Raw genomic sequence first — 49,569 nt, 5'->3', positions numbered from 1 at the left:
CTCCACTTCGATGGCCTTGAGGTAGTAGTTCTCCCCGCCACGAGCCACCTGACCGCCCCGCCCCACCGGCACCACGGGGCCCGCCCGGCACGCAACGCCCGACCGGATGTGTCCGATAACCGGTCGGTGCGCGACGGGCGCGATTGACCGCGTCCACCGGCCGCCCAGATGCTGGTCGAGCACGATGCAACCGGGAATTCCCTTGTCAGTGCGTTCCCGATTCACCATTCGATTCGATTTCTCCGAGGAGAACCCGTGATCTCGAAGACGAAGAAGATCGTGAGTTCCGTGACCGCCGCGTTCGCCGCGGCGGCCGTCCTGACCGTGGCCGTCCCGTCCGGCAACGCCTTCGCCATCGACCACGTCGAGTGCCGGGGCGGCGAGAACTTCCTGAAGATCTGGTCTCACAGCGACGGCCGCCAGAGCGTGGACTGCTACGCGAATGCCGGCCGGACCTCCTTCGGCAACTGGTGGGTCGACCGGATCTCCACCGGGAACAACGACCTGATCTACTACGACGCCAACGGGGACTCGGTCAGGATCCCGCGCTGGACCGACATCACGTACCCGAACCGCCCGCCGTTGGTCAAGGACATCGAAATCCTCTGACACGCCGCCGGAAACGTCCGTGACGTGAATTCGGCGGGACGGGCCCCGGCGGAGCTCCACCCGCCCGGGGCCCGTCCCGGCCGGCCGCGAGCGCGGGTGCGGGGCGGCCGGGACCGCCGTAGCGTGGGGCTTGGCGGCCGATCCCTGAAAGGGGGTGCGCCATGGCCAAGGCCCAGATGCGCATCCAGCCGAACTACGCCGGCCATGTGATCTACCCCGGCCAAACCCTCTTCTACGTCCCGGAGTTCCACAACGACGGACCGGGAACGGCGGACAGCGTCACCTTGGAGAACAAGGTATCGGCCGGACTGACCATCACGGAGGTCTACGGCGGGCCGTGCGGCAGGAACGATTCCGGAGAGGTCGCGTGCGGCTGGGGAAAAACGGGGAAGGGGGAATTCGGCTGGACGAAGATCTCGGTCAGACTGAATCCCGGCCATCCGGTCGACACGACGGTCTCCAGCACCCTGAAGCTCGTCTCCCGGGTGGGCGGAAAAGTGTCCAGCACGGCGACGCACACCTACACCTGGGCCGTACGGGCGGCGCCCGTCTATCACCAGACCGAGAAGTCCGCCTATCCGCAGCCGCGGTCACTGGACATATCCGCCCTGCCCTCGGCCGAGTCCGAACGCGGGCGGCTGGCACAGCGGTCCCTGTGGGCGGATTTCCAGCCGACCGGCTTCTACCTGAATCCGCACGAGGACCTCACGGTCACCGTTTCCGGGCTTTCCGGAACAACCGTCGAACCGGAAATCGTCATCGGGACGCCGGACTTGATCAACCCCGACAAGGACTACGACGACGACGTCACGCCCGGCCCCTTCCGGCAGAAACTGGCCGAGGGAGCCAACCGGGTCTCGAACCTCTACGGGGGAATCCTGTACGTCCGCTACGCGGCGGATCCGGGCCAGGAGGCTCCCGCGATCACGGTGACGCTGGGCGAAGGGGCCGAGCCGTTCCCCTTCTACCGGCAGGGGATCACCACGGCCGCGCAGTGGCGGCACATGCTCGACGTGTCGAAGGTGCCGGTGGCCGAGCACTCCGGTGACCGCGTCATCCTCACCGGGCTCGTCTCCCACGCCGCGCGGTACGCCGACCGGGACCAGGAGGCGCTGCTGACGGGGTACCAGGACATCGTCGACGCCCAGGACGCGATCAGCGGCCTGGGCGCGGGAGCCCTTCCGGACCGGCCCAGCCCGCTGCGGCCGATGGTCGTGATCACCCGCACGGAGACCGATCCGAACTCCAAGGACTACCGGGCGGCCATTCCGGCCGGGGACGCGGCGAACGTCTACGCGCCGGAGAGGCAGTGCCAGGCGTGGGGCGAGTGGCACGAGCTCGGACACCAGCGGCAGCAGACCGACCACTGGAGCTGGGGGGCCATGACGGAGACCACCGTCAACGTCTACACCCTCGCGGCACGTCGGCTCTTCCCCTCCGGGCTGCCGCAGAAGCACGGCACCCCCGCCGAGTGGGACGACGCCAAGAAGTACCTCGCGGGCACGGGGAAGACGTTCGAGGACGCCGACGAGTTCGTGCGGCTCGCCATGTTCGAGCAGCTGCGGGTCGTCTTCGGCGACGGCTTCTACCACCGCCTCCACCGGATGGCGAGGAGGCGGGAGCGGATCAAGGGCGACGCGGAGAAGAAGAGGTACTTCATGATCTCCGCCTGCGTCGCCTCCGGCACGGATCTCGGCGACTACTTCACGCGGTGGGGCCTGCGGCCGGACACTGCGACGAAAGACGGCATCGCCGCACTCGAACTGCCCGGGCCCGCCACGGATCCGACGGCGACACCGGTCTTCGGCGGATCCTGATCCGGCGGCCGGTCCCCAACCGGGGTGAACTCCGGCGCGCCACAGCCGGTCCGGCGGGCGGGTGCCCTACAGTCTCGGTGGCGGGGCGGACGTCCTCCCCCGCTCAGGGGCGTACGCCCGCCGGCCCGAGGTCGGCCTTGAGGGTGGGGCGGGTGGGACTCGAACCCACGACCAAGGGATTATGAGACCCATTAGCAGTTTGGTCGGTCTTCACTGACCTTCACTGCCTTTACCTGTTTTCCCAGGTCAGAGGCCGTTTGGGGCCTGGGGTCGTCTTCGGCCTTCACCGGTTTTCACTGGCCTTCGCCGCCGCGCATTCCCCACAGGTTCCTCAATCGTCCCGTTCGGAGCGCACCAGCGTCGGCGGGTGGACGGCTGACCTGCAGCAACTCCATCGCGGGAAACCGCCCCCAAGGGAGAGCCTTACCGCGACAGAGCACTTCCGCTCCGCCTATCCGACGACACGCGAAAATCTCGTCAGATGTTCGGTTCCGCGAGAGTATCCCACCAGATATCCACTCGGAAAGCATCGCGGGCAACACGAAGTCCGCCACCCAGCGTGACTGCCGTTCAGGGTCATCTTCATGAAGGTCGGTACAGCAGCAGGCTCGTTCGAATCCGCGAGCCCTGGGCAATTGGTGCCGTCTTGAGGTCACAGTCGCGCTGCTCGAGTTGCGTGCCACCGAGTCGGCCGAAGTACTCGGCAAGGGGTGCCCGGATTCCCTTCTTCACCCAAGGGATCCCATTGTTGGACACATCACACGATCGGCCAGGAAACCGGTTTGACATAGGCGAAGTCTCAAGCCTGACAATCACTTGAGGACAGCCAGCGTCGCCGGTTCCGAGGCCGATCCGATGGTGCGCGGTGCGCTCACAGGCATGAGGCACCTCACAGTTGGGCAATCACCCTTCGTGCCAGGTGTTGATGCCACCCTCGCCGTTGACGACAAAGTGACCATCCGGGCAGTAGGCGTAGGAACCTCTCCGGTCTCCAGCCCAGCGAGCAGGCCCATAGTAGTAGCCGTCGTCGCAGTGCACCCAGGCCTGATACCACCAGTCCGGGCCGTTGCCGTCGCACCATCCGCCAGCGAAGTTCTGGCCGATCACGTAGCTGCAGTCACCCAGCCACCCCAACGGTGCCGGGCCGCCGATGCCCGCTTGGGGCTGTACGGCAACAGCGGGACTGCCCGACAGGACAAGGGCTGAGAACGAGGCGACAGCAGCAGCCGCGACGACCCGGGTGAGCCTGAGGCGCATGGCGCTCCTTCAGTAGATGTGAAATGAACGAGAGGAAATCCCGTTCCATTGGCAAGCCTCTGACGCCTGAACCTCGGACGCACGCGAAGAGAGCCGTTCGAGCGCATAGAACACTTTGTGACCACCCGTGCATCTATCGTCGGCAAGGATTTGCCCCAGCACTTCTCCTTCCAGGCACAGCGCCGGGGAAGGTGATCCTCGCAGTGCAGTGGTTGATCGTTGCGCTGCCGAGGCGGTAGAGGCTGGCGGCCAGGTCGTTGGCGGTGGCGAGGACAGCGGGCCAGTGACGGTATCCACTCCGACTGCGGCAAACTCGGGGCCCCGCTGCCGGTCACCGTGGCCCATTCAAAGCAGGGTGTGCTGTTCGTAGCGGGTATCGGGCTTCTCAGGCTGGTGGACCTTGACGAGGTAGCCGCCGCCGGGGGCTCTGCCGGCTTCGTGTCGGTCGTTGGCGGTGGTGGTGAAAACCTTGTAGGGGCCGCCATTGTCGAGCCAGCCGGGCGGGTAGATGGCTTCGCGGTGGGCGCGGAGCTGGGGTCCGCTCTTCCTGGTGGCGCCTTGGGGTAGGGCGGGCAGGTCTCGCCAGCCGGGGTGGGCGTGGTCGAGGGCGTCTTCGATCGCGTCGTTGTGGCGAGGGCGGATGGGCCCTTCCCAGGTGCAGGAGAGGCAGGCGCCGCGGCGTTGGAGTTCGTGGTGGACCCAGCGGTCGAGGCGGGTGGCTGTGTGGTGGTTGGTCGGGGTGGCGGGTCGGTTGCCGCGGAATCCGGGGGCTGCGTAGCCGAGCTGCCAAGTGCTCCGGCGGGTGTTGCGGGGGATGGTGGCGGGGAGTGCGAGGTGGGCGTTGTGGCGGTTGATGGCGCCGACGGCGGTGTGTGCGGCGGTCCAGGCGGTGATGGCCTGGACGCAGGCGGCGCTGTCTGTGGCGAGGCTGCGGTCGCGGGTGCCTTCGTAGATGGCTTGGGAGGCGGCGTCGTCGTCGGGGTCGACGTGGGTGGCGCTCCAGCCCCAGTGGTCGGCGGGTGCGTGGGTGATCGTGAAGGTGATGTTCTCGGTGACCTGGATGCTGGAGCGGTCGGGTAGGTCAACGGCGATCGTGCGTCCACCGCTCAGGTCGGGGACGGTGGGTGCGTGGCCGGCGGTGGTGAGGGCGTGCCAGAGGAGTTGCCCGGCGGTGGCGGGGTGGTCGGTGTTGGGGTTGAACGGTGCTGCGAGTCGTCGACGGAGGTCGTCAAGGTTGCGCATGGCGGTGGGTCGCCTCTTCGGGTGGTCTCAGGAGGTCGGGAGCTGCTGATCGGGATGTGTGGGCTGGGGCGATGTTGGTGGGGTTGGCGGGGTGAAGAGGCGGTGTTGGTCGGCGATGGGGGTGCAGCCGGCTGGGCAGGGGAGGTACTTCCAGGGGCGGCCGTTGGGGTAGCGGTGCTGTTCGTGGTGGCGGTCGGGGTCGCCGGGGGTGCAGCGGACGGGTAGTTGGCCGCGTGAGCCGCAGTGCGGGCAGAGGTGGAGGGGGTCGGTGTTGTCGGTGGTGGTGGGGTGGGGGTAGGGGCGGGCGGAGTGGTCGACGGGGTGGCCGGTGGAGGGGTTGAAGAGGAAGTAGGACGATCGGGGGTGAACGGGGATGGACCACCAGCGGTGGGTGGGGTCGCTGGTGAGGATGTGGCGGCTGTTGTGGATGGTGCGGCCGTTGTCGTGGGTGTGGGTCCAGCGGACGTAGGCCCAGCCGTTGCCGTAGTGGCGGTGGTGTATGCGGGTGGCGTTGCGGGCGTGCGCTTCGGGTATGGCGGGCGCTGCTTGTTCGAGCTCGCGGCGGGTCGGGGCGATGATGACGGGGACGAGGTCGAGGGGCAGGTCGGTGAGGTCGATCTCCACGGTGGTGTTCTCCGGGTGGGGCCGGGCAGGTGGTATGCCTGCCCGGCTGGGCGGTCAGGTGCTGGGGTTCGGCGTGTCGTGGTGGATGAGGTGGCCTTGGCTGTCGCCGATGAGGGCGGCGAGGTGGGTGTCGTCGGGGCCCCCGGTCCAGGCGATGTTCCGCTGGATGTTGTCGGTGGTCGTGATGGTGAAGTCGGTGTCGGGGAACAGCTCGGTGAGCTTCTTGGCGAGGTCGGTGTCGGGGATTTGGGCGCGGTAGGTACCGGGGGCTCCGGTACAGCCGACGTGCCGTCGGTCGTGTCCTCGACTGGCGCGCAGGTGGCTGTAGAAGAGGTGGCCGGTCCAGGTGCAGCCGGTTCGGCCGCAGCGCATGGGCCAGTGGACGTCGCTGCCGGGGTAGGCGCCGAGCGGGACCAGTTCGAGTTCTTCGAGGCGGGCGAGGGCCTTTCGTGCGGAGGCGGCGTTGCGTCGGGTGGTGAGGTTGAGCATCGGCGGGTCCTTGGGTCAGGCGGCGGGCTGGTGGGTGGGGATGCCTTGGCGGAGGCGGGCGTCTTCGGTGAACAGGCGCAGGATCGTTTCGTCGCCGACGGGTGCGGTGTTGCGGGTGTGGGTGCGGTCGGTCCAGGTGCCGTTGGCGCGTTCCCAGATGACCTTGTCGTGGACGACGTGGTCGCCGTCGGTGAAGGCGGCAGGCACCTTGGGGTAGGGGATTCTGGGGAGGGTGTCGGGGTCGATGTGGCGGTGGGCGATGACGGGGACGATGGTGCTGCCGCTGTGGGAGAGGGTGTTGGGGAACTTCCACCAGGTGTCGGGCAGGCTGGTCATGGGGCCGCGGGTGGGTGGGGTGACGGTGCGGGCGGTGCGCCGGTATTCGCCTCGGCCGAGGTGGCGGATGTTGGTGATGACGGACTCGTGGCCGGTGGCGGTGTGCACGATGACGTCGCCTCGGCGCAGTAGGCGGGTGGGGAGGTTCATGACGCCGTAGTCGCCGATTCGGCGTTCGGGGTGTCGGGCGGCCGGGCTGTGGGGCCAGTTGGTGACGTAGGCGGCGAGGGTTTCGACCAGTTCGGTGATGGCCTTGGTGTGGTTGCTGCGGCGGTCGAGTCTGCGGTCGACGAGGCTGATCTGCTCCTGGGGGAGGGCGTTGTTCGGGTCGCCGAGGTAGTGGATGGCGTGCAGGCCGCCGATCTTGGCGGCGTCGCGGTCGACGGTGGCGTGGTTGTCGGTGCTCCAGATGAAGGTGCCGTCGGGGAGGTCGACGGCGACCCAGGACACGCCGGCTGAGGCGTGGCTGCCGCAGGTGGTGGTGATGCCGTGCTGGTTGAGGCCGATGGTGATCAGGTCGCGCAGGGTGTTCATGGGTGTTCCTTGCTGACCGTGGGAGGCGGGCTACCTCCCACGGGCGGGCTGGGTGCGGGTCAGGCGGTGGTCTTGGTGGTGCGGCGACGGGTGGTGGGCTTGGGTGGGGCGTCCGTCGGGGTGGCGGTCTTGGCCGTCGCCTTGCGGGTGCGGGTGGGTGTGGTGCTGGTGGGCTTCGTGGTGTTCTTGCGGGCCCGGGTCGGCTTGTCGGCCGGGGTTGCCGGGGTTCGGGGGGTGCTGGCTGCGCGCTTGCGCGGGGTTTTGGTCTTCGGCTTGGGGGTGTCGGTCGGGTTCGGGGTGGCGGGCTGCTTGGGCTCGTCGGCGGGGACGGGGTCGGGGCTCGGGGTGGTGGCCGGGTCTGCGGCGTCGGCCGGAGGCGGGGTCGCCGGCTGGTCGCTGGTCTCGGTGTCCCAGGGGCGGTGGCCGACGTAGAGCGGCTTGTTGTCGAAGGCGGGCAGCAGGTTGTGCAGGAGCGTGGCGTGGATGAGTTCGGCCGGGTCGCCGTCGAGACCGTGGAGGTGCATCACGGTGTGGTAGCTGCTGCCGGGCGGGAGGGTGCCGCTGTGGCTGGGGTGGGACTTCTTGGGGCGGACGTCGGGGGTGGTGATCCAGAGCTGGAGGGTCACGCCGTCGAGTCGGGCGCGGGCGCTGATGGTGCGGCCGTCGGGGTTGGTGAGGTGCTGGACGGGGGGGTCGTCGTGGGGTCGGGGGCTCGGGGTGTAGCCGTCGAGGCGCGTTGCGAGGTTCTGGAAGACGGTGGCGAGGGTGGTGGAGGTGAGCAGCATTGCGTGGTCCCTTCGCGGGTGGGGTGAACCCAACCCGCAGTGTTTAAATTTTATACTCACTTAAGGTGGAGTTGACGGCTTTTCGATCGGCCCATCTGGGTTGGAGTCGAGGGAATCAACCTCGATAGAGGCCTCGACCCCTTTCCTTCATGTTTAAATTTTATACTCATTCATAGCGGGTGTCCACTCCTCTCCCCCGCGGTCAGGCCGCCTTGTCCGCCGTGACCCCGGCGAGCATCGCCTCGGCCCTGCCGACGGCGGCGATCATCGTCGCGCCGCCCAGCAGGGCGTCACGGTGCCTGAAGATCGCGGTCTTCTCCTCCAGGGCGAGACCCTCGGTGTCGGCCTCGGCGAGCACGTCCCCGCACCAGACGGTGGCGTTCGGGCCGAGCCCCCAGAGGATCACGTTGACGGCCGCGCCGGCTGCGGCGATCGGGTCGATGTCGTTCAGGTGCCAGCGGCAGGCGGCCGGGTCGATCCGGTGCTCGCGCAGGATCTGGGCGGCGGCGCGGGTCATCCCGCCGGTCCCCCCGGCGGGATCGCAGAAGCCGTAGCCGGGCTTGACGTCGGAGCAGTCGCCGAGCTGCATGCGGGCCATGAGCTCGCAGATCTCCGGAGGGGTGTGGTACTCCCCCAGTCCTTCCCTGGCCCCCTTGCTGCGCAGCGTGGTGACCATCCAGGACATCAAGTCGCACTCGGCGAGGTCGTAGGGGTCGCTGGAGCCGGTGACGGTGAGCAGGCCGTGGGTGATCGCGGCGTGGGCGACGGCCTTCACGCAGGCGAGCTCGTGCTTGCTCAGGGCCTCTTCCGTCCAGGTGGCGATCGGTGCGGCCCGGTGCACGAGGTCCGGGCGGCGCATCCACCAGTAGGCCAAGCACTCGCGGATCAGCCGGACGAGGTCATCGGCGTCGAGGCCGAGCATCCAGTCGGCCTGCTTCAGGGCGTCCGGCCCCTTGAGCGGCCACAGGGCGAGGGCTGCGACCACGCCGACGGGTATCTCCATCCGGCTGCCGCCGTGGTGGCTGTGCCAGGCGTCGGCGGCGGCCTCGGCGATGCGCTGCGCCGCCTGGTGCGCCCGGATTCCGGACGGCACCGGGAAGGTGCGGAGCTTGGGCTTGGACGGTGGTGCTGGCGGGGCGACTGCCAGGCCGGGGATGGCGGCGGCTTCCGCGTGCAGGGCGGCCAGCTTGGCGAGGTCGGTTCGCCGGTCGGTGTCGGGTACGGCGGCGAGGTGCCGCCGGGGCGTGACGGCGCGTGCGGCGGGACCGGGCTCGTCCTCGGCCGCGGCGAACAGGTCGAGCTGCTGAGACCGCTTCATGTTGGTTTGTCCTCTATATCTGGGCATGGAAAGGCCCGGCCGGTGGACTGCGACCGGCCGGGCCGCGTGATCGTGCTGTGGAGGGGTTCAGTCGGCGGGCTTGTGCCGTGCCGGCGCCGAGGGGTGCCGATCCGGGTGCCTCAGTCGGTGGATCGGCCGGGCATCGGTGACCTCTGCGCCGGATCGCGGGCCGGCGGGTTCCCCGCGGTGGCGCGCTGCCGGGGCTGGGCGCTGGCGCTCACCACGTCGTTCCGCCCGTGGCGGTGCCCTCGGACTCCAGTGCCTGGAGCCGCAGGGCATGTTGTTCGGCGGTGATGAGACCGGCGTGGAGCTGGACGTCGGCCAGGCGCCGGATGGCCGGCTCGGCGGCTGCGCGGGCGGCGGCGATTCGCTCCTCGTCTCCGCTGAGCAGGGCGAGCCTCCACATGGAGTGGCGGGCGACGGCCATCGCGGCCACGTCCTTCAGGGACAGGCGGACGGCCGGCTCCAGGGCGGGGGGCGTGCGGTCGTTGTCGTTGTCGGTGTGGGCGGGGGACGCGGGGCGGGGCTGATGGCGGCCGTGGTCGCGGCCGGAGGCCTGAGAGGGGTGGTCGGTCATTCGGTTTCGTCCTCGGTGGGCTGGAGGGTCGGGCCGTCCGCCAGGGGGGCAGGGGAGTTCCGCGGCGTGCCCGTCGGCGGTGTCGAACGGGCACGCCGGCACGGCCCGGCCGGTGGGCTTCGACCGGCCGGGCCGCATGCTGGGCGGGGCGTCAGCCGGTGGGCTTGCGCTGTCCGCCGTCGGCGAGGTGCTGTGCCTGGGCCCGCGGGCAGGCGGCGGGCTGGCTCGGAGCGGGCCCGGACAGGGCGTTGTTCAGGGCGTGGAGGAGGTGGGCTGCGGCGCACCCGTACTGGCTGGACAGGTTCAGCGCCGTGTAGGTGAAGACGGTCGCGACGGCTTCGGGGACGAGCCGGTCCCAGTACTGTTCCTCGGTCAGGTCCGACTCGCCCTGCGGCCGGTGCTCGTAGCCGCTGGTGAGGATGATGGCCAGAGTGTCACGGGCGGCGCGTTCGATCTGTGGGTCAAGGCACAGCCGGATGGTCTCCGCGCGCAGGGCCTTCTCGATGGTGGTCATCGCGGGTTGTACTTCCCTTCGGTGGCTTCGGCGTCGACCAGGACGTGGCCGGCGATGTCCTGTCCGTGGTCCAGGAGGTCGTCGAGGACGGCCAGGGCCCGGGCGTGGGCCGCCAGCAGGGAGCGGGCGGGCAGGACGAAGTAGGTGTGTCCGGCGAGGCCTAGGTTGTTGGCTTCGCGTCGGCTGGGTACTCCCTTGCGGATCTGCTCGATCTCCGTGTCGCTGTTGAGGACGACGGTCCACTTCGGCGCGTCCGGCAGGTGGGCGAAGGTCCCGCACTCTTCGCAGCCCTGGCGGGGGCGGTGGTAGTCGTGGACGAGCTTGGCGAGGTGGTCCGCGACGGCGTCCGGGGCCCCGCCGGTGTCCTGAACGGTCTGTGCCCAGGCGTGGTTTCGAGGCTCGCTGGGTGAGCCGGAGTCGGCGACGTGCAGGTGCAGGCGCGGTTCGGCGGGGTTGAATCGGACCTCGGTGCGGACGACGGCGTGCCCGTTGAGGTAGCCGTGAATCTTGGTTCGGCCGGTCAGGGCATCGCGGTTGACGACGACGTCGAGGCGGGAGGGCTCGTCTCGCAGTTCTCCCTGTGCGGCTCCCAGGCCGGCAAGGGAGGCCGCGGTGTCGGCCAGGGCGCTGGCGACGGTGGATTCGGACTTGGTCATGGTGTGCTCCGTCGGCGCGGCGGTGGTCAGCGGTGGAGGTGGCTGGTGCCTGCGAGCGCGGCTCCGACGAGGTCGGCCATGTGGTCGACCTCGCGGAGGTCTCCGTCGTGGTGCAGGGCCGCGTGGAAGAGGTCGCAGTAGTGGAAGTGGCCGACGGTGTCGTGGAACTCGGTGAGCTTGAGGCTGAGCAGGCCGTCGGGGCGGCGGGCCCAGGCGACGGTGGTGGCCTGCTGGACCAGCGTTTCTGCGGCTATGGCGAGTTCGGGGCTGGCCTCGTGGCCGACGATCATTGACACCACCCTGGGCAGGTGCTGCTCGGGAACGAGGTCCAACGTGTCGGCGAGGATGCTGGTGACGATGGTGTGCATGGTCGTTGTGCCCTTTCGTGGCTGGTGAGAGTCGGCGGTTGGGCCCGGCCGCCGCGGGGCGGCCGGGCATGCGGGTCAGGAGTTGAGCTGCGGGTCGTCGACCAGGGCGACGGCGATTCCCGAGGCGACTTCGGCGATGCGGTCGGCGTCGGCGTCCAGCGCGAGGCAGTGCCGGTACAGGTCGGCGTAGTAGCGGTTCCAGACGAGCTCGTGGAACTGGGTGAAGGTCAGGTCCCGGAAGGCGTCGGGCCGGACGGCCCAGCCGATGGTGATCGAGTGCTCGACCATGGTGAAGGCGTTGTTGGCGCTCCGGAGGCTGAAGGAGTCGGCCGAGGTGATGGCGTCGAGGATGGCGGCTTCGTGGTGCTCGGGGCCCCGCACCGTGACGGTGCCGAGGTAGCCCACGGAGTCGATGCTTCCGAGGAGGGTCATGGTGTTCTCCGATCGATGGTTGGCCCGGGGCCGCTGCCCCGGGCCGGGTGGGTCGGTCAGGCGGTGAGGTAGTCGAGGACGGTGAGGGAGAAGTCCCGCGGGAGGGCGCCTGGGCCGGCGTCGCGGCTGGTGGCGTAGTTCTCGGCGAGGGCGAGGGTGTCGAGGACGGCGTCCTCGCGGTCGGGGCGGGTCAGGAGTCGGGCGACCGCGTCGAGGGCGAGGGCGGCGGCGGAGAGGGTGAGGCGGTGGATGTCCTGCTCGGCGCGGGCGGCGCGGGAGCGGGCGAGGCTGGCGTAGTGGCGGGCTTCTTCGGCGGCGGCGGTGAGCGCGTTCATGGTGGTTCCCTCCCTGGCGGGTGGGGGCCTCCCCCCTCCCTTTATGTTTAAATTCTATACTCATTCAGGGTGGGGGTCCACTCCACCGGGAAGCTCTCAAAGGGTGGACGATTTCACATTTACGCAGGTCAGAGCTTCGGGAAGGCCGCCACGAGCGTCGTGGCGTTGTCGGCCCGATCCCCATCGCTACTCATACGCGCTGCGGCAACGGCCTGCTCCACCGCGTCCGCGACCAGGTCCCCGGCGGTCGACTTGGCGAGGAAGTGGTCGAGGGTCACGTAGGAGTACCGGTCGATGGCCGCCCCCGTGGCGCCGCTCTTCTCCAGCGGGTGGTAGGCGCCGTCCGTGCACAGCACCAGCGCGTCGACGAGGTCCCGGTGCACGGTCCGCTCCTCGATGTCCCCGTAGCCGACCTCCGCCAGCAGCCGGTTGTGATCCCACCGGCCCACCGGCATGCCGAGGCTCCGCTTCACGGCAGCCATGTTGTGGTCCTCGGTCACCAACTCGCTGCGCCCCGACGGGCTGAGCACCCAGACCCGGGAGTCGCCCGCCCACGCGATGCGCACCTCGTCCCAGTCGGGATGCCACGTCGCCAGCGCCGCCGTGGAGGTGGTCCCGTCCGCGACCCCGGATCGCCGGTACCAGTCCGGCAGTTCGGCCCGCACCCGCCGGATCGCGTCGCCCGGGGAGCCCAGCTCCGAGGCGACGTACGCCAGCCGCGGGGCGGCGTACCGGGCGAACGCGGCCGTCTCATCGGTGTCCCCGACGCCGTCGCAGACCACGAACGCCCACACCCCGCTGCTCCGGTCACGGTGCACGGCGAGAGCGTCGCACTGCTTGTCCCGCTGACCCCGCAGCTGCGCCCCGCCGATCGAGGGGCCTACGGGGCGCACCCACAGCGTGGAGCTCGCGGCCTCGGACAGGCGGTCGACGTCGGTCCGGGCCAGGTCCGCGTAGGTGCCGTCGGGGCGCCGGCGGCCGGTGACGAGCACCGGACCGCGGAAGAACGGGGCTCGTCCTCCGCCGGCGATCCCGGACCACATCTGCTGGCCGTACCGGTTGGCCTCCTCCTCGGCCTCCCGGTGTCGGCAGTGCACGGTGTAGCGGCCGATCGGCAGCGAGGAGTAGTCCGCGCCGAGGTTCCGGACGAGGGTCTCCCACTGGCCGGTGGGCTCCGGCGGGTTGGGGATCTCGTCCTGCTCGCCGTCGGGGTCGACGGCGAACGCGAAGGTGCTGGGCATGGTTGAAGTCTCCTTGGTCGGGTGGGCTCAGAGCCCGTTGGTGGCCCACTCGTGGGCGTATACGCAGTCCTCGCAGCACAGGTCGTCGAAGATCAGGCCGACGAGGCCTCCGGGTTCGACGATGAATGTGCAGTGGGCGCAGGTGATGTACTCCTGGGTGGCCTGCACAGGGTCGGGCCCTTTCCAAGGGCGCTACCAGCGGGTGCGGCGCTCGCGTTCCGGCCGCTGCTCCGGGTGTGTGCGCCAGTGGCTGTCGTAGACCTGACGCCACGGGCGGGTGAGGGTCACGACCGCTTGGGAGTCGGCGAGCAGCGCCATTCCGGCGAGGCCTTCGACGACGGTGCGGGCCAGGTCCTCCCGGGCCCTCCCTGGCGTGATCGTGTAGGCGGTGCCGTACGGGCCGGGATTCTCCCGCCAGGCGATCCAGTCGTGTGCCGGGCACTCCAGCAGCCACATCGCGCGGATCTCGACCGCACCGAGGAGGTCCTGCTCTTCGGTCCAGCCGGGCAGCGTCCGCAGGTCGGCCGGGCAGCCGTCCTCCCCGAGGTGCGGGATACAGTCCCGGGCGTCGGATACGTACCAGCAGGCATCCCGTGCGGCGTCCCAGGGATCCGAGCCCGCTTCGGCGGCCCAGCGTTCGGCGTCGAGGGAGATGTGCAGGTCGATGCGGATCTTCACGGCCCTACCGGGGTTCGGAGGCCGCTCCGCACCCCGGCCAGCAGCTGTTCGATGCCGTGGACCTGCCTGTCCGTGAGGTTGGTGAACTGCCCGTCGGTACCGAGAGGGCCCAGGAAGAGGACCGGGCCGTACAGGAAGTGCCGCAAGGGTTCGTCGCCGAGCAGATCCAGGACGAGGCTCGCGGGCAGGTTCGCCGGCAGGGTGTCGTCCTTCGTGACGGCGACGGAGAGGATGGGCGTTCCGTGCGGGCAGGTCCCGGTGTAGCCGGTGTAGTCGGCTTCGCCTCCGAGGTGCTGCGAGGCCGCGGCGTGCCGGCCTCCGGGGTCGGTCGGCAGATGCAGCGGGGTGGCTTCACCGGCCGGGGTGACGAGTATGGCGTTGGCCGGGGCTTCGGGGAGCTCGCGCGGCTTGTGGGTGAGCGGTCCGTTGCTTGTGGGCATGTTGGTGTTCCTTCGGGGTTTCGGGTTCGGGCCGGGCCTTGGGCTCTGGTCCTGCTTCAGCAGGTGGCCGCGGGCGGGTACTCGCCCGGTGCGGGCTCGGTGTGGGTGTCGTAGAGCCGGCGGACCCGGTTGGCCGCGTCCGTGCCGCTCTGGGCGAGTACGCCGTAGGACTCGTAGCCGGCTTCGAGCAGGGCCTCGGTCAGGTGGTTGCTGGTGCTGGCGCACAGGGGTTCGGGCATGATCCGGGTGATGCTCATCGTGGGGCCGTGGACGTGGATGGCGACGCGCCATCCGGTGGGCTGCTGCACGGCGGCCGGTGCCGGGGCGATGAGGGCGGCGGCGATCAGGGTACGCAGGAGCACGGTGGGGCTTCTTCGGGGTTCGGTGACGGGGTGTCGGGGCCGGGGGCCGCCGGCGAGGCGGCCCCCCCCCGGAGGACGGGGGTCAGGCCGCCGGCTTGTACCAGACGTCGATGACCTCGAAGAGGGCCTTCTTCGCATACCAGGTGATGTCGGCGGCATCGTGGACGGTGCCGGTCAGGGTGTCGAGCGCGGCCTTGCGGACGTCGAGCAGGGTGAAGTCCACTCGAGTCTCCCCCGGCCGCTGCCCCGGTCCGAAGCTGATCTTGACGGTGCGGTCGTCGTCCGGGTCGACGTCCACGTAGACCGCGCTGAGGACGGCGCGGGCCTGGATGCCCGGGTTGTGGATCAGTGTGGCGCTGGCCTCGGCGAGCTGGGTGTAGTTCATGCGCGTTTCCTCTCGGGTTCGGAGGGGGACCCCCTCGCTCATGTTTAAATTCTATACTCATTCAGAGTGGGTGTCCACATTTGGATTTATCAACTCTCCTGCTATGCCTGGTACTTCCATTCGAAGCGGTGGAGGTCGACCACCAGGACAGTGCCCTCCGCGCCCGGGGAGGTCGTGGCGCGGGCGAGCCGCCCGGCGGCGTCCTTCGGGTCTTCCCCGTACTCCAGGGACTCGTACAGGTGGCTCCGGTTGATCGTCGTGTGCAGGTTGACTCCGGGCGTGGCCAGCGCCAGCCAGCCGACGGCGCGCATCGAGACCTCCCGGTAGTCCAGCGGTCCCACGGAGCCCGTTCCGCGGTCCTCGCGGACGGGCGCCCCGAACATGTCGCCGGAAGTGCGCAGGCAGTAGGACGCGATGCCGCCGGACCAGGCCAGTTGGAGGAAGTCGTCCTGCGCGCGCCAGGTCGCGACGATGATGCCGGACAGCGAGCCGCCCCAGGAGTACGGCTCCGCGCGGACGGCGTCGAGTTGCCGCCGTAGGGCCTTGAGCGGGTCGCCCGCCCTCGCGGTTCGCGCCGCGAGGGCGGTGGCGTGCCGTCGGGCGTACCCCCCGGCGAGGCCTCCGGTGCCGGCGTCGCACAGGGCGACCGCGCGGCGGCCCGAGCCGGCGTCGTAGGCGATGCCGTGGCCGCTGAAGCCGTCGGGCCGGCCGCCGGGTACGGTGGCCACGCTCAGGTCCCATCGGCGGCGGCGCCTGGCCTTCGGCGCCGATCGGAGGATGTCCTTGATTACGTAGTCGAGGTCCCACGGGCGGTATGTCAGCTGCGTGCTGGTGTGCGGGTGGGGGGTGAACCATACGGGGCCGCGGAGCATGGGGGCGGTTCCGCCTCGGGCGATCTCGTTCCAGATGCACCTTGCGGCGTGGTTGACGGCCTGCTCGTGCGGTTGCGGGGCGGTGTGGGCGATGAGGGGGCCGAGGCGGACGGCGCGGGCTTGCGGCGGGATCGCCCAGCGGCGGTAGGTGCCGACGGCAGCCACGGTTCCGTCGGTTGCGACGCGGACGGCGAATCGGTCGTGCATGTGGTCTCCGGGTCAGTGGTCGAGGTGGTCGGCGAGGGAGTTGAGGAGGGCGGCGCCGGCTTCGGTGCCGTGCCGCGCGGTGTCGTCGTGGCAGGCGGCGGCGGCCAGGTGCAGGGCCGCGACGAGGATCGGGGCCGGCAGGCTTGCCACCCACTCGGGGTAGGGGACTTCGCCGCCGACGGATTCCCAGGCGCCGTGGGCGGCGCTCTCGGTGACGGCGGCGGCGTAGGTGGCGCCCAGTGGGGTGAGGCCGTGGTCCTGGACCAGCAGCGCGGCCAGGCGGCGGCGGTCGTCGACGGCGAGGAGGGCGGGGAGTGTGGGCTGCAGGGTGGTGGTCATGGTCTTCCTCGGCTCGGGCTGCCCCTGGTCGGGGCGGCCCTGGGGTGGTCAGTTGTGGTGGAGGCGGCGGTCGGTGGCGAGGTCGGCGAGGGTCAGACGTGCGATGCGCAGCTGGTGGGAGCCGGTCCACGGGTCCCGCAGGGCTTGGGCGGTGGTGTCGGCGAGGAGTTGCAGGAGGGCGGGGCTGGTGGTGCTCAGCCACTCGGGGAAGGTCTCGCCGGGTTCGCCGACCTGTCGCCAGGTGCCGGCCAGGGTGTCGGTGACGATGGCGGCGGCTTCGGCGGCCTCGGCGGGCGCGAGGTCGTGGTGGCGGCTGATCCAGTGGTGCAGTTGGCCGTGTGCCGTGAGGTCGTGAAGGTCCGGGGGTTCGACGGCGGTGGTCATGGGATCTTCCTGGAGTGGTGGACGGGGTGGCCGTGGGTGGGGTGCCGGCCGGGGCGGGGCCCCGGCCGGCAGGGGCCTGCCTACTTCCACTGGGCGGTGATCGCCGCGAACTCGGCCTTTCGCGTGCGGTGCTCGGCCGCGATGGCGTCGAGGCGCGCGATCTCCTCGCGATTGTCGGGGTGTTCCCAGTACAAGATCGTCGTGCTGCCCGGGTTGGGGTGGATCCTGGTGTACGCGTCCTCGGCGGCGTCACTGGTGGGGTGGCCGGTCGACAGGTACCAGAAGGAGTTGAGGTCGTACTCGACGTCCCACTCGTAGTCGTAGTCGTCGGGGTCGCCGCCGTACTCCCACGGGGCGGTGAACGTGTAGAAGCCGATGCTCCAGGAGCCGTCTTCTCGTTGCCAGGTGACGTTTTCGCGGTGCAGGCTCATCGGGGGTCCTCTCTCAAACCTTATGTTTATATTTTATACTCATTCGTTCATGGGGGTCCACTCCGCCAGCAAGAGTTTTGCCGTCAATTCCCCTCTACAGCACGGCAGTTGAATCGTTCGCTGTCGGCCGTTGCATCTGTGGCCACGCGACACCTGCGAGAGCGCGACGGTGCTGTTCGGGCAGGACGGCCACGGGGTGGCCGAGCCAGTCGCGGCCCATGTGCGCGAGGACGGCGGCGTCCGCCTTGTCGTACCGTCCTGGGCCTTCGCACTCCAGGCCGTACCGTTCGGCCACGCGGTCGCGGACCATGCCCTTCGCCACCCGCGCGCGCACCTGCTTGGGGTGGTCCTTGGCCGGGTTGGCGACCCCGCACGCGTAGATCTTCAACGACGCCGGCGGGACCTGGGCGTAGGGGATCCCGCCCTCCCACAGCATCTGGGTCACCATCCACCACAGCCCGCCGAGCTCATGGTGCCCGGCCTGCGCACCGTGCCCGTAGGCCGCCCCTTCGAGGACGACGAGGTCCGCGCGCCGGACCCGATCAGCGATCTCCCGCTTGTGCCAGTCCAGTCGGGGGTGGCCGCGCAGGTTCCTGGGCCGCAGGGCGTCGGCCCAGTCGACGCCGGCGATGCCGGTGGAGGTGAGGGACAGGTCGAGGCCGATGACCAAAGGGATGGGCCCCGTGGGTGTGCTCGCGACGCTGGTGGTGTTCATTCGGGTTCGTGCTTCCTTGCTGGTGGCTGGTGGGCCGCGACCGGTCCCATCCCGGGCGGCGGTGGTACTGCTGGAGGCGGTGCGGGCCGGGTCCGGCCGCGGCGTGGGCGGGCTCCGGCCGCACGCCCTCAGCGGTCGCCGGTCGCCGTCAGCCCCTCCCGTTCGGGCTGGTGCGGCTGTTCGACCATCGCCAGGGGATCGGGGATGGGAGGATCGCGGCACAGGTCAGGCCGCGATCGCGAGGATCATCTGGTCCTGCCCCGGTTCGGTCTCCGGCTCGGCCTGCGGCGGAGAGTCGACGGCTGCCTGGCAGGGCTCGCACGGCTGCTCCCCGACGACGTAGTGCCGCTCGTGGCCGTCCCTGGTGCCGCAGATGTCGCGGGGCTTACCGGGCAGGGGCAGGTCGAGGTCGTCGACGCCGTCGACGGTGCCGATGACTTCACCGCCGAGCCAAAGGCGGCCGCCGGCGACGCCGTCGAACTTGCTGGGGTGCGGGCGGGTCTGGCGGATGCACATGGCCCGGTAGGGGCAGGGCACGCAGTCGGCCATCGCCGGTGCGCACTTCTCGATCAGGTCGCCCTTGTTCGCCCAGCCGCCTTCGGCGGGGCTGAAGCGGAGGTCGCGGTAGCACGCGGGGGTGAACCGGTCGGTGTCGGGCAAGGCGATGAACACGGGTTTGGTGGTCCTTGTCGGTGGGTGCCCTGTCCGGCTGCCCCGGAAGGGGGCGGGGCGGCCGGACAGGAGTTCAGGGGCGGTCGGCGGGGCGCCGGTGGAGGCGCAGCAGGGTGAGACGGCGGCTCGGGTCGTGGCACACGCAGGTGATGTAGTCGTCCAGGAGCGGGTTGCCGTCCCAGCCGCCGGCGCCTTCGCAGTGGCGGCATTCCGGGTCGGGGGCCTGTGCGAGGACGACGGCTCGGCGCGGCGACGGGTCCAGGCGAAGGCGCCACCGCGGCCGGGGGCCGGTCACAGGACTTCCAGCAGCTGGCGGCCGATCCAGTGGGCGACGTTGCAGGACACCGCGTTGCCCGCTTGCATGGTCTGTTCGGCGCCGGTGCCCAGGACGATGTAGTCGTCGGGGAACCGCTGCCCGGCCAGTTGCTCCTTGGGCTTCAACATCCTGAACCAGCAGTCCTCGATGCTCTCCGCGGTGACGACGACCGCCGCCGAGTCCCGGGTGGACAGGGTGTGGAGCGGGTAGCCGGCGTGCTTGGCGGTGGCCTTGCGGTACGGGACGACCAGGGTGTTGCGGTCGCGGGGGTCGACGCGGCCTCCCGGCATGACGAGGCCATGGTGGTTGCCCTGCGCGCTGACCGTGGAGATCGGGGCGTGCACCGAGGAGGTGGAGGCGTTGTTGCGGAACTCCACGATGTACGGGGCGGTGAGGAGGGCTTCGGACTCGCGGGTGGTGCGGGTCCGTAGCGGCTGCTCCGCCGGATACGGTTCGGTGTTCCAGCTGCCGCCGACCGGCACGATCAGCGCCTCGCCCTGCTTGGTGCTGCGGGTCGGCATCGGCCGCTCCGTGACCGCATAGGCCCGGTCTCCACCGTCCTTGCCGTGGGTGAGGGTGATCGAGTACGGCTCGTACGGGTACTTCGCGCGTCCGGCTTCGATGCGCTGCATCGTGGTGTCGGCGAGCTTCCTGCTCCGGGAGCCGATGCGCTGGCCGAGGTCGGTCCAGTCGATGGCCGCGCTGGCCGGACGCACCCACGGTTCGACGAGGGAGTGGCGGCAGCGCGTGTTGGGGCAGCGGTAGTCGTACTGCTTGCCGTACTTGCCGATCGTGATCTTCGGGTCTCGCCAGGTCTGGACGGCGTTGACCTGCTCGGCGCACTCGAAGCACCACGCCGCCGGGGACGGGGTGAGGTTGGGCTTGCGCATGCCGCGGCGGGTGAACGTGATGAAAATACGATCGCGCCACTGGGGGGCCCGCAGGTTGTGGGCGTCTCCGATGTGCGCCGAACTCACGGACGTGATCTGGTAGTTGTAGCCGAGCGCCTTCATCGCGGCTATCCATGCCGTGAACAGGACCCAGTCGGTCGCGAATTCGAGGACGTTCTCCACGACGATGGCCCGGTATCGGTGGACCTCGGCGGCCCGCACGACGCACCACGCCGTGACCCGGGTCTTCTCGAACGCGGCGTCGGGCAGGACTTTGAACTCGTCGTCGCCGTCGAGGAGGTCGAGCTGCGGGGTCTCTCGGCGGCGGCCTCCGGCGGGGCTGATCTCGGTGCAGATCACCGACGCCCACAGCACGTCGGTTCGGGGCAGGTAGCGCATCGGCATGCCGGAGACGTCGACGCACAGGTGGTCGGCCCGGCTGTGGTTGGCGGCGTGCGTCTCCAGCGCAAGGGCCCAGTGGTTCACGCCGAGCCGGAGTTCGAGTCCCGACTCGACAAGGCCTGTCGAGGAGCCGCCGGCGCCGCACAAGAAGTCGGTGAAGGTGATGGACACGGGGGCTCCTTTCAGTTCTCGGAGTCGTCGGCCGCGGGTCGGGTGGGCGGGCAGGTCGGTTCGGGGCTGTGGTCGCCGGGGTGCCCGGGGTAGGTCTTGATCGCGAGATGCCAGTGGTTGGCGGCGTGGCGCACGTCGGGCGGAGACGGGGTGTTCTCTGGGGTGGGCATGTGGAGGTCCAAGAGGTGATGTCGGGCTTATAGCTGATGGCCCATACAAGTTGAGGGGAGGTGCTCAGGTCCGGCGGGCAATGCCGTCGTGGCCGGCGGCGAGGCGCAGGAAGGCGATCCAGCGCACCCAGGCGGGGTATCCGTCGTCGGGGTCTTCGACGGCAAGCCGGACCTCGGCGGGCGCGGCGTCGTAGGTGGCGAGGGCCGCGGTGATCTCGGCGGCGCTGATGCGCCACCGGCCGGGGCGGGTCAGCTTGCTGTCGGGGATGCCGGCGGGGTTCGGGTCGGTGCTGCCCGGGTCTTCCTGGAAGAGGCGGAGGGATTCCGGTCCGTCGAGGTCGGGCCACAGCAGCGGCTGGTAGTCGGTGAGCATCGCGAACCTGCGCATGGTCTCGCGCAGGACGTTCAGCCCGAGGGCGCTGGTGTCGAAGCGGCAGTCCTGGCCGTCGGTGGCACCGGTGGACCGGGTGAGGCGGAAGCGCACTGTCATGGCGGGGGCCTTCGGGTTCAGTTGGAGCGCAGGCCGGCGTGGTCGCCGGCCGTGTGGAGGAAGTCGATCCAGGGGTCCCATTCATCGATGAGGGCGCTGACGGCGGCTCGCTCGTCGTGGGGGGCTCGCTGGTGGGCGGCTAGGGCTGCGGTGATCTCGGCGGGGGCGATCAGCCAGTTCTCGCCGGTGGCGAGCTTGTGTCGGGGGATGCCGGCCGGGTTGGGGATGCTGGCCGTCAAGACTCCGTGGAGCGTCGCTGCGGCGGCGTCCTGTGGGTGTGCGGGCAGGAACTCGCCGGTGAGGGCGAGGGCGTTGTCGTGGGCGCTGGCGGCGAGGTTGAACATCTGGCCGTGCAGGTCCTGGATCATGCCGAGACGATCCATGGCGCGCACGACGCGGGCGTGGGTGAAGTGGTCCAGGAAGTAGGTGACGGTGGGGTCGGACAGTTCGAGCTGGTAGGCCCTGCCCATGGTGGTCTCCGTAGAGGTGAGGTCGGGTGATGGGTCCCCGAGCCCGGTGTCGGGCCGAGCCCGGGGCGGTGTGGTGTTCAGGGGCGCTTGCGGGCGCGGAAGGCGGTGTGGGCTGCCCAGAGGGACAAGGTGAAGGCGGCGGCGCTCAGGGCGAGGGAGAGGGCCTTGATGGTGGTCACGGGCTGCCGTGCTCCCGGCTTGTCGGTGGTGTAGGCGGTCGTCGTGGTGGTGAGGTCGGCGTGTCCGAGGTGAGCGGCGCACCCTCTCCTCGGGCCCGCGGGGGACAAGATGGGCGGGACGGGCGGGCTCGCCCAGAACAGCTCGGTGAAGTCCAGGGGCAGCGCGGGGCCGTCGTCGTGCGGCTGGTCGTCGCTGGGGTCAGCCATGGGCATTGGCCGTCCGCGCGGGGCACTGCGGCGCGGTGAAGAGCCGGCGGCTGGCCAGGTAGACGCCGTGCGCGTCGCCGATCTTGATGCCGTCCGCGATCTGCTGGCCGAGCTGGTCCTCTTCCTCCCGGGTCTGCGGGTGAGTGAAGCGGCAGACGCACGGGCCATGGGTGGCCTTGCTGCTGTAGGCGAGTTCGGCAAGGGCCACCTGGACGACCCGGGTGCGGTCGCGGTCGGCCAGCACGTAGCGCGGCCAGTTGGGGCTCAGGTGCTGCTGGGTGAAGCTGGCGGGCAGGCTTTGTGCGACCGCCCAGGCGTATCGGGCGGCTTCCCGGCTTGCCATCGAGAAGACCTTCCGGATCTCGTAGGTGGCGCGGCCGTGGTCGTGGATCGTGGTGACGGTGACGACGACGGGGTGGACGTCGAGGACGGTCAGCAGGGCTAGTCCTCGCGCACCGAGGTAGGTGTCGATGGCGACCAGGAGCGGGGAAAGGAGTGCGCCGTTGAGGAAGTCGGGCCCGTCCGGGGTGGAGTCGTACACGGTGTCGCGGACGGTCGGGTTGTCGCCGCTGCCCCTGATCACCCGCCAGGCGATGGCGGCGTCGATGTCGTCGGGGAGGTCTCCGACCTCGTCGCCGGTGTCGATTCGCAGGTAGCCGCCGTCGGGCAGTTCGGCGGTGATCGCCTCGGTGTCGCCGTCGAAGGTGATGTCGGTGACGAAGTCGCGGCGACGCAACGCGGAGATCAGGGGCCCGAAGGCCTTGTAGCGGGCCTGCCAGTCGGGGTCCGTGACGCGGGGGTGGGTGGGCAGTGGTGCGAAGGTCATCAGGGGCTCCAAGAGGTCGTTGTCGGGTGGCCTGTCGGCCGTAGGTCAGGTGAGGCGCAGCAGGCGGGTCAGGAGGCCGCGTCGTCGGGTGCGGGTGGGCTTCGGGGAGGGTGGGGGCGGCAGGTAGCGGGCGATGGCGCCGAGGACGGGGCTGGGGTTGACGCCGAGGCGGTGGTGGTCGCCGAGGAGGGTGGAGTCGTAGATGACGGCTCGCTGGCCGGTGGGGAGGGTTCGGGTGATCTGCCAGCCGGTGGCGCCGCTGGGCTTGCGGGCGGCGGCTCCTCCGACTCCGTCGTCGGTGACGGCCAGGAGGGCGCCGTCGGGCAGGTGAAGGTGCAGGCTGGCGTGCCGGCTGTTGGCAGCGAGGTGGAAGGGGATGCCGTACTGGCGGGCGAGGTCGGTGATCGGCTGGTAGGTGTCGGCGAGGGTGGGGGTGTCGAGCGGTGACACGGCTCCTCCATTCATGATGCGGAACTCTTGCATGATTTCCCATACAAGTTTGGGGCGGCCGGGGGCGCAAACCCCCGGCCGCTGGGGGAGATTAGGCGGCGCGCTCGGCGGAGTGCCGGTCGGACCAGGCGGTGAGCGTGGCGGCCATCGCGCGGAGTTGGGCGGCGAGGCGCCGGGCGTTTCGGGTGTCGAACTGGTTGGGTTCGGCGGGCAGTTCGTGGCGGCGGTGGCCGAGGAAGTCGAGGAAGTCGTCGACGCGGCTGGACAGTTCGGCGGCGGGGGCGTCGGCGGCGTCCCGGTCGGGGGCGGCGTTGACGCTCTGGGCGAGGGTGGCGATCTGGTCGAGGTCGTGGTCGACCTCTTCGCTCTCGGCGCGCTCGGTGGCGATGGCGCGGACGAGCGGGTCGAGGATGTTGGAGTAGTCGAAGGCGCAGGTGGGACGCCCCTGGTTGTCCTTGACGGCGATGAGCGCGGGCAGCATTTCGATTCCCTTCGTCGGGGGACCTCCCCCCTCTTCATGTTTAAATTCTATACTCATTCAATGGGGGGGCACAACTCCCGCCAGCCAGTTACCTATTCGTGATATTTGGTGCGTTCGCGCGCGGCCCGGACCGCCTCGAACGCCTCCCGCTTCGCCGACTGCGCCGCCTCCGAGCCGACCTCCGCCTGTTCTCGCCGTACCTGCGCGTCCCTCCGGAAACCCTCCAACCACTCCTGCTCCCGCCGCCTCTGCGCCGCCGTGCGGTCCCGCTCCTCGGCCTGCCGCTGCGCCCGGGCGCTGGTCCCGCAGGCCCGGCAGTTCTCCGCAACCTTCCGGTGCCGCGAGCACGGCCGCGCCTTCGACCCCTCCGCGTCCGCCGGCTCCCCCGCGGCGCCAGCCGTGGGGGGTAGGGGGGTAGGTAGGACGTAGGTAGGAGAAGGAAAGGAAGGGGTTCCCCCCGGGGAACCTGGTGGGTTCCCTTCGGGCGACGCGCTGGGTTGCCCCGGGGAGACCTTCACCCCCGGCGAAGGTGGGTTCCCCTCGGGCAACCCACGGCGCTCGGCCGCCCGAAGCTCTCGCTCCTCCACGTCGCGGGACGTACGCGCCGGGGCGGCCGGGGCCGCACGCTGGGTCCGGGGCCGCGCCAGGCGAGGGTTCCGCGGCGCGGCGACCGCCGCACGCTGACGCTCGCGCAGCTCCTCCCGATCCGGGGTCCGCGGCACCCCGGCCGGGAACACCCGGTAGACCGCGGCACGACCGGGTTTGCCGACCTCCACGCGCTCCACCAGCCCCTTCGCCACCAACGCCGTGACCAGGGTGATCGTGCGCTTCTGCGACACGCCGGTCCACGCCGCCATGCGGTGCATGCCCGGACTCGACAGGCGGCTCTCGTCGTCCGCGCTGTCGCAGATCTTCATCAACGCGAGCTTCTCGGTCGGGTTTCCGATCACCTCCGGCGGCAGGTATGCGGCGGCGACCATGAGTTGTATCGACATGCGGGACTCCCCCTCGGCTGCACGGTGTGAACTGGTGCTGCACCGCGTTCACTTGGGGGCCGCCTTGACCTCGATCCGGCGGGCGCCCTTCTTGACGACCCTGCGCGTGGGCACCGCGATGCCGGCGGTCACGAGGGCCTTCACCATGCGGTCCGCGTCGGGGACCATCGGTATCGGCGCCTGGAGGTCGTCGAACAGCTCGATCATGGCGCGCACGTCCGGCTCGTCCACCTCCTTGTCCTCGCCCCGCCACGCCAGGACGTTGCGCCCGTACGTCCCCGCTTCGGTGCCGTCGACGGCCTTGCGCACGAACTTCTTGACCCGGTCGGCCTCCGCCCAGTCCTTGTGCGCGTGGGCGTAGTCCGCCAGGTGCACCGCCACGTCCTCGCGGTTGTGCACGATGTTGGCCTGTACCGGCCGCCCGGGCGCCGGCACGCCCCAACAGGCCGTCGCGAACGGGCAGTAGTCGCACACGGTGTCGATGCCGGGCCCGTAGAACGAGCGGGGGGCCTGCTCCGGGTGCTCGGTCTCGGTGATCCGCTCCAGCCACCACGCCGCCTCTTCGGCGATCTCCGGGTCGTAGGGGAACTCCTGGATGAACTCCTCGCCGGAGTCGCGGGAGATGAACCGCATCCGGATCCGCTGGATGTCGATCGGGCCGAGCCTGGCCAGGACCCGCTGGCCGTCCACGTCGGCGAAACCGCCGGTGCGCAGCAGCCGCACATACGTCATGACCTGCCGAAGCTCTCCGGCGGTCGCGCCGTAGCGCCGCACCTCGTCCCAGCGGTAGATCGTGCGGGTCTTGATGTCCTCCACGGTGCTCACGTCCGCGGCGACCTTGGGACGAAGGCGGCGCGGAAGCCGGCGGGCGGTGGCCCGGTCGAGCTGGACGATGTCGATACTGCCGCGGATCGTCGCGTCGGCGACCCGCTTCTCGGTGATCCAGCCGAACTCGCGGCGGGCGGCGGTGGTCAGGCCTTCGTGGATGTAGGTGCCGAGCATCGCGGCCGGGCTGACGACGTGGTCGGTCGGCTCCCAGCCGTGGTGGATGTACGCTGCGCGACGCTCGCATACGAGGTCGGACGCGCCGAGCTGGCGCTGCCGGGAACGCGGTCGGGCCTGGTCGACGGCGTCGGCCGCGACCCAGATGGACGGCGACTCCGGTAGCTCGAGGACGGGGGTGGACATGGGTGTACTGCTCCAAGAGGTCGTGACGGCACGGAGGCCCGCGAGGGCCAGGGCCGCCCGCATGCGGGCAGGCCGAGGGGCCAGCGCGGCTGCGGTGTACGGCATGCCGGCCGGGGTACGGTGCGCGTGGTGAGGGCGGGGCCGGGCTCCTGGCGAGGAAGCCCGGCCCCGTCGGTCAGGCCGCGGCTGGGGTCTCGCCAGCGATTTCGGCGTCGGCCTCGGCCTGCTGCGCCTCGGCGGCGGCACGCAGGCGGGCGGCGTCGCTCTCCGGGACGTCGTCGATGCCACCCTTCGGGGCGGCGAGCTCGGCGGCACGTGCCTTGACCGCCCCTCGGACGGTGTGCCACTCCATCTCGGACAGACCGGTCTTCGACCCGGCATCCAGCTCGTCCCACAGCTTCAGGCAGGCTTCGCGGTCGGCGGCGGCGGAGATGCGCTCCATCCACGGCCCGGTGCGGTCGCCAACGAGTACGGGCATCTGTCGGGGCTGGCTGGCGGTTGAGCAGCCGAGCAGGTCGAACACCAGCCGCTCGATGGTGAAGTCGGGCAGCTGCATGGGCTTGCCGCTCTCGACGCGGAACTTGAGGGTGCGAGCCTTGACGAGCTCAGGGGTCTGGTCGCGCCGCATCCGCACCCACGTAGTGACGTCGAAGCCGAGGTCCTTCTGCGCACCGACCTTCCACTCGCGCACGGGGCGGCGCCGGTCGTCCAGCAAGGGCTGGCCGTCCTCGTTCGTCGCCGAGATCTCCTTGCCTCTGGCGAGCATGATCGCTATTCCGGGGAACGTCTGCATGGCGCGGACGACCCTCTCCCAGCGGTTGACGGAGTCGTTCCACAGGTTGCGGGTGACGTCGATGTTCGCGTCGGGGTCGTCACGCAGCTTGTCCCGGTTGCGCTTGGAGCGGCGAGCCCGGGCGTGGGCCCAGTCGGACAGCATCCGCCACAGGGCGGTGCCGGAGTCGACGATGAGGACGACCGGGGGCTCGCCGGCTGCGGCGGCCCGACGGGCTTCCTCCTTGACGGCCTCGACCTGCTCGGCGATGTCCACATAGGTGCCGTCATGGTCGATCACCTCGAACCTGGCGCCCGGGATCGCCCCGTATTCGTCGGCGGATCCCTCGGACAGGTCGAGGACGTAGCACCTGCCGACACGTTCGGACTTCGTGAACTCGACGGCCGTGTAGGACTTTCCGGCGCCTTCCTCGCCTTCCAGCAAGATGAAGGGGAAGGGGATTACGCAGGTGGGCTTTCGGGACTTGATCTTCGGTGGCACGGGTGGTTCTCCAAGAGGTCATGACAGTGCGGTGCTTCAGTCCGTACGCAGGGCACGGACTTCGATGCGCGGTGCCCACTCGGGGTGAAGCTCGATGAGAAGGCGGGCGTAGCGCGACCTGAAGTCGTTGTTCAGTCGGAAGTCGCCGGAGCCGAGGGTGGCGCGGCCGTAGGAGTAGCGGACGAGTTCGAAGAGCATGCCGAGACTGATCGTGGCGAAGCGCGCGTCGATGCACTCCGCGGTGATCCGCTCCAGCTCGACGAGGACCCACGGGTTGGCCCCGTGGAACTGCTCGAATCGTTCCTGGATCGTCCCCGCGCGGGGCGTCCCGGCTGTGGGTACGACAATGCGGCGGACGGTTTCCAGGCCAGGAAGGTGGTCCTGAGTGACAGCGGACACGGCGCTCTCTCCCCTCAACTTGATGGGGATATTAAGCAAGAGCACCCATACAAGTCGAATCCCCGGCCACCCCTCTCCACAGAGGGGGCGACCGGGCGCCTTCTACTGCGGCGCCACACGACGGCGAGCACATACCCACGAGTGAGCCCCATTCACAGGGGGTGAGCCCTTCACTCACCCTCTTGTTTAAATTTTATACTCACTCGTGAGGGGGGTCAACTGGGTTCACCCCTACTTCGCGGCCCCCCTCCTCAGGATCTCCGATCCGGGGCCGTCATACCGTCCGCTCTGGAGCGCCTCCACGACCTCCCGATTGATCACGGGCGTCCGGCTCTTGAGCTTGGAGAAACGGGTCGTGGTCTCCAGCGTGTCGAGGGCACTGCTCAGCAGCCACAGTGGCGAACCCGACAGGCGCCAGTCCGGCGCCGGGAAACGGTCGTCCCTGATCGCGGCTTCCAGCCGAGGCAGGAAGCTGCTGGGATCCTCATCGATCATGGCGACGATCTCGTGCTGGCCGACAATCGGCGGCAGGTCGCCGCGGTGCACCGTCAGCGCGGACACGAGACCACGTCCAGGGGACTGCTCCTCCACCAGCTGCTCAACGACCGCCATGTTCGGCTCCTTCGGGCGCTTGAACCGCTCGCCCTGGGCAACCGCGAAGCCCAACGTCCAGTAGGCCCGGCCGCTGATGATCACTGCCTCGCTGTAGTCCAGCTGGTTGCGCTGAATCCACTGCGCAACGTTGCGGGCTGTCCCGCCGTAGATCGCGCTGAACTCCTGCTGGCCGACGAGCACCGGCTTCTTGTCACTCACTTCGCCACTCCCTGCCGACATGAAAAGTGAGTATTCAGCCTATGCCCAGGCTGTGAAAGATCCGCTATCGAGGCCCGGTGCTAGAGTGGAGAATCCAAGAGGTCGGGCCCCCATTCCATTCGGAACGGGGGCCCAACTCGTTCTTCGGCGGCGCCTTCCGGAAGCTCCAGCTGGCCGGTCCGGCGACACCGCCGGCGCGCGCCGGGTGCGCGGCAGCAGGCGCCGCACCGTCACCCCTACTGCGGCACCGCGGTCTTCCCCTCCGGATAGGCCGGGGGCTTGGCGTAGCCGAGCAGCCAGCCCCACCGGGGCGACAGGTAGTGCTCCGCCGCCCGGAACACCGCGTAGTAGACGAAGGACACCAGCGGCACGAGGACGCCGGCGAGCGCGGTGGCATCGAGGTCGAGACCGTATCGGGCGGCGGCGGCCACCAGCCAGCCCACCAGGGCGGGCACGCCGGTGCGCAGCAGGGACAGGTACAGGTTCACCGGGCTCCTCTCGGGTGCGGGGGTGTCGGTCAGGACCACAGTCGACTCCAGGTGGACGGGCCGGGCAGGCCGTCCGCGTCGCCGCCGGACCAGCCCTGCGCACGCTGGAACGCGGCCACGTTCGCCCGGTCGGCCTCCCCCCAGGAACGCGACGGGCCGACCTTGTAGGCGCCGCCGAAGCCCCTGCGCACGAGCTGCTGCCCGAGGGCGAGGATCGAGTCGTTCACCTTGCCGGGCCCGAAGGCGTCCCGGCCCGGGAACGGCGGCGGGCCGGACGGCTGCGGGGCGGGCCCGTTGCCGAGACGGGCGGCAACGCGGGCGCGGAAGTCGCCCATGTCGATGCCGCGCGGGTCCGGCTTGCCCGGCTGCCACTCCTTGTGGCCGATGACGGACCGCTCGGACCAGCCGTGCGCCCGGCACACCGCGGCGGCGGCCCGCACCATCGCCTCGACCTGCCCGCCCGGCCAGCCCTCGGCCCCCGTCCCGCTGTTGACGCACTCGAAGCCATAGAAGCGCGAGTTGCCGTCGGTGTTGGCCTGGTCGGCCGGAGGCAGGGCCCGCTCGGCGATGACGGCCTGCAGAACGTCCCCGTCGCCCGCGCCGGCGTGGTTGGTCCGGCCGTAGCCGACCAGGTGCACGCCGCCGTCGCGGTCGATGACGCCGTGGCACAGCGGGCCCGGCAGGCCGTCGTAGCCGTCGCGGCAGATCTGCACGGAGCTGTCGGTGCCGGAGGTGGCGGTGTGGTGGATCACGATGCCGTGCACCGGACCCCACGCGCCCTTGTGGTTGCGGTTGTGTGCGCGCCAGTCACCGACTTCGGTGACGGAAAGCCCCTCGCCGCGAAGGGCGTTGAGGAAGGCGTCGGCGCTCAGAGGCGTTGCCAAGATGGTTCGCGTTTCTCCCCCGCGCACCAGGTGGTGGTGTAGCTCGGCGCCAGCTGCCTACGCGCGTGCGCCCTTGGAGAGCAGCCACAGCTGCACGGCCGCGACGACAAGCGGTGCGAAGAACGCGCCGATCAGCCACCGCCGGTTGGCGACCGCCGCCGCCTCGGCCGCTTCCCGGGCGCGTGCTTCCGCCGCGAGATCTCGTTCGATGACGACGAGCCGTTGGTCGACCAGCCGCTGATCGGCGACGTACACGTCCTTCGTCACGGCCTGCTCTATCCGGCCCGCGAGAACCTGAAGGTCGGTCCTCAGATTCTCACGGAGCCCGGCGATGCCGTCCCGCTGGTCCGCGCGGAGCTGGAGCAGAGCGCGCTGAAGTTCCCCCAGCGTGGGTTCTGCGGTCGGCGGAACGCTCAACAACAACTCCGAACAGGCGTTCCCCGCACCGGAAACCATCGTACGGCCTGCCGGGCAAGAGCCGGAATCCCGACAGTAACCTGACCGCCACCACCTCTTTGCGTGAAAACCCGAGCTCGGTGCCGCACCGGCGGCGTCATCGTCATTCCGCAGCGGCCGGCGGCGCTGGTGGCAGCGTAGGGGCGCCTGGCATATATATGGTCGCCAAGGTTCCACTGACACCGTCCAGTTCAGGGTTGACAGTTGCCAGGGTTACCTCCCCGCCGGACATGCGGACCGCCTGCGCGACGATTGCCAGGCCGAGGCCGGATCCGGGCATTTGCCGGGCCGAGGGTGAACGCCAGAAGCGATCAAAGACGTGCGGCAACTCCTCTGCGGCGATTCCGGGACCTTGATCACGCACACTGAGGACGCCGGAGTCGAGTTTGATATCGATTCGCCCATTTGGCGGGCTGAATTTAACTGCATTATCGAGAATATTGATTATGGCGCGCTCCACCCCGCGCGGGTCCGCCCTGGAATACCAATTATTCAGATCGATGCTAAATTCGAGCCCGGGACCACGCAGCCTAGCTCGGTCCACGGCGCGCTCGGCGATTTCGTGCAGCGCAACGATGGGAAGCGATCTTGAGTCCCGCACCTCATCCGGGCGCGAGAGTTCCAACAAGTCCCCGATAAGGGCAGAAAGCTCGGCCATCTGCGCTTTCATGCTGCCAAGCACCTTCTTCCGGGTCACCTCCGGCAAGGGGCGGCCGACTTCCTCACTCCGGATCAGTAGATCAACATTGGTGCGTACAGACGTCAACGGAGTACGTAGTTCATGGCCTGCATCGGCAATAAGTCGAGACTGGCTTTCGCGGGAGCTCGCCAGAGCGGTACTCATAGCGTTGAACGCCTCACTGAACCTTGAGATTTCGTCGTTTCCGGATACCTCGATGGTCATGCCCGGCTCTTGAGTCCGGGCGATGTGTTGAGCCGCCCGGGTGAGGTGATCGACTGGACGAATAGCCGTACGGGCGATCCAGAGAGCACCTGCAGTTGAAGCCGCTATGACGACCGCGGCTACGCCGACCATGATTAACGCCAGTTCGGCCAGTGCATCCCGCACGGGTTCCAGCGGCTGGGAGAACGCCACGGCCGCCGTGGTGCTCTCTCCGTCGAACAATACTGGCCCGAAGCTGACGACATATACGCGCACCGGCGTACCATCGATAGTCCGGCCGTCCCTGAACAGGATTGCGGCGTGGGGCCCACTCGCCGCACTTCTCGCGATCGGAAGGTCGTCCGGAACCACCGCTACGGCCCGGGGATCATTTGAGGGGCAGGACGAACCGTCGGCGACGACGACCGTGGGGACAGTGCCCCTGGGCATCCAGGATTGCCCAGCAACACCGCGGCACCAGTCATTCATAGCCTTGATCTGCGTAGCGGCGGGTGGTCGCTTGGTGGACGGCCACGACTGCGCCAACGTCTGATCGACCTGGTTGACCATCTCATTGCGCGCGATGAACCACCCGGCCACCGCACAAGCCAGTACTGCTAGCGAGACTGCTGTTGCCGTGAATAAAGCCAGCCGACTGCGTAACGTCATTCGACTTCGCGATCGGCCGACTCCTCGCCCTACCGAACGCGACATACCGTCTTCGCCCGCAGTGATCACGGCTCTTGCCCCCCAGTTCCATAGGTCTCGCTGCCACCTCACGGCGAGGCTCGGCCGACCCCTCCATCGGGTACCAACGTTCCCCACGACGAAGTGCTGCGGGGCCGAAGACCCCGGCGACACGACGGCCAAGAGCCACGATCCGCTGGAATCATGAGACTCCGATGAGAGCGGGCTGAAGCAGTGGACAATGCGGCCTACACTCCTCGCCGCAGAGTAACGCTCCCACCGCTGGCGGAGCGGCCGCCTACCGCTGCTGGGGGCATCTGCGAGCCACCACTCCATGGTCAGTTCGATCGCTAGCGGCCAGCACAGAGGGGAGTCTGTCCCCGCCGGCAGGCTCCTGCCGCCGCTCCTGGGCATCTCAATGCCGCGGTACGCCCCGATGATGGGGCCCCGGCAAGTACGCCACCCTGCCGCAACCCGGCATGGGGCTCGACACCGTGACCTCCAGGCGAGTCCTGCCCGTTCTGCGCACTTCCTCGACGGCTACAACCCACCAGCGCACCAGCAGCGCGGCCAGCCCTGCGATGTTCGAACGCGCGGTGGAAGATCCTGCGCGGCTGCCGACTCAGAGGCGACGGCGTCCACCACGCCATGCTCGGCATCGCCGGACTCCACGACCTCCACCAGGTCGCATAGCCGAGCCCGACAAGAGGTCATCCGATCCATCCCGAGCCATTCAAAATTCAATTACGGGACAGCCCTTAGCGTTGAGCTTTAGACACGATAGCAAGAATTGGCCAACCAGGAGGTGCCGAAGGTCACGTTTGAATTAATTGTCGCGCCAGTCGTCCCGATATGGGATCACGACTCACTGCACATACGGGGCAATATCGACAAAATAGACAATAGGCAGTCCCCCCGAAATGCTGAGATGGTGGTCCGCATACGCCCTTGACCAGAGGGCGAAACCACACAAAGTTTGGGAGCCCAAATGAACAAGGTTCGCTCGTTAGTGGCAGCTGCTGCCGTTGCTGCACCACTCGTCCTGGGGACCGTCATGGCAACGCCCGCTTCTGCGGCAATTACGCCCGCGAACTGTAAGGGTTGGCATGACGACGTCACCATCGGCGTCGCTTGCGTGAACATCCCGAACTACACGGAGTTCCGAGAGGTTGCCGTCTGCAAGAACAACGTATCGGTCGTCGGCGAGTGGGTCCGAATGGGACAGGGTTGGTCCTACGCTTACTGCAGTAGCGTGGGCTCTAGCCTCTCAAGCTTCGTCTGGGTCGACTTTCGGTAAGTTCACCCTCAAGGTCTAGGCCTGATGGCATGGAGGAGGAGGGCTTACCCCCTCCGCTTGTGGCTTGCCATCCAATCCGGGCGTGGGCTTTTCCTGCTCCAGATTGGGTGAATTGCCCTCCCGAAAAGGGGGCGCTTCTGGGCCTATTGCCGGCAGCTGGCTGGGGAACCGATTGAGGCTTCAAGTAGCCGGTTCAGAGAGGTTCTTCCCGTTAACTCGGTCAGCGTCCAGGAAGTCGGCACCTAGACTGCCTCGGGCGCGGGTACGGTGCCATGATCCGATGGCACCGTACCCGCGTTTTCTTTTGAAGGGCCGTTATGTTTCGCAGACATCTCGTATGAACCGTCCCGTCGAACCCGCCTGGTAACGATCCCCTGAGTTCCGTCGACCCAAGCATTAGTCGATGCTGGACCACTCGACGCCGCTGAAGGAGATCCAGCCGCCGAAGCTGCCGGTCTGATTCCAGACCTCCAGGTTACCGTTCGGCTGGAGGAATAGCGTCGCGGTCGAGGGGTTCGAGGCGGCCAGCGTGAAGACTTCGCCGATCTTGGGGCGCAGTGCGGGGTCGTCGATGACGGCGACGACCCCTCCGCCGAAACCTGCCGGTACGGCCGCGATTCCGCGCAGCATCACTGTACCGTCGGGCCTCTTCTTGAGCCCGACCGGGCGCCAGCCGGCGAGCGAGGTGCAGCCGTTCTGGAACGTCGGTGTCGTCCACACCGCCGACTCCACCCTGACCACGCCGCTGGTGACGACGACGTCCCCGCCCTGGACGCGGACTCCGGTGCTGCTCTGCAGCAGCATCCCGCCCGCCAGCGCCCTGACGGTCAGGCCGGTCTTGTCGAGGTAGGTGGCGGCGACCTGGTCGACGAGCTGCACGATGTGCTGGGAGCAGCTGAGCAGCTGGATCGCCGACTTGGCGTTGTCCTGGCGCCGGGCGGTGGCGATGACCGTCGCCTCGACGGAACCCGACGTCGTTCCGGCAGTGGTGGTGACGGAAGCGCCGCCGGACTGCCAGCCGCCGACGGCTTCCAGCGTGGCACGGCCCTGGGGCGCGTATCCGGCGTCCGGGCCGCCCGCGGACAGCACGAGGCGGCTGGTGTGGGCCCCGTCTGGTGTCACCTGCGGGCTGGACAGGGTGCTGCTCGGCGCGCTTCCGTCGGGGGTGTCCTGGACGTTGGCGGTCAGCCGGGCCGGCGCCCGCTCGGCGGAGGCACCCGAGTAGAGAAGGGTGGACGGGGCGGAGGTGCCGTTCACCGGGTCGGTCGGGATCAGTACGACCCGTCGGCCGGTCGTGCCGGTCTGCAGGGTGCCGCCGGTGACGGTGCCGCCGGTGATGGTGACGCCCTTGATGGTCCGGCCGTCGATGGCGTCGGCGGACAGCGCGGCGGCGGTGATCGCCCCTGCGGCGAGCTTGTCGGCCGTGATCGAGTTGGCGGCGAGCTTGTCGGCCGTGACCGACATGGCCTTGAGCTCCCTGCCGGTCACCGAGTCCGCGGCGAGCTTCCCCGCCACCACGGAGTCGGCGGCGAGCTTCGCCGCGGTTACTGAGTTGGAGGCGATCTTCGAGGCGGTGACCGCGCTGGCGGCGAGCTGCCCGGCCGTGACGGCGCCGGCGGCGAGGTTTGCGGTCGTCACGGCCCCTGCGGCGAGTTCACCGGTGCTGATCGCTGCGGCGGCGATCTCCCGTGCGGTGATGGCGTCTGCGGCGATCGTGCCCGGGGTGACCGCGTCGGCGGCGAGCTTCCCCGCGACGACGGCCGCTTCGCCGAGCTTCGCCGCGGTCACGGCGGCGTCGGTGAGGGCCTTCTCGTCGATCGCCCCGGCGGCGACCTTCGCGGCGGTCACGGCGTCGTCGGCGAGCTGGAGTTCACCCACGATGCCGGCCAGGACTTCCTGGGCGACGACCGGGGCGGGCCCGGCGGTCGCGGTGCCGGACGGCGTCGATGCCTTGCCGGAGGTGGTGCGCGCCACCAGGGCGACCCACACCGGCACGGTGGTGGGCACGGTGACGGTGCCGCCCTGCGGGGTGGCGATGGTGGTGACGAGGGTGGCGGGCGACGGCACGAACAGCGCGGTGGTTGAGGCGTGGACCTCGACGTGGGCCAGGTCCAGGGGGCTGACCGCCCCGTCGGCGAAGCCTCCGTTCCAGGTGACGCGGACGCCGCCGAGGGCCGCGGCCGCGGTCGGCGCGCGCGGCACGGGAGGGACGGGCCCGTTGACCGCGGTGATGCCCGCGGTGCCGTCGGGTTGCTGGCCGATGATGGCGCGGAGCCGGCCGCCGGACGTGACGGTGAGGGCGCCGTCGTCGATGCTGCTGTGGGCGAGCCGGGAGGAGCGGGACAGTTCGAGCAGGGCCGTCTCCAGCGTCGCGATGCGCGTCGCGAGGGCGTCCAGGGCGGTGGGCACGGTTCAGGCTCCGGTCGTGTAGGCGCGGTCGAGGCGCAGCGTGGCGGTTTCGGGCTGGTCGCCTTCGGCAGGGCGCAGTGTCCAGCCGGTGATGCGGCACCAGGCGGTGAAGTCGGCCCACTGGTCGTGGAGGGTGACCTGCACGTCGTCGCCGATCCGCCAGGAGCCGATCGGCGCGGCGGGGTGGTCGACGACGGTGATCTCCTCGACGGTGGCGAGCTGCTGGCGGCGGGCTCGTTCGGCGCGGGCGATCTGCGCGAGAGCGGCGGGGTCGGTGACCGAGGGCCGGTCGAGGACGTGTTCGAGACGCAGTCGACCGTCGCGGACCGCGTCCACCGCCCGGACCTTCGCCGAGCCGTCGCCGGCGCCCAGGGCGATGACGACCTGCGCGTAGTCGTCGGCGCTGCTGGTGATCGGCTCGGGCTCGATGACGTTGACGCCGGAAGCGAAGTGCAGGTCGGTGCGGCGCGTGCCCAGGCGGGGCCAGGCGACAAGGATGCGCCGTCCGGGCCGTTCCCCTTCCCAGGCGACGGTCTCCGTCCACTCCGGGCCGCCGTCGAGGGCAGTGGCGTCCCGGATCACCCCGGACAGGGCCGGGGCTTCCCACTCCTTGGTGGTGTAGGGGTGTTCGGCGTCGCCCAGGCGGGCGGGGCAGCCGCCGGGCGGGAGGTCGACGCGCACGCCCAGGTCGCCGTCGGGCTGCTCCTGGAGGTAGGCCCAGGTGTCGGCGATGACCTGGCACGGGTCGGCGCCGGTGTAGGGGCCGCGGCCACCGAGGTTGCCGTGCAGGTCGTGCCGCCGGGTCGGGTAGGCACCGAACCCGGCGGCCTCCAGCTGGAGGGCAGGGCCCTCGGGCTTCGCCGACCAGATCTGGCCGCCCCATACGAGTTGCTGGTCGCGCACCGCCCACGCCAGCACGGTGCCGGCCTCCGCCTGCGCGGGTGCCAGGTGCGCGAACCGGGGGTCGAGGGTGGCGCGCAACTGGCCGGGCCCGTTGCGTTCGTAGCCGAACGCGACGCCGGACAGCGGCAGGTCCCACGCGAGGACCTCGCCCGTGAGGGCGTGGGTCGTGAAGTACCGGTACACGGCTCCGGGCATCAGTAGGTGCTCTCCACGAAGTCGACGGCGGCGTGCATCACTGTCGTCCCTGTGAGGGCCACGTTGCCGCTCGTGTCGAGCCGGATGGCCTGGACGGCGAGGGACTGCGTGGTGCCGCGCTGGTCTTCCCGGAACCGGTAGCGGTCCACGATGGTGATGGACTCCCGCGACACCACCGTCAGGGCGTCGGTGTCGAGATAGGAATCCGAACCCGGGCCGCCGCCGAGCACGTTCCGGAAGCCGACATTCACCGATCCTGCTACGCGCAGGCCGTGGAGGCTGGTGGTGACAGATGCTTCCGTGGCCCAGGACGGGATGTCGATGTCGACCTTCGCACCGGCGGACGCCGGCCAGTCCTGCCAGGTCGCCATCCCGGGGACCGAGGAGTCGTCGAACCCGAGGACGGTGCGGACCTGGTGCTGCTGGCGGGGGTTGGCGATCCGGCGCAGGTCGGTGATCATCGCGTCGGTGATCGTCTGGCAGTTCGGCGGCTGGGTGATCCTGGCCAGCGGAATCGCGGTCATGCCGGGCGGCGGCGCGTCGGTGTTCTTCGAGACGCCGGGGATGACGTGGAAGTAGCCGACCTCGTCCTTCGCGGGGTCCCGCGAGCCCTCGTACTCGGGGTCTTCGACTCGCAGGCACAGAAGGTCGGTTCGGCCGGTGGCGCCGGTCGGGGCGATCGGCACGAGGTGGTCGCCGGTGTTGGCCTGCGTGTAGGAGCCCTGGCCCCAGGTCGCGCCCGCGATGATCGCGGAGCCGTTGCCGACGCGCACGCCGGGCCCGGGGGTGGTGGTGGAGCGGACCTTGAGGTCGCCGCCCAGGGTGATGCCCTGGGAGCCGTTGGACAGGTCCTTCACCATCATGCGAAGTGCGCGTGCCGGGTGGGTGCCGCCCGTGATCATCAGGGGCGGCTGGATGAGCGTCATTGCGTGGTCTGCTTCCGTGCGAGGGGTTACAGGGAGGAGGAGGCGTCGCGCCAGGTGAGGGCGAGGCGGGATGTGCCGGTGGCGTCCTGAGCGGTCCAGCGGACCTCGGAGCGGCCCGGGCCGATAGCGAAGGCGTCGAGGCGGCTCGCTCGGGTGAGGGCACCGGCGGCGGACCCGAGACCGTTGCGGATCACGGTGCGGGTGCCGGGCCGAGTTTCGATGTCGATCGTCTCGCCGTCACCAAGGACGACGGCCAACTCCAAGGTGGCGTCCGTCCCTTCGATCCACACCTTCGGGTTGACGACGGGGCCGGTGATGCGGACCGAAGGCCATGTGGGCCGGTTGCCGGTGTTGACGGCCCAGCCGGGCCGGGCCTTCGGGTCGGCGGTGCCGGTGGTCATCGGCGCGCGCAGGGGCGCGGTGAAGCCCTGGCCGCGCCGGGCGGAGACGTCCAGGCCCAGGTTGAGGCCGGTCGTGCTGTCCGCGTACCAGGCCGGGTCGAGCGCCACGAAGGTGATGTGCACGGGGATCCAGCCGAACGGCGCGCCCGCGAGACTGACGGCTTCGACGCCGGCCAGGCGCCCGTACTGGCGGCGTACCGGCTGGCCGGGCCTGCGGATGCGCAGCACGTCGAAGGCGCCCGGGGTGAGGCGCACCTTCGTGTCGGCGGCCCGCTCCAGTTCGGCGAGCCGGTCGAGCGCCGCGCCGGGGTTGCCCGGGGTGCGGATGCCCGCGGTGATGCGCAGGGTGCGCGGAGCGTAGGTGTCCCGGCCCGGGTAGTTGCCGTCTTCGCCGGCGATGGGCCGGTCCCCGGTGCGCCGTTCCGGGGTGCCGATGCCGTCGATGTCCTCGATGAGCACGGCGGTGCCGTGGCCGATGAGGACGCCTCCGACGTCGATCTGCCAGTCGGCCAGCTGGGTGGTGTCGGTGGCCATCAGGCGCGACCTCCCCGCTGGAGGTGGCGTACTCGGCGCATCACCGCGTCGGCGACCTGTTCGCCGCTGACGTTGGCGCCGGTGACGCTGATCGTCATCGAGCCGACCAGCGGCGCCGGGGCGTTGTCCCGCACGAGGACGGCCGTCGCGGCGGCCGGGCGGGCGGGGACGAGCTTCGTCGCGGCGGGCCGGGACGTACGCGCGGTGTGGGCGGTGGCGATGCCGCCGTCGGCGAAGTGCCGTTGCTGCTCGCCGTACAGGACGGTGCCGCCGAATCGGCGGGCGGTCTCCTCCAGGATCGCCTTGGAGCGGGCACGCTTCGCCGGCGCGAGGGGGATGTAGCTCTCCCCCAAAGTCTCCGGCTCCGCCATCACCCGCCAGGTGCCGGCGGGGACGATCTCCGCGACGTGGTTCTCCGGGCCGCGCGGAGCCCGAAGCCGTCCGTCGCGGATGCCGCCGTTGGCGTAGAACTCGACGATGCCGCCGTCCGCCTGGACCGCGGCGAACGGCGAGTCCCACGCGCCGCCGTTGAAGTTCGCCGCGCCCTTGGGCGAGAGGATCACCGGGATGTCGATCCTCGACGGGGCGTTGACGTTGACGCTGATGGTCTTCGAGCCGGGGATGGACTTCACCGAAGCGCCGATGGAGTTCAGCTGCGCCTCGACGGCCGCCATGTCGCCGGACAGCAGCGCGGAGGTGAGGGCCTGCGCGGCCGCGGCGCCCTTCTGCTGGGACACCTGTGCGATCAGTGTCAGCATCGACGACCATTCGGCGTTCGCCGCACCGCCCGCGGTTTTGAACGCCCCGATCACGGCGGACAGGTCGGGGGCGTCGATCGGCTGCTTCGCGCCCCAGATCGTTTTGATCATGTCCATCGCCGCGTTGATGTCGCCGGCGAGCAGCGCCTGAGCGAACGCCTTCGCGCTGTCGAGGCCCTTGAGGCCGGCGATCTGGGTGACCAGGTCGAGGCCGGTGGACAGCTCGGTGCGGGAGGCTTCCGCGCCGGCCCGCGCGGCGTTCGTCATGTCGGTGACGGCCATCTGCTGCATCAGCCGCCCGAACGCGGCCACGTCGTCGGTCTCCGCCGCTGACGCCCACGCACGCGCGGTGTCCTTGCCGTACTTCTCTGCGATCAGCGGGACCTGTTCCAGGCCCGCCCGGTAGGCGTTGGTGGAGCGGGCGGTGCCCTCGGTGACGATCGACTCCAGCTCGTCGGCGACCTGCGTCTGGCCGGACTTGAGCTTTCCGACGAGCTCGGCGAGCATCCCGGCGCTGGACACGCCGAGCTTGCTGAAGTGGTCGGCCAGGTCAAGGCGGCCCTGGACGGCGAGCTCCGACAGGTTGGCCTGGAAGTCGCGCTGCGCTTGGAGCTGGCGGCGCATCTCCCCCATGTAGTCGTCGAGGCCCGCCCGGGTGGCCTGGGTCAGTTCGGTGAGCTGCTGGGCGGCGCCGCTCTTCCCTGCCTTGAGGTTGGCGACGAGTTCGTGCGCCATGCCGGCGCTGGCGTCGCCCAGCTTCGCGAAGTGGTCGGCGAGCGGTCCGTAGCCGCGCGCGGTCAGCTCCTCAAGGTCTTGCTGGAAACCCTTCTGGGCATGGGACTGCTCGGTGAGGGCCTTGATGTAGCCGGACACCGATGTCTTGGCGAGGTCGAGCTGCACCGCGCCGGCGCGGCTGGACGATGCGACGCGGTCCTGTGCGGCCTTGAAGGCGTCCGCCGGTTCGACGATCGAGGCCATGGCCTTGGCCATGTTCTTCATCTCGTCGGTCCATTTGGGCGTGCCGTTCTTGTCGGTCGGCAGCGCCATGGACGGCGACCACACGTCGAGGTTGGCCTGCACCGAGGCCTTGACCTTGGCGTTGACGAGGTCCATGGCGGTGGCCTGCTCGGCGTCGGCCTTGATCGCGTCGGACCAGGACTGGCGCCGGTCCGCGAGGATCTTCTTCGCCTTGTCGAAGCTGGCGTCGTACCCGCCCAGGTCGGGGTTCCACGACTTCGCCTTGCCCAGGTCCAGCTTGTCGTTGAGCTGGGCGAGCCGCTCGCCGCCGTTCATGAGGCCGTCGATGACCTCGGTCATCTCCAGCCCCGCGGCCTTCAGCTTCTTCATGTCGTCGCTGTTGGCGAGGGATTGGGCGAGGGCGCGCATGCCCGCGCCGACGTCGTGCTGCTCCCGCTCGGCGCGCAGCGCCTGGGTGAGGTCGTCGGTGACCGCCTTCGCCTTCTGCTTCGACGACGAGTAGGCGGCGTAGCCGAGGACTCCCAGGGCGAGGACACCGGTGAGGCCGGTGACGGCCAGGCTGGTGCCGCGCAGGATCGCGGGCAGCATGGAGCCACCGGCCTGCGCCTCGGTGACGGCGGTGCGGAACGCGGTCAGCTGGGTGGAGAGTTGGGCGACACCGGCGCGGGTGACCAGGGCGACGGCGCCGAGCGCGACGAGGACGCCGATCGTCTCCTTCACACCGGGCGGCAAGGAGTTGAAGGCGTTGGCGACGATCGACGCGTCCTCGGCGAGTTCCTGGAGGACGGGCAGCAGGACGCGGGCGATGTCCATGCCCAGCGCGGCAGCCCTGTTCTTGAACATGTCCCACTGACCGGCGGTGGTGTCCATCTGGAGCGCGTACGCGCGCTGGGTGGCGTCCGCCCTGTTCACCGCGATGGCGATGCCCTCGTAGGTGTCCGCGTAGTTCTTGCCGTCGGCGGCCGCCAGCGCCAGCACGGCCCGGACAGCCCTGATGTCCTTGAACAGGTTGACCGACGCTTCGGCCTGGCCGCCCGTCGCCGCGTTGACCTTGTTCATGACGACGTACAGGCCGTCCTGCTGGATGGCGCTGGCCGCGGACTCGTAGCCGAGGCTCTTGAAGAGCGCGCCGAGCTCCTTCGTCGGCTTCATGAGCCGGGTCATGAGCATGTTGAGGCTGGTCGCGGACTCGGCCGCGGGGATGCCCGCCAGGGTGATCGCCGCGAGGGCTGCGGACACGTCCTCGAAGGAGACGCCGGCGGCGGCGGCCATCGGGACGACATCGCCGAGCTGCATGCTCAGCTCTTCGAACGAAATGACACCCTTATTGACGGTTTGGAACATAATGTCCATGACGTCGGCGGCCTTCGACGCGGGCATGCCGTAGGCCTTGAGGACTCCCAGCAGTCCGGTAGCGGCGGTCTCCGTGCTGGTCAGACCGGCGGAGGCCCCCATCGCCGACACCCGCAGGATGCCCATGGCCTCCGCGCCGTCGAAGCCCGTCGACACGATCTGATACAGTCCCTGCGCCAACTGGCTTGCCGTCTGCGGGAGTTCAGTCGACATGCGGACGATCTCGTCCGTGAACGCGCGGACGTTCCTACTGTCGATCTGCTCACTGATCGTGAGGACGTTGGCCATCTCCCGCTCAAGGCGGATCGCCCCGATCGCACCGGCCGCCAGCACCGCGCCGAGGGCGAGGGAGCCGGTGACCCACCCCGATATTCGGGACGCCGTGGCGGCCTGGGAGGCTGCGGCGGCCTCGGTCTGCGCGCGGCTGACCTCGGTGGCGGCGGTGGCGGCGCGCCGGGTGGCCTGCTCCTCGGCGGAGGCGAGCGTGGTGCGGGCCTGCGCGGCGGCAACTCCGGCCTGCGCCGCGGTGGCACTGCTCCGCTCAGCCAGCCCGGCCGCGCGGGCGGCGGCTTCCTGCGCGGCGGCGGCCCGCGCGGCCTGCACCGCCTGCGCTTCGGCCGCTCGGGTCGCGGACGCGGAGGCCGCTTCGGAAGTGCGCTGCGCCGCGACGGCGCCGGCGCCGGTGGTGGCCTGGGCCCGGGCGGCCATCGTCTGCGCTATCTCCTGGGCACGGGTCGCCCTGGTCGTCGCCTCGATCGCCGCCGCGTGTTCGGCCTCGGCGCGGGCGGCCGCCTGGGAGGCCACCACCTGGGCGCGGCCGGCGCGCTCGGCAGAGGCGGTTGCCGCCTGCTGCGCGGCGGCCGAGCGTTCCGTGGCCTCGCGGACGGCCGTCTGGGAGACGGCGGCCTGCTGGGCGGCGGCGACCTGGGCGCGGCCGAGCCGGGCGGCCGCCGCCTCCGCACGTTCCAGCTCGGCGCGGGTGGCGGCGAGTTGCCCGTCGAACTGCCGGAGCTGCTGCGCGCCGCCGCGCAGCCCGGCGGTCAACTGGCCGAGACCAGCCTGAAGTTGGACGTACAGGGTGTAGGCGCCGGACACCCGGCTGCTCCTAACTGGACTGCTTGATCAGCCCGATGCGCACCCCGCGCCCCTCAGCCCCTTCCGGAACCTGCTCCGACTCCATCTCGATCAGCTCACAGCCCGGGCAGCGACTGGTCTGCGCCACGTAGGCATGCCGGTCACCGCCCTGCTGCTCGTCCCACTCGGCGCTCCGCGTGCCGCACCCACCGCACACGTCCCGCTGCCACGCGGCCCACGCCAGCGCCTTCGCCCGGTCCAGCGCGCTCCACCGGCCGTCACCCGCTCCCATCAGCTGCGAGTGCGGGATCCGGTAGGCCTCGCACAGCTCCATCTCCGCACGAAGGCCCGGGTCGGCCTCTAGCCTTTTCCCAGGTCAACCCGGATCTGCTGGTTCACGGCGAGCGCCCCGGTGAAGAGGACCTTGGCGTCGGTGTCCGACCACTCGTCCAGCAGCACCTGGGCGTCCTCGACGGTCATCCCGTCGACTTCGGCACCGGTCTCGTCCCGCTCGACATGGGACGAGGCGATCAACGCGGCGGGGAACGTCTCGATGTTGTACTCCATGCCGCGGTCGGCCTGTTCCTCCGTCGGCGCGTGGGCCTTGAGCAGCGCCTCCCACGCCGGCCTCGGCAGCGCCCGAAAGGTCAAGTCGACGGTGGCGTCGGCCAGGGCCTGCTCGGCGGTCGCCAGGACCGAGCGAGCGATGACGACCTGCGGGTGCGCCTCCACGAAGGCGTCCACCTCGGCGTCGTCAACGCCCTGACCGGCCGCGGCGGTTCGGGCCGCCGCGCGGGCCTGCGCCAGCCGCATCTGCGCGTCCGTCACGGCGAGCTTCACCGCGTCGTCGTCGCAGACGGACACCGTGCGCTCCGGCAGTGCGCGGGACCTGAGCCGGGCCATCTTGGCCCGCCAGTGCGCGTCCCGGGCGACCGCCTGGACCGGCGGCTCCACCATGGTGGTCGTCATCGCCCGCCCCCTCAGCCCGCGGCGGCGGCCGGAACCGGCGCGTCGAGGGTCGGCAGGTCGCTGATGCTGAACGACACCTTGAACTTCGCCGGCTCCGCACCGGTGCTGTAGCTCGGCGCGCGGCTGCCCACCCGCACCGGGAAGATGTCGAGGCTCTTGGAGGCCGGGACGTCGCCCTTGCGGAGGATGCACACGTACCCGGTGACGTCCTTGGACAGCAGGGTCTCGACGACGTCTGCGGTCAGGTCCTCATAGAAGGTGAGGGACGAGTTGGCGGCCTTGTCCTCGCCCGGAATGCTGGTGGCGAACTTGGCGCCCAGGTCCGGGGTTTCGATCGGGGAGTTCTCCAGGCTCCAGCCTTCGATGTCGGAGATCTGCCGCGACAGGTCGGTGCCGGCGGTCAGCTCCTGCCGGGTCGGGATGTTCGTCGCCGCCTGGATCGTCTTGACGAAGTAGATCTTGGTGACGCCGCGGCGCATGTACCGCTGCTGCGTGGATGCCACGCTGGACTCGCATTTCCGGGGACGCGATCACCCGGGCGGTGCGCCGCCGGAGACCCATCCCCTCGTCGCACCACCCGACTTCGGGGCGGCGGAAGGGAGTCGGCCCGTACCGGTGGTCGGGCGTCCGTGCGGGGGTCTCCACGGTGAGATGCCGCCGAGGTCGGCGGCGGCGGGATCAGCTGTCAGGTGTCGTCACGTGCAGCAGGTACCGCGAGATGTAACTGTATACGCCGTTGGCGACGGACTGGCCGTCCTCCTTGTCGATCTCCCGTCCGACGACGGTGTGCCCGGCCGGAGAGATCGACGTCGCGAAGCCGCCCTTCGGCGACGTGCCGAGGACCGCGGCCCGGACCTTGTCGGCCATCCACTCGGCCTGCTCACCGGTACTCGCCACCGAGGTGACCTGGTACAGGAGCCGTCCGTCACCGGCCTGGTCTCCGAACGGCGGACCACTGGCGGTGCCGCCGAGCGGGTACAGCACCGTGTACGGGATCGCGTTCCCGCTGGGCTTGTCGGCCGTCGTCGGCGGCGCACCGTACCCGCAGCTGCGACCGGTCGCCGCGGCGATCGCGTCCCGCAGCGCCGTCGACACCACGCGTCCCTGAACCGGCATCTACTCGTCCTCCTCTTCGTCTTCTCCCGCGTCGTCACCCAGCCGGCACGCCGTGATCTGCCCGGCCAGGTCGAGGTCCGCGTAGCGCAGCATCCCGGCCCGGTCCCACACCGGCATGTCCACCGGCGAGGTCTCCAGGTACAGGCCCAGCTCCCCCGTCTCCTCCTCCACCACCTCCAGCACGAACACCGCCCTCGACAGCAGCCCGGCGCCGTGCGCCCGCAGCACCCCGGCCACCGCCTGGTGGATGTCGTCGGTCAGCTGCTGGTTCACCCGGCCACCGCCTCCGCGACCCGGGCCATCCCCGCCAGGAACAGCGGCTCGACCCGCTGCACGGCCGGGCCGACGTGCGGGAACGGCGGCTGGTGGTACACCCGGCCAAGGCTGTCAGCCCCGGAGAAGCCGTACTCCAGGCGCGCGGCCTGCGGGCGCGCCGTTCCGACGATCGCCTCCACCCCGGCAGGGGTGGCGTGGACCTCCGTCGTCCAGGAACGCCGATAGTCGCCGGTCTGAACTCCGGGGCCCGGGCGCCCGGATGCGCCGGCGCGGATCGCGGCTTCGAGGATCATCGCGTGGTGGCGTACCACCGCCGTCGCCGCGGGCACCGCGACGGCAGCCCTCGCCTCCAGCTGCGCGGCCAGCACGCCGGCGTTGCTGCTCACCTGGGCCATCAGCCGTCCACCGCCTCATGCTCGCCGGGCTGCCGCTCACCGAGCGCCCACTCGGTGAGCTGGGCGAGCAGCGCCCGGGTGAACTCGTGCGGGCCGCCGTCGAGGAGGTCGTGGCGGGCCAGTACGGCGCGCTCGGTCTCGGCCGGGTCCAGGGCGCGCAGGAACGCGGCGGCCGCGGGACCCGGGTCCGGGGCCTCACCGACGACGACGCGCGCGGTGCCCTCCCACTCGGGGGCGGAGGTCGGGCGCAGCAGCAGCTGGAGCTCCGGCAGCTGCCCGGCGGTGTGCCGCAGCTCGTAGGAGCGGACCTGGTCGGCGATGTCGCGGTCGTCGATCTCCAGGCGGGCGGTCGGGCCGGTCGCCTGGATGCGGACATGCCGCTGCTCAGGGGGGCGGTTGGTGGGGTTCATGGTCACGAGCCTAGGAGCTTCGACGGACACGGCAGTCGTTCCCGAGCGTGGCCCGGCGCGCACGCCCGGCCAACGCATGGCTCGCCATTGGCTGTTGAGCAACGCGTCGCCGGCGGAGCCCGGAGTCTCGCGGCATGCACAGTGCCTTTGAGGACCCTCCCGTGCTGGCCCGCGAGATGGTGGCAGAAGTCCCGGACAGGGCTCTGAGCGGCCGGTCTGCAGGTGACGACGCGGCTGAGGCCCCGGCCGGGGTCGCCCTGCACGATGACGATCGCGTTGTCGTCGAGTACTGGTGCGTACAGGTCGGCACACTGGCCGCACCGGGCACTCCCCTACCGGTGCTCGCCGTCGCGTACCTGGGCCGCGCCGCCCGCCGCCTCGGCGACGAGGTCCCTGGCCTGGCGAAGTCCCTGTCAGCGCGTGCTGCCGCCGACCCGGCGGACGTTGATGGGCGGGCCCTGGACGGCTACGACGCCATCCGAACGTACCTTCACCTCTGGCGAAGGCGCGAAGCAGCACTAGGGACCCTCCAGATGCACCATCTGAGCAATGATGCATATAAGTTGCTGACCTCGCGTCGCGTCTATACGCATCATCTTGACCCTGCTTTGCGATGGACGGTCAGTCACATATATTGTCTGCGCCAGAGTTGAGTTCCGCGCCCCTGCCTTGCCCCATAACGTCCGCGCATTCGAGCGCGGCGGAAACACCCGGCGACACGAAGGTCGTCTCGCCATAGGCAGGAAGGGGTGGCACGATGCCCGACTCGGAGTTCCCGCAGGTCACCGATGATTCGGAGGCTCGCCGGGACATCGAGCGGGAGGATCGCCGTGCGGAGCGTCGCCACGAGAAGTACGTCGAAACGTTGAGGTTCGGGGCTGCGCTCGCGGCCCCTGCGCTCGGCCTGATTGCCGCGATCTACGCGGCCAGGCGGTAACGACGGGCGGCGTCCCCGTCAGGCTGGCACCTGGCGGGGGCGCCGCCAATCTCTGGCGGCACTGCGCCTGTACGGGCTCAGTTCCTCCCGGGCGTCGTCCGCTCCGCAGGTTGAGCGTTGTTGCGGACGGCGCCACATCTATTGTCGAACTTCTTTATCTCGCCTAGCTGAGAGCAAGTTCGAAACTTGAGTCAAACTTCCCAGTTCGAATAACATCTTCAACGAAGTCCGATAATCTCTCGCCCGGAACTTTTCTCGAATCGAAACAAATTTATTCGCTTCGGTAAATATCCTCGGGCTTGAGATTATTTGTTCCGTCTTAACTCAGACGCGCGACAACAACCAGGTTGACATACAACGCTATCACCCCGGTACCGGGGAGGTGGGACTTCATAGACCTGCCCACCGCCCCGCTCTTCGCCAAAACCGCAGGTAGACACCCCCTCCGGGCCTGCGTGCGAAGACACCTGCTGACACGTCAGCCCCAGGCCGGCTCATCCGGACGGAGCACCGGCTACGGCGCCACGACCTCGTCTAGGCGGGTGATCCGGGCGACCTCCACGGTGCTGGCCTCGCCCGGATCGAGGGCTTGCCAGGTCCGGCCGACGGTGCCGGCGGTCGGCGCCTTCGTGGTGGTAACGGTCACGAGGTCGCCACGCTGTGGGAGCGGTGCGGACAGCGGGGTGACGAGCCCGTACCAGGAGGCGTTGTCCTCCAGCCACCGGCCGCCGACGAGGTGCTCGACCGCGGCGAGGCCGTGCGCGGACAGCACCGCGCCGGCGCCTTCCCAGATTGTGGTCGTCGGGGTGGGCCCCACCAGCCCGGTGCGGACGTCCAGGACGGGGGTACCGGTCGGCCTGCTGATCCGGACGGTGTCGACCATCACGGTGGCCTCCATCGCCTGGCGGACGGCATCGAGGTCCACGGGGGTGCTCACGCCGCGCCTCCGGCCTTCTCGATGCGCATCCACGTCCGGCGGACCACGGTCAGGCCGCCGGACTCCCCCGGGTCCAAGACCTTGAACGTGCGGCCGACGGCGCCCGGGTCGGTGCTCTCCACGATGGTGACGGTGTTGCCCTCGGCGGCGACCGGCGCGGACAGCGGGCTGAACAGCAGGTACCGGCCGTCGCCGTCGTCCTTGTACGGCTGGCCTTCCAGGCGCAGCACGATCCCCGGCCCGCCGCTCGCCCGGTGCAAGCCGGGGCCCTCGTACTTCACGACGTCGGGGCCGGGCACGTACTGGCCGGTGTTCGGGTCGAAGATCTGCGGGCCGGACTCGCCGATCCGGATCTTCTCGGTCAGGAGCAGCCGCTCGACGAGGGCGGTGACGCCGCCGGATTCGGGCATGGCGGCGCCGGGGTCTGTGGTGGGGGTCATGATCCGAGCGTAGGGACCGCGGCGGACACTCCCCCTCCGGGCAGTTCGCGCTGGGACCGCCGTTAGCATCGGCGCCATGAGCAGCAGCGACCATCGCACGGCGCCCGGTATGTGGCCGGCGTGCGGCCACGAAGACCCGGCCAGCCCCCGCACCGGCCCGGGCGCCGGCCGCTGCGTACGGCTGCGCGGGCACCGCGAACGCGCCGACGGCACCGGCCCGCTCGTCCACCACGACGGCATCCGAACGTGGGAGCAGCATCCCGACCAGCCGTGGTGGGCTGAGCTCGGACTCGGCAACGACAGCTGACCCCGCCCTGGGTGATGGGTCAGGTGAGCGTGTAGGGCCTGGTGTACCCCATCCGCTCGCACGTCGCCGCCACCTTGTCGAGGTGAGCCACCGCGCCGGCGTGCCCGAAGGCGCCCAACAGCATGACCACGCTGCATATCGCGAGCGCGTGGATCCGATCCACCAGCCCCAGGTCGGTCATCGCCTCGGCGAAACCCACTTCGTTCGCGGCGATCCGGTGTACGGCCGTCATCGTCGCGAGTTCGGTCTCCAGTGGCGCCACAGCGGCCACCTTGTCGAGGTCGGACACCTTCATGAACGGCCCCAGGTCGCCGAGAAGGTCGTCGTAGGAGAAGGCCAACAGGGCGAGCACGCACTCCAACCGCTCGGTGTCCAGGCCTTCGAGGCACGCCGCGACCCGGACACGGTTCCCCGTCAGGTAGGCCCGCGCCAGATCGACCCCACGCCACTTCGCGTCCACCGTCCAGTCCTCTGTCACCCCTCCACTCTTACCGGACTCGCGGAGGTGGCGGGGCGTTTCAGGGCTGGTTCACCAGTTCGGGGGTGGCGGGTGCATCGCGCGTCCCCGAGCCGGCACGATGCCCGCCCGGTCGGCCTCGCTGACCCGTCACGCGACGCCGCGCGAGGCCCGTTTCGGACAGTTACCTATGGGGACAGTAAGCGGGCTGACGCGACGGATCCCACGGGAGCGCCCTCTGTCGACGCGGTAGGGCTCTTCGGCGCGCGCAACGGTGCCGGTGCTACGCGTCGAGCGGGATGGTGGCGATGGTGTCCCAGCCGATCTGCCGGCCGACCAGGCCGTTGTGGCCGGGCAGCGGTGCGCGACGCCAGTACACCTCGTTGAGGATGATCCGGCTCACGGTGAACGGTGCGTGGCCGGGCCGGATCCGGTGGATGGCCTGGGCGAGTTCGTCGGTGTCGGTGTCGGCGGCCGCGTAGGCGGCGGTCATGTGGAGCACGCCGAGCGGGTAGCCGGTGGAGTCGGGACCGAAGACCTCGTGGACGGCGCCGCGGACGCGGTGCTGGAGGGCGGCGAGTTCGCTGTCGGGGTGAAGGTCGAGTCGTACCCCGGTGCGGTAAGCGATCGGCGACCCGGCCTGAAGGCGGATCGGCCCGGTGCCGGCCAGCGCGGTGCGCAGCCGGTCGACGACGTTGCGGCGCTCGGCGTCGCTGATGGCCTCAGCCGGGGCGGAGGT

At 70.0% G+C, this 49,569-nt stretch carries 65 protein-coding genes and 1 pseudogene (1 of these 66 running past the window's edge); 6 read left to right on the top strand and 60 right to left on the bottom strand.

What is annotated here, in order from left to right; translation table 11 throughout:
• Nucleotides 1-183: hypothetical protein (locus AB0E96_RS00610; RefSeq protein WP_359816878.1), on the bottom strand; the 183-nt coding region annotated here is incomplete at its 3' end.
• A 72-nt stretch (nt 184-255) separates the two neighbouring features.
• On the opposite strand from AB0E96_RS00610, the gene AB0E96_RS00605 reads away from it, so the two are divergent.
• Together AB0E96_RS00605 and AB0E96_RS00600 are read left to right on the top strand one after the other, a co-directional pair.
• Nucleotides 256-609: a beta/gamma crystallin domain-containing protein gene (locus AB0E96_RS00605; RefSeq protein ID WP_359816876.1), complete on the top strand. Its 354-nt coding sequence runs from the start codon at nt 256-258 to the stop codon at nt 607-609.
• 161 nt (nt 610-770) lie between these two features.
• Nucleotides 771-2,426, top strand: a complete 1,656-nt coding sequence (locus tag AB0E96_RS00600; RefSeq protein WP_359816874.1) for a M60 family metallopeptidase — start codon at nt 771-773, stop codon at nt 2,424-2,426.
• A gap of 903 nt (nt 2,427-3,329) precedes the next feature.
• Here AB0E96_RS00600 and AB0E96_RS00595 read toward each other — a convergent pair.
• The 43 genes from AB0E96_RS00595 to AB0E96_RS00385 form a co-directional block, all read right to left on the bottom strand.
• On the bottom strand, nt 3,330-3,683 hold the full coding sequence (locus tag AB0E96_RS00595; RefSeq protein ID WP_359816872.1) for a hypothetical protein: 354 nt from the start codon (nt 3,681-3,683) through the stop codon (nt 3,330-3,332).
• Nucleotides 3,684-4,028: 345 nt separating this feature from the next.
• Nucleotides 4,029-4,925: a DUF6349 family protein gene (locus AB0E96_RS00590; RefSeq protein WP_359816870.1), complete on the bottom strand. Its 897-nt coding sequence runs from the start codon at nt 4,923-4,925 to the stop codon at nt 4,029-4,031.
• A 27-nt stretch (nt 4,926-4,952) separates the two neighbouring features.
• Nucleotides 4,953-5,549 carry a hypothetical protein gene (locus AB0E96_RS00585; RefSeq protein WP_359816868.1) on the bottom strand — a complete coding sequence of 199 codons (597 nt, stop codon included), beginning with the start codon at nt 5,547-5,549 and terminating at the stop codon, nt 4,953-4,955.
• A gap of 54 nt (nt 5,550-5,603) precedes the next feature.
• Nucleotides 5,604-6,038 (bottom strand): hypothetical protein, encoded by a 435-nt coding sequence (locus AB0E96_RS00580; protein WP_359816866.1) that lies wholly within the window; start codon nt 6,036-6,038, stop codon nt 5,604-5,606.
• A gap of 15 nt (nt 6,039-6,053) precedes the next feature.
• On the bottom strand, nt 6,054-6,908 hold the full coding sequence (locus tag AB0E96_RS00575; RefSeq protein WP_359816864.1) for a hypothetical protein: 855 nt from the start codon (nt 6,906-6,908) through the stop codon (nt 6,054-6,056).
• A 59-nt stretch (nt 6,909-6,967) separates the two neighbouring features.
• The gene (locus AB0E96_RS00570; protein ID WP_359816862.1) at nt 6,968-7,693 is read right to left on the bottom strand and encodes a hypothetical protein; all 726 of its coding nucleotides are present in this window, start codon (nt 7,691-7,693) and stop codon (nt 6,968-6,970) included.
• 202 nt (nt 7,694-7,895) lie between these two features.
• The gene (locus AB0E96_RS00565; RefSeq protein WP_359816860.1) at nt 7,896-9,011 is read right to left on the bottom strand and encodes an N-6 DNA methylase; all 1,116 of its coding nucleotides are present in this window, start codon (nt 9,009-9,011) and stop codon (nt 7,896-7,898) included.
• A gap of 238 nt (nt 9,012-9,249) precedes the next feature.
• On the bottom strand, nt 9,250-9,609 hold the full coding sequence (locus AB0E96_RS00560) for a hypothetical protein (RefSeq protein ID WP_359816859.1): 360 nt from the start codon (nt 9,607-9,609) through the stop codon (nt 9,250-9,252).
• A gap of 151 nt (nt 9,610-9,760) precedes the next feature.
• The gene (locus AB0E96_RS00555; RefSeq protein ID WP_359816858.1) at nt 9,761-10,123 is read right to left on the bottom strand and encodes a hypothetical protein; all 363 of its coding nucleotides are present in this window, start codon (nt 10,121-10,123) and stop codon (nt 9,761-9,763) included.
• Nucleotides 10,120-10,779, bottom strand: a complete 660-nt coding sequence (locus AB0E96_RS00550; protein ID WP_359816856.1) for a hypothetical protein — start codon at nt 10,777-10,779, stop codon at nt 10,120-10,122. Before AB0E96_RS00550 ends, AB0E96_RS00555 begins: the two co-directional genes overlap by 4 nt.
• A gap of 26 nt (nt 10,780-10,805) precedes the next feature.
• Nucleotides 10,806-11,147 (bottom strand): hypothetical protein, encoded by a 342-nt coding sequence (locus AB0E96_RS00545; RefSeq protein WP_359816854.1) that lies wholly within the window; start codon nt 11,145-11,147, stop codon nt 10,806-10,808.
• Between the two features lie 75 nt (nt 11,148-11,222).
• Nucleotides 11,223-11,579, bottom strand: coding sequence for a hypothetical protein (locus AB0E96_RS00540; protein WP_359816852.1), 357 nt, complete (start codon nt 11,577-11,579; stop codon nt 11,223-11,225).
• Between the two features lie 56 nt (nt 11,580-11,635).
• On the bottom strand, nt 11,636-11,914 hold the full coding sequence (locus AB0E96_RS00535) for a hypothetical protein (RefSeq protein WP_359816850.1): 279 nt from the start codon (nt 11,912-11,914) through the stop codon (nt 11,636-11,638).
• 128 nt (nt 11,915-12,042) lie between these two features.
• Nucleotides 12,043-13,155 (bottom strand): SpoIIE family protein phosphatase, encoded by a 1,113-nt coding sequence (locus AB0E96_RS00530; RefSeq protein WP_359816848.1) that lies wholly within the window; start codon nt 13,153-13,155, stop codon nt 12,043-12,045.
• A 27-nt stretch (nt 13,156-13,182) separates the two neighbouring features.
• Nucleotides 13,183-13,323, bottom strand: coding sequence for a hypothetical protein (locus tag AB0E96_RS00525; protein ID WP_359816846.1), 141 nt, complete (start codon nt 13,321-13,323; stop codon nt 13,183-13,185).
• Nucleotides 13,324-13,347: 24 nt separating this feature from the next.
• Nucleotides 13,348-13,833, bottom strand: coding sequence for a hypothetical protein (locus tag AB0E96_RS00520; protein ID WP_359816844.1), 486 nt, complete (start codon nt 13,831-13,833; stop codon nt 13,348-13,350).
• The gene (locus tag AB0E96_RS00515; protein WP_359816842.1) at nt 13,830-14,273 is read right to left on the bottom strand and encodes a hypothetical protein; all 444 of its coding nucleotides are present in this window, start codon (nt 14,271-14,273) and stop codon (nt 13,830-13,832) included. Before AB0E96_RS00515 ends, AB0E96_RS00520 begins: the two co-directional genes overlap by 4 nt.
• Before the next feature lie 56 nt (nt 14,274-14,329).
• Nucleotides 14,330-14,635 carry a hypothetical protein gene (locus AB0E96_RS00510; RefSeq protein WP_359816840.1) on the bottom strand — a complete coding sequence of 102 codons (306 nt, stop codon included), beginning with the start codon at nt 14,633-14,635 and terminating at the stop codon, nt 14,330-14,332.
• Nucleotides 14,636-14,717: 82 nt separating this feature from the next.
• Nucleotides 14,718-15,020: a hypothetical protein gene (locus AB0E96_RS00505; RefSeq protein WP_359816838.1), complete on the bottom strand. Its 303-nt coding sequence runs from the start codon at nt 15,018-15,020 to the stop codon at nt 14,718-14,720.
• 101 nt (nt 15,021-15,121) lie between these two features.
• The gene (locus AB0E96_RS00500; protein ID WP_359816837.1) at nt 15,122-16,099 is read right to left on the bottom strand and encodes a hypothetical protein; all 978 of its coding nucleotides are present in this window, start codon (nt 16,097-16,099) and stop codon (nt 15,122-15,124) included.
• Nucleotides 16,100-16,111: 12 nt separating this feature from the next.
• On the bottom strand, nt 16,112-16,438 hold the full coding sequence (locus AB0E96_RS00495; RefSeq protein ID WP_359816835.1) for a hypothetical protein: 327 nt from the start codon (nt 16,436-16,438) through the stop codon (nt 16,112-16,114).
• Nucleotides 16,439-16,486: 48 nt separating this feature from the next.
• Nucleotides 16,487-16,822, bottom strand: a complete 336-nt coding sequence (locus AB0E96_RS00490) for a hypothetical protein (RefSeq protein ID WP_359816834.1) — start codon at nt 16,820-16,822, stop codon at nt 16,487-16,489.
• Between the two features lie 80 nt (nt 16,823-16,902).
• Complete coding sequence (locus AB0E96_RS00485; RefSeq protein WP_359816832.1) at nt 16,903-17,253, bottom strand: hypothetical protein; 351 nt, start codon at nt 17,251-17,253, stop codon at nt 16,903-16,905.
• 94 nt (nt 17,254-17,347) lie between these two features.
• The gene (locus AB0E96_RS00480; protein ID WP_359816831.1) at nt 17,348-17,968 is read right to left on the bottom strand and encodes a hypothetical protein; all 621 of its coding nucleotides are present in this window, start codon (nt 17,966-17,968) and stop codon (nt 17,348-17,350) included.
• 225 nt (nt 17,969-18,193) lie between these two features.
• Nucleotides 18,194-18,640, bottom strand: a complete 447-nt coding sequence (locus AB0E96_RS00475) for a hypothetical protein (protein WP_359816830.1) — start codon at nt 18,638-18,640, stop codon at nt 18,194-18,196.
• Between the two features lie 73 nt (nt 18,641-18,713).
• Nucleotides 18,714-18,935 (bottom strand): hypothetical protein, encoded by a 222-nt coding sequence (locus AB0E96_RS00470; RefSeq protein WP_359816829.1) that lies wholly within the window; start codon nt 18,933-18,935, stop codon nt 18,714-18,716.
• Nucleotides 18,932-20,419 (bottom strand): DNA cytosine methyltransferase, encoded by a 1,488-nt coding sequence (locus AB0E96_RS00465; protein WP_359816828.1) that lies wholly within the window; start codon nt 20,417-20,419, stop codon nt 18,932-18,934. Before AB0E96_RS00465 ends, AB0E96_RS00470 begins: the two co-directional genes overlap by 4 nt.
• Nucleotides 20,420-20,430: 11 nt before the next feature.
• Entirely contained in the window at nt 20,431-20,589 is a 159-nt protein-coding gene (locus AB0E96_RS00460) for a hypothetical protein (RefSeq protein ID WP_359816827.1), read from the bottom strand.
• Nucleotides 20,590-20,653: 64 nt separating this feature from the next.
• On the bottom strand, nt 20,654-21,079 hold the full coding sequence (locus AB0E96_RS00455; RefSeq protein WP_359816825.1) for a hypothetical protein: 426 nt from the start codon (nt 21,077-21,079) through the stop codon (nt 20,654-20,656).
• A 17-nt stretch (nt 21,080-21,096) separates the two neighbouring features.
• Nucleotides 21,097-21,549, bottom strand: coding sequence for a hypothetical protein (locus AB0E96_RS00450; RefSeq protein WP_359816823.1), 453 nt, complete (start codon nt 21,547-21,549; stop codon nt 21,097-21,099).
• A 77-nt stretch (nt 21,550-21,626) separates the two neighbouring features.
• Nucleotides 21,627-21,935, bottom strand: coding sequence for a hypothetical protein (locus AB0E96_RS00445; RefSeq protein WP_359816822.1), 309 nt, complete (start codon nt 21,933-21,935; stop codon nt 21,627-21,629).
• Nucleotides 21,928-22,761: a hypothetical protein gene (locus AB0E96_RS00440; protein ID WP_359816821.1), complete on the bottom strand. Its 834-nt coding sequence runs from the start codon at nt 22,759-22,761 to the stop codon at nt 21,928-21,930. Before AB0E96_RS00440 ends, AB0E96_RS00445 begins: the two co-directional genes overlap by 8 nt.
• 45 nt (nt 22,762-22,806) lie before the next feature.
• Nucleotides 22,807-23,211 carry a hypothetical protein gene (locus AB0E96_RS00435; protein ID WP_359816819.1) on the bottom strand — a complete coding sequence of 135 codons (405 nt, stop codon included), beginning with the start codon at nt 23,209-23,211 and terminating at the stop codon, nt 22,807-22,809.
• Nucleotides 23,212-23,302: 91 nt separating this feature from the next.
• A complete protein-coding gene (locus tag AB0E96_RS00430) occupies nt 23,303-23,692 on the bottom strand; it encodes a hypothetical protein (RefSeq protein WP_359816817.1) in 390 nt (129 codons plus the stop codon).
• 92 nt (nt 23,693-23,784) lie between these two features.
• Nucleotides 23,785-24,687 (bottom strand): hypothetical protein, encoded by a 903-nt coding sequence (locus AB0E96_RS00425; RefSeq protein ID WP_359816815.1) that lies wholly within the window; start codon nt 24,685-24,687, stop codon nt 23,785-23,787.
• 48 nt (nt 24,688-24,735) lie between these two features.
• A complete protein-coding gene (locus AB0E96_RS00420) occupies nt 24,736-25,875 on the bottom strand; it encodes a hypothetical protein (protein ID WP_359816813.1) in 1,140 nt (379 codons plus the stop codon).
• A gap of 175 nt (nt 25,876-26,050) precedes the next feature.
• Nucleotides 26,051-27,148, bottom strand: coding sequence for an AAA family ATPase (locus AB0E96_RS00415; protein WP_359816811.1), 1,098 nt, complete (start codon nt 27,146-27,148; stop codon nt 26,051-26,053).
• A 36-nt stretch (nt 27,149-27,184) separates the two neighbouring features.
• Nucleotides 27,185-27,547 carry a hypothetical protein gene (locus tag AB0E96_RS00410; RefSeq protein ID WP_359816809.1) on the bottom strand — a complete coding sequence of 121 codons (363 nt, stop codon included), beginning with the start codon at nt 27,545-27,547 and terminating at the stop codon, nt 27,185-27,187.
• A gap of 231 nt (nt 27,548-27,778) precedes the next feature.
• On the bottom strand, nt 27,779-28,360 hold the full coding sequence (locus tag AB0E96_RS00405; RefSeq protein ID WP_359816808.1) for a hypothetical protein: 582 nt from the start codon (nt 28,358-28,360) through the stop codon (nt 27,779-27,781).
• 236 nt (nt 28,361-28,596) lie between these two features.
• The gene (locus AB0E96_RS00400) at nt 28,597-28,848 is read right to left on the bottom strand and encodes a hypothetical protein (RefSeq protein WP_359816806.1); all 252 of its coding nucleotides are present in this window, start codon (nt 28,846-28,848) and stop codon (nt 28,597-28,599) included.
• Between the two features lie 29 nt (nt 28,849-28,877).
• Nucleotides 28,878-29,732, bottom strand: coding sequence for a peptidoglycan-binding protein (locus AB0E96_RS00395; protein ID WP_359816805.1), 855 nt, complete (start codon nt 29,730-29,732; stop codon nt 28,878-28,880).
• A 57-nt stretch (nt 29,733-29,789) separates the two neighbouring features.
• Nucleotides 29,790-30,149 carry a hypothetical protein gene (locus AB0E96_RS00390; protein WP_359816803.1) on the bottom strand — a complete coding sequence of 120 codons (360 nt, stop codon included), beginning with the start codon at nt 30,147-30,149 and terminating at the stop codon, nt 29,790-29,792.
• 142 nt (nt 30,150-30,291) lie between these two features.
• A complete protein-coding gene (locus AB0E96_RS00385; RefSeq protein ID WP_359816801.1) occupies nt 30,292-31,641 on the bottom strand; it encodes a HAMP domain-containing sensor histidine kinase in 1,350 nt (449 codons plus the stop codon).
• A 714-nt stretch (nt 31,642-32,355) separates the two neighbouring features.
• Between AB0E96_RS00385 and AB0E96_RS00380 the strand changes: the two are divergent.
• A pseudogene (locus AB0E96_RS00380) lies at nt 32,356-32,451 on the top strand (IS5/IS1182 family transposase); the annotation flags it as partial.
• A 1,000-nt stretch (nt 32,452-33,451) separates the two neighbouring features.
• On the opposite strand, the gene AB0E96_RS00375 reads toward AB0E96_RS00380, so the two are convergent.
• From AB0E96_RS00375 to AB0E96_RS00320, 12 genes are all read right to left on the bottom strand, one after another.
• Nucleotides 33,452-35,464, bottom strand: a complete 2,013-nt coding sequence (locus AB0E96_RS00375) for a hypothetical protein (protein WP_359816799.1) — start codon at nt 35,462-35,464, stop codon at nt 33,452-33,454.
• 3 nt (nt 35,465-35,467) lie between these two features.
• Nucleotides 35,468-36,562, bottom strand: a complete 1,095-nt coding sequence (locus tag AB0E96_RS00370) for a hypothetical protein (RefSeq protein ID WP_359816797.1) — start codon at nt 36,560-36,562, stop codon at nt 35,468-35,470.
• Nucleotides 36,562-37,488 (bottom strand): hypothetical protein, encoded by a 927-nt coding sequence (locus AB0E96_RS00365; protein WP_359816796.1) that lies wholly within the window; start codon nt 37,486-37,488, stop codon nt 36,562-36,564. The genes AB0E96_RS00370 and AB0E96_RS00365 overlap by 1 nt, the downstream gene beginning before the upstream one ends.
• 26 nt (nt 37,489-37,514) lie before the next feature.
• Nucleotides 37,515-38,423, bottom strand: coding sequence for a hypothetical protein (locus AB0E96_RS00360; protein ID WP_359816794.1), 909 nt, complete (start codon nt 38,421-38,423; stop codon nt 37,515-37,517).
• Entirely contained in the window at nt 38,423-42,607 is a 4,185-nt protein-coding gene (locus AB0E96_RS00355) for a phage tail tape measure protein (protein ID WP_359816792.1), read from the bottom strand. The genes AB0E96_RS00360 and AB0E96_RS00355 overlap by 1 nt, the downstream gene beginning before the upstream one ends.
• A gap of 10 nt (nt 42,608-42,617) precedes the next feature.
• Complete coding sequence (locus AB0E96_RS00350; protein ID WP_359816790.1) at nt 42,618-42,920, bottom strand: hypothetical protein; 303 nt, start codon at nt 42,918-42,920, stop codon at nt 42,618-42,620.
• A 26-nt stretch (nt 42,921-42,946) separates the two neighbouring features.
• Nucleotides 42,947-43,555: a hypothetical protein gene (locus tag AB0E96_RS00345; protein WP_359816788.1), complete on the bottom strand. Its 609-nt coding sequence runs from the start codon at nt 43,553-43,555 to the stop codon at nt 42,947-42,949.
• A gap of 11 nt (nt 43,556-43,566) precedes the next feature.
• Nucleotides 43,567-44,058 (bottom strand): hypothetical protein, encoded by a 492-nt coding sequence (locus tag AB0E96_RS00340; protein WP_359816786.1) that lies wholly within the window; start codon nt 44,056-44,058, stop codon nt 43,567-43,569.
• Nucleotides 44,059-44,233: 175 nt separating this feature from the next.
• Nucleotides 44,234-44,671, bottom strand: a complete 438-nt coding sequence (locus AB0E96_RS00335) for a hypothetical protein (protein WP_359816785.1) — start codon at nt 44,669-44,671, stop codon at nt 44,234-44,236.
• The gene (locus tag AB0E96_RS00330; RefSeq protein WP_359816783.1) at nt 44,672-44,944 is read right to left on the bottom strand and encodes a hypothetical protein; all 273 of its coding nucleotides are present in this window, start codon (nt 44,942-44,944) and stop codon (nt 44,672-44,674) included.
• Nucleotides 44,941-45,333, bottom strand: a complete 393-nt coding sequence (locus tag AB0E96_RS00325) for a hypothetical protein (protein ID WP_359816781.1) — start codon at nt 45,331-45,333, stop codon at nt 44,941-44,943. The genes AB0E96_RS00330 and AB0E96_RS00325 overlap by 4 nt, the downstream gene beginning before the upstream one ends.
• A gap of 8 nt (nt 45,334-45,341) precedes the next feature.
• Entirely contained in the window at nt 45,342-45,752 is a 411-nt protein-coding gene (locus AB0E96_RS00320) for a hypothetical protein (RefSeq protein ID WP_359816779.1), read from the bottom strand.
• A gap of 161 nt (nt 45,753-45,913) precedes the next feature.
• On the opposite strand from AB0E96_RS00320, the gene AB0E96_RS00315 reads away from it, so the two are divergent.
• Entirely contained in the window at nt 45,914-46,405 is a 492-nt protein-coding gene (locus AB0E96_RS00315; RefSeq protein ID WP_359816777.1) for a hypothetical protein, read from the top strand.
• Between the two features lie 104 nt (nt 46,406-46,509).
• Nucleotides 46,510-46,689, top strand: coding sequence for a hypothetical protein (locus AB0E96_RS00310; RefSeq protein WP_359816775.1), 180 nt, complete (start codon nt 46,510-46,512; stop codon nt 46,687-46,689).
• 514 nt (nt 46,690-47,203) lie between these two features.
• Here the strand turns inward: AB0E96_RS00310 and AB0E96_RS00305 are convergent.
• Together AB0E96_RS00305 and AB0E96_RS00300 are read right to left on the bottom strand one after the other, a co-directional pair.
• Entirely contained in the window at nt 47,204-47,626 is a 423-nt protein-coding gene (locus AB0E96_RS00305) for a DUF6093 family protein (RefSeq protein WP_359816774.1), read from the bottom strand.
• Nucleotides 47,623-48,066, bottom strand: coding sequence for a DUF6093 family protein (locus AB0E96_RS00300; RefSeq protein WP_359816772.1), 444 nt, complete (start codon nt 48,064-48,066; stop codon nt 47,623-47,625). Before AB0E96_RS00300 ends, AB0E96_RS00305 begins: the two co-directional genes overlap by 4 nt.
• A gap of 76 nt (nt 48,067-48,142) precedes the next feature.
• Between AB0E96_RS00300 and AB0E96_RS00295 the strand changes: the two genes are divergently transcribed.
• Nucleotides 48,143-48,373, top strand: a complete 231-nt coding sequence (locus AB0E96_RS00295) for a hypothetical protein (protein ID WP_359816770.1) — start codon at nt 48,143-48,145, stop codon at nt 48,371-48,373.
• Nucleotides 48,374-48,392: 19 nt separating this feature from the next.
• Here AB0E96_RS00295 and AB0E96_RS00290 read toward each other — a convergent pair whose 3' ends face one another.
• Together AB0E96_RS00290 and AB0E96_RS00285 are read right to left on the bottom strand one after the other, a co-directional pair.
• Nucleotides 48,393-48,851 (bottom strand): hypothetical protein, encoded by a 459-nt coding sequence (locus AB0E96_RS00290; RefSeq protein WP_359816768.1) that lies wholly within the window; start codon nt 48,849-48,851, stop codon nt 48,393-48,395.
• 262 nt (nt 48,852-49,113) lie between these two features.
• Nucleotides 49,114-49,569, bottom strand: the 3' portion of a protein-coding gene (locus AB0E96_RS00285) for a 2'-5' RNA ligase family protein (RefSeq protein WP_359816766.1). 195 nt of this gene lie beyond the right edge of the window; only the last 456 of its 651 coding nucleotides appear in the window; its start codon lies off the right edge, out of view; its stop codon occupies nt 49,114-49,116.

The organism is Kitasatospora sp. NPDC036755 (assembly GCF_040636595.1).
In the GTDB taxonomy this organism is placed as follows: domain Bacteria; phylum Actinomycetota; class Actinomycetes; order Streptomycetales; family Streptomycetaceae; genus Kitasatospora.
This window is presented reverse-complemented; position numbering and strand designations above follow the sequence as displayed.

What these genes read in the sequence shown, in the direction of transcription:
- AB0E96_RS00350 (WP_359816790.1), bottom strand. Translation starts at nt 42,920, where the DNA reads ATGGAGCTGTGCGAGGCCTACCGGATCCCGCACTCGCAGCTGATGGGA.
- AB0E96_RS00535 (WP_359816850.1), bottom strand. Translation starts at nt 11,914, where the DNA reads ATGAACGCGCTCACCGCCGCCGCCGAAGAAGCCCGCCACTACGCCAGC.
- AB0E96_RS00310 (WP_359816775.1), top strand. Translation starts at nt 46,510, where the DNA reads ATGCCCGACTCGGAGTTCCCGCAGGTCACCGATGATTCGGAGGCTCGC.
- AB0E96_RS00500 (WP_359816837.1), bottom strand. Translation starts at nt 16,099, where the DNA reads ATGCACGACCGATTCGCCGTCCGCGTCGCAACCGACGGAACCGTGGCT.
- AB0E96_RS00490 (WP_359816834.1), bottom strand. Translation starts at nt 16,822, where the DNA reads ATGACCACCGCCGTCGAACCCCCGGACCTTCACGACCTCACGGCACAC.
- AB0E96_RS00385 (WP_359816801.1), bottom strand. Translation starts at nt 31,641, where the DNA reads ATGGTCAACCAGGTCGATCAGACGTTGGCGCAGTCGTGGCCGTCCACC.
- AB0E96_RS00300 (WP_359816772.1), bottom strand. Translation starts at nt 48,066, where the DNA reads ATGACCCCCACCACAGACCCCGGCGCCGCCATGCCCGAATCCGGCGGC.
- AB0E96_RS00335 (WP_359816785.1), bottom strand. Translation starts at nt 44,671, where the DNA reads ATGCCGGTTCAGGGACGCGTGGTGTCGACGGCGCTGCGGGACGCGATC.
- AB0E96_RS00370 (WP_359816797.1), bottom strand. Translation starts at nt 36,562, where the DNA reads ATGCCCGGAGCCGTGTACCGGTACTTCACGACCCACGCCCTCACGGGC.
- AB0E96_RS00600 (WP_359816874.1), top strand. Translation starts at nt 771, where the DNA reads ATGGCCAAGGCCCAGATGCGCATCCAGCCGAACTACGCCGGCCATGTG.
- AB0E96_RS00360 (WP_359816794.1), bottom strand. Translation starts at nt 38,423, where the DNA reads ATGGCCACCGACACCACCCAGCTGGCCGACTGGCAGATCGACGTCGGA.
- AB0E96_RS00565 (WP_359816860.1), bottom strand. Translation starts at nt 9,011, where the DNA reads ATGAAGCGGTCTCAGCAGCTCGACCTGTTCGCCGCGGCCGAGGACGAG.
- AB0E96_RS00320 (WP_359816779.1), bottom strand. Translation starts at nt 45,752, where the DNA reads ATGAACCCCACCAACCGCCCCCCTGAGCAGCGGCATGTCCGCATCCAG.
- AB0E96_RS00295 (WP_359816770.1), top strand. Translation starts at nt 48,143, where the DNA reads ATGAGCAGCAGCGACCATCGCACGGCGCCCGGTATGTGGCCGGCGTGC.
- AB0E96_RS00450 (WP_359816823.1), bottom strand. Translation starts at nt 21,549, where the DNA reads ATGGGCAGGGCCTACCAGCTCGAACTGTCCGACCCCACCGTCACCTAC.
- AB0E96_RS00425 (WP_359816815.1), bottom strand. Translation starts at nt 24,687, where the DNA reads ATGTCGATACAACTCATGGTCGCCGCCGCATACCTGCCGCCGGAGGTG.
- AB0E96_RS00460 (WP_359816827.1), bottom strand. Translation starts at nt 20,589, where the DNA reads ATGCCCACCCCAGAGAACACCCCGTCTCCGCCCGACGTGCGCCACGCC.
- AB0E96_RS00445 (WP_359816822.1), bottom strand. Translation starts at nt 21,935, where the DNA reads ATGGCTGACCCCAGCGACGACCAGCCGCACGACGACGGCCCCGCGCTG.
- AB0E96_RS00595 (WP_359816872.1), bottom strand. Translation starts at nt 3,683, where the DNA reads ATGCGCCTCAGGCTCACCCGGGTCGTCGCGGCTGCTGCTGTCGCCTCG.
- AB0E96_RS00420 (WP_359816813.1), bottom strand. Translation starts at nt 25,875, where the DNA reads ATGTCCACCCCCGTCCTCGAGCTACCGGAGTCGCCGTCCATCTGGGTC.
- AB0E96_RS00480 (WP_359816831.1), bottom strand. Translation starts at nt 17,968, where the DNA reads ATGAACACCACCAGCGTCGCGAGCACACCCACGGGGCCCATCCCTTTG.
- AB0E96_RS00555 (WP_359816858.1), bottom strand. Translation starts at nt 10,123, where the DNA reads ATGACCACCATCGAGAAGGCCCTGCGCGCGGAGACCATCCGGCTGTGC.
- AB0E96_RS00440 (WP_359816821.1), bottom strand. Translation starts at nt 22,761, where the DNA reads ATGACCTTCGCACCACTGCCCACCCACCCCCGCGTCACGGACCCCGAC.
- AB0E96_RS00505 (WP_359816838.1), bottom strand. Translation starts at nt 15,020, where the DNA reads ATGAACTACACCCAGCTCGCCGAGGCCAGCGCCACACTGATCCACAAC.
- AB0E96_RS00575 (WP_359816864.1), bottom strand. Translation starts at nt 6,908, where the DNA reads ATGAACACCCTGCGCGACCTGATCACCATCGGCCTCAACCAGCACGGC.
- AB0E96_RS00495 (WP_359816835.1), bottom strand. Translation starts at nt 16,438, where the DNA reads ATGACCACCACCCTGCAGCCCACACTCCCCGCCCTCCTCGCCGTCGAC.
- AB0E96_RS00540 (WP_359816852.1), bottom strand. Translation starts at nt 11,579, where the DNA reads ATGACCCTCCTCGGAAGCATCGACTCCGTGGGCTACCTCGGCACCGTC.
- AB0E96_RS00590 (WP_359816870.1), bottom strand. Translation starts at nt 4,925, where the DNA reads ATGCGCAACCTTGACGACCTCCGTCGACGACTCGCAGCACCGTTCAAC.
- AB0E96_RS00430 (WP_359816817.1), bottom strand. Translation starts at nt 23,692, where the DNA reads ATGCTGCCCGCGCTCATCGCCGTCAAGGACAACCAGGGGCGTCCCACC.
- AB0E96_RS00560 (WP_359816859.1), bottom strand. Translation starts at nt 9,609, where the DNA reads ATGACCGACCACCCCTCTCAGGCCTCCGGCCGCGACCACGGCCGCCAT.
- AB0E96_RS00550 (WP_359816856.1), bottom strand. Translation starts at nt 10,779, where the DNA reads ATGACCAAGTCCGAATCCACCGTCGCCAGCGCCCTGGCCGACACCGCG.
- AB0E96_RS00485 (WP_359816832.1), bottom strand. Translation starts at nt 17,253, where the DNA reads ATGAGCCTGCACCGCGAAAACGTCACCTGGCAACGAGAAGACGGCTCC.
- AB0E96_RS00515 (WP_359816842.1), bottom strand. Translation starts at nt 14,273, where the DNA reads ATGCCCACAAGCAACGGACCGCTCACCCACAAGCCGCGCGAGCTCCCC.
- AB0E96_RS00530 (WP_359816848.1), bottom strand. Translation starts at nt 13,155, where the DNA reads ATGCCCAGCACCTTCGCGTTCGCCGTCGACCCCGACGGCGAGCAGGAC.
- AB0E96_RS00580 (WP_359816866.1), bottom strand. Translation starts at nt 6,038, where the DNA reads ATGCTCAACCTCACCACCCGACGCAACGCCGCCTCCGCACGAAAGGCC.
- AB0E96_RS00545 (WP_359816854.1), bottom strand. Translation starts at nt 11,147, where the DNA reads ATGCACACCATCGTCACCAGCATCCTCGCCGACACGTTGGACCTCGTT.
- AB0E96_RS00570 (WP_359816862.1), bottom strand. Translation starts at nt 7,693, where the DNA reads ATGCTGCTCACCTCCACCACCCTCGCCACCGTCTTCCAGAACCTCGCA.
- AB0E96_RS00455 (WP_359816825.1), bottom strand. Translation starts at nt 21,079, where the DNA reads ATGACAGTGCGCTTCCGCCTCACCCGGTCCACCGGTGCCACCGACGGC.
- AB0E96_RS00365 (WP_359816796.1), bottom strand. Translation starts at nt 37,488, where the DNA reads ATGACGCTCATCCAGCCGCCCCTGATGATCACGGGCGGCACCCACCCG.
- AB0E96_RS00345 (WP_359816788.1), bottom strand. Translation starts at nt 43,555, where the DNA reads ATGACGACCACCATGGTGGAGCCGCCGGTCCAGGCGGTCGCCCGGGAC.